Genomic DNA, 56,269 nt, shown 5'->3' on the forward strand with positions numbered 1-56,269 from the left:
CGGAGCAGACGACGCGACGGACACGTTGCGCGAGCTGGCCACCAAGAACCTCATCACCATCCACGACGCGGCGACCGTCCGGTGGGAGGAAGGCAAGAAGAAGCCGAAGACGCGTCAGCTCAACAACCTGGCGGGGGCCGGCGCCATGGGCGGGGCCTTCTGGGGCATGTTGTTCGGCATGATCTTCTTCGTGCCGCTCCTCGGCGCGGCGATCGGCGCGGCGTCCGGGGCGCTGGCCGGCTCCCTCAACGACGTCGGCATCGACGACGGCTTCATCAACCGGGTCAGGGACCAGGTGACCCCCGGGACCTCGGCGCTGTTCGTGATGAGCTCGGACGCCGTGATGGACAAGGTGAGCGACGCCTTCTCCTCGCACCGTCCGGAGCTGATCTTCACGAACCTGAGCGACGAGCAGGAGAGCGCCATCCGCGAGGTGTTCGCGGACTAGTCCCGGCCCGCCACCCTGTCGGTGGCTCGCCGGCTCAGAGCAGCTCGAGCCGGCGCGCCACGGACAGGGCCTCGCTGCGCCGGCTCGCACCGAGCTTGCTGTAGAGGCTCGACACGTGCGTCTTGACGGTGTTCTCGGAGACGAACAGGCCGGTCGCGATGTCGGCGTACGTCGCGCCCCTCGCCAGCTCCCGCAGGACGTCGCGCTCGCGCGGGCTCAGGTGGGTCGTCACCAGCGGCTCGGGCGTGTGGCGCTCCCGGGTCGTGGGGGTCGACGCCGCGAGGGCCGAGGTGATGTCGGGGTGCTGGCCGGTGAGCTCCACCAGCTGGCCTAACCAGGGATCGGTCCGGGCGTTGCCGAACCGGCGCAGCAGCGCATGCACTCCCGTCCCGTGCCGGCTCCAGCCCAGGAACGCGACGTAGTTGGCGCGGCTCTCGGTCGCGCGGACCGCGGCCAGCACCGCGACCCGGGCTCCATGTGCGTCACCGAGCGCGTCGAGGAGCTGGGCCCTTCCGACGAGGGCCAGCGCGCGGCACGGCGGCTGGTCCAGGACCGCGTGGTCGGCCGCCGCGGCGAACTGGTCGACCGCGAGCCGCAGGTCGCCGCCCAGGTCGGCCGCCACGCCCCGCAGGAGCAGCGCCTCTCCCAGGTGCCCGTGCTCGTGCAGCTCCGCGGTGAGGGTCCGCAAGGTGGTCCGGTCGTCGCACAGGGCGGCGAGGTAGCCGCGCTCGATGAGCAGCGTCGCGCGGAGGTGGCACGGGAGACCCGGGACGTCGATGACGGCCTGCAGCGTCCGCTCGGCCTGGATCACCGATCCCTCGGAGAGCTGCACCCGGGCGTCGTGCACCTGCTGCCAGAACCGCGTCGTGGCGTCGGCCGGGTGCACCACGTCGTCAACCCGGTCCGCGCCCGACGGCTCGGCCGGCGGGAGGGGCAGGGGGAGGGACATCGGGAGCGTGGACATCGACGCGAGGCGCGAGTAGAGGAGGGCACGGTGCCGGGGGACACCCAGGCCGGCCCCGAGGTGCTGCATGGACTCGAGGCTGCGTGCGGCCAGCCGGCCGGCGACGTGCTCGCGCCCACGCATGTAGTAGAGGCCGGCGAGGTGGGTCAGCGCCGCCGCGGCATGGGCCGGCAGCCCCAGCTCGTCGCCGAGGCGCGCCGCCCGGAGGAGGTTGGTCTCGGCGGGCACCAGCATCCCCAGCGTGAGCTGGACGATCCCCAGCTCACCCAGCACGTGGGGCTGCAGGTCCGCGGGCGTGCTGGAGAAGGACGGCGAGTCGACGTGCTCCTGCGCGAGCCTGGCGACGGCGTCGAGGGGCTCGAAGCCGGCGCGGGCGCGCATGAGGCGGGCGCACAGGTGCTGGGCGCTGAGTCGGTGGCTCGGGACGGCTGCGCCGCCCACCGAGCGGAACAGCCGGTCGAACCAGTGCATGGCCGACTGCACGTCACCGTGGACCCACCGCTCGACGCCGAGCACGAACCAGCTCTCGGGACGGCCCTCGAGCTCGTCGGGCCACCGCTGGGCGAAGGCGACGACGTCCTTGTCGTGCCCGCGCATGAGCAGGCGCGTCCCGTCCTCCACCAGTCGCTCGGCCGCCGCCTCGGCCAGGCCCAGGTCGACCAACCTCCCGAACGCCGCCACCGTGTCGCCCCGACCGACGTCGAGGCGGACGGCCCGCAGCACGGTCGCGCGGGCTCGTTCGACGTCCACGCCACCCGCCGCGACCCGCCGCCGCACCACCTCGGCGAGCAGGGGGTGGATCCGGAAGCGCGCCTCACGCGTCCTGCGTGGACCGTCGGCCGGCGCATCCTCGGCAGGGCCCGGCTCGGAGCGGGTGACCAGGAGACCGGTGGACTCCAGGCCGTCGAGGACGAGCCCGGCGCCGCGGTCGTTGGTCAGGTGCGCCGCGGTCCCGGGGGACACCTCGTGCTCGCTGGCCGTGCAGAGCAGGAGGTGGCGCTCGCGCGGGGTGAGGGTCGCGAACACCTCGCTCGCCACCTGGTCGGCGACCTCCGAGCTGCGGTGCGAGATCCGGCGCACGGCTGCGGCGGGGTCCGGTGACGCCGCCACCAGCCGGGACGTCAGCACGACGACGGCGCACCAGCCCTCGGCGCGGGTGGCGATCGTGGCCACCACCTCGGGGACGGTCGTGCCGACGTGCTGCTCGACCAGGCGCGCGGTCTCGTCGTCCGAGAGCCGCAGCACGTCGCCGCGCAGCTCGGTGAGGTGCCCGAGGAGCTGGGGCGCCAGCCGAGTGAGGGGCAGGTCCCACCGGCTCAGGAGCAGGACCCGCAGGCGCTGGGGGGCGTCGTCGAGCCGCGCGTCCAGGAGGCGGACCGCCGACACGGGCAGGGCGTGGGCGTCGTCGATGACCACGAGCCCGGGGCGGGAGCCGTGACCGCCGCCGGGGGCAGCGGACTCAAGGACGGCGTCGAGGCGGGCCGCGTCGAGGCCGCGGTGACCGTCGAGCCACACCACCTCCTGCAGGTCCGCGTCCGCTCGCGCCTCCCGCAGCCAGCCGGCCACGCCCAGCGTCTTCCCGGCGCCGGCCGGCGCGACCAGGGTGGTCACCGCCGCGCCCGCGGCGGCGTCGAGCCGGCTCCACAGCGCCAGCCGGGGGACGTACGTCCGGGGCAGGCGGGGAACCCCCGCTGGGGCGCGCTGGGGCGCTGGTCGGACGGGTGGTGCGGTGGTCGGGTCGTTCATGTGGTGCGTGCCTCCCCGGAGCAGCGCGTCGCACGACGGCCGCGGGCCAGCGCACCCTCCCAAGTGCACGTGCTGGCGCCACTAGGTCGCGCACCTCACCCGTACGGGTGGGGTCGTTCGAGAGTACCGCTGCTGGGGCCGGTGGGGTCAACACGTCTGCGGCGCTCGATCCGCGTGCCCGGGGTCGGTCGCGCTGTCGGTCGCGCAGTCGGTCGCGCCGCTCGAGGACTCCGGACGTCCACCGTTGGCGCGCACGTCGTCGTCGGGTCACGTCGGGCACCTAGGCTGGGACGCCGTACGCACCGACGAACGAGCTCCCCGGAGGACACCCTGAGCACCACCGCTTCCCCCGTCCCTGCTGGCCACGGACCCCACACCGACGCCGACCCAGGGGCGCCGCGACCGGCAGCGGTGCTGTGGGACATGGACGGCACCCTCGTCGACACGGAGCCCTACTGGATCGCCACCGAGTACGCGATGGCGGAGAAGTACGGCGGGACCTGGTCCGAGCAGCACGCGTTGAACCTCGTGGGCAACGCGCTGCTCGAGTCGGGCGACTACATCCGGGTGCACATGGGCATCGACCGGACGCCGCAGCAGATCGTCGACGAGCTGCTCGACGGCGTCGTGGCCCGGGTGGAGGAGCACGTGCCGTGGCGACCGGGCGCTCGGGAGCTGCTCACGGACCTCGTCGTCAACGAGGTGCCGTGCGCGCTGGTGACGATGTCGTGGCAGCGCTTCGTCGCGCCGATCCTGGCCCAGCTCCCGACGGACACGTTCGCGAGCGTCGTCACAGGCGACCGCGTCGAGCTCGGCAAGCCGCACCCCGAGCCCTACCTCACCGCGGCCGCGGAGCTCGGGCTCGCGGGGGAGGACTGCCTCGCGATTGAGGACTCCAACACCGGCGCGACGTCGGCGGTGGCCGCGGGCTGCACCGTGCTCTGCGTGCCCAACCACGTGCCGATCCTCGAGGGCGAGCGACGGGTGTTCGCGGACACGCTCGTCGGACTCGACACGGCGGCGCTGGCCCGCCTCGTCACGTCGTAGGGACCCGCGGCGGCTCTTCCGCTGGCGGCCGTGGGCCCCGCCGGGCACGTGCCGACACGTGACCGGACCGTGACCATGTCGCTGTGGCCCGGCTCACTTCCGGCGGTCTAGGGTGCGGTGCACACCCCCGATCGCATACCGGACGGAAGGACCTCGGATGTCTCGAACACGCACCGTGGCGACATGGACCACGGCTGTCCTGGCAGCCGCCGCACTGGCTGGCTGCGCCGAGAGCGACCGCGACGAGGGCAGCGGTGGCAGCGGTGGCAGCGGCAGCGGCAGCGACGCCACCTTCGTCTTCGGCGCCGCCGGCGCCCCGGAGATGTTCGACCCCTTCTACGCCACCGACGGCGAGACGTTCCGCGTCACGCGGCAGATGTTCGAGGGCCTCCTCGGCATCGAGCCCGGCAGCGCCGAGGTCGTCCCCGAGCTCGCCACGGAGTGGACCCCCAACGAGGACGGCACGGAGTGGACCTTCACGCTCCGCGACGACGTGACCTTCCACGACGGCGAGCCGTTCAACGCCGAGGCCGTCTGCTACAACTTCGAGCGGATGTTCGACCAGAACGACGCCGGCCAGGTCGCTGGTGAGTACTGGGGCTACGTCATGGGCGCCTTCGCCAACGACGCGGACAACTCCCTCTACCAGGGCTGTGAGGCCACCGGCGAGTTCGAGGCCGTGGTCACCATCAGCGGTCCGACGTCCGGCTTCCCGACCATGCTGACCCTCGAGTCGCTGTCGATGCAGTCCCCGAAGGCGCTGGAGGAGGGCGACGCCAACGGCATCGCCGCCGAGGGCGAGGGCTTCTCCTTCCCGGAGTACGCCGACAACCCGGTCGGCACCGGCCCGTTCACCTTCGGCGAGTACGACGAGGCCAACGGCACCATCAGCCTCGAGCGCAACGACGACTACTGGGGCGAGGCGGCGAAGGTCAGCGAGCTGGTCTTCCGCGTCATCCCCGACGAGAGCACCCGTCGCCAGGAGCTCGAGGCCGGCAGCATCAACGGCTACGACCTGCCCAACCCGGTCGACTGGAACGCCCTGGAGGAGTCGGGCAACACCGTCGAGATCCGCGACGCGTTCAACATCCTCTACATGGGGTTCAACCCGGACACCAACCCGCAGCTGCAGGACCTCAAGGTCCGGCAGGCGCTCAACCTCGCCATCAACCGCGAGCAGCTCGTGCAGACGCAGCTGCCCGAGGGCGCCGAGGTGGCGACGCAGTTCATGCCCAAGACGGTGAGCGGCTACAACACCGAGCTGGCCGCCCCGGAGTACGACCCGGAGAGGGCCCAGGAGCTCCTCGCCGAGGCCGGCGCGGAGGGGATGACCCTGACGTTCGCCTACCCCACCGAGGTCAGCCGTCCCTACATGCCCGACCCGCAGAAGCTCTACGAGGCGCTGCGCACCGACCTCGAGGCGGTCGGCGTCAAGGTCGACGTCAAGACCGCGTCGTGGAACGGCGGCTACCTCGACAACGTGACGGCCGGCAAGTACGACGCCTACATCCTCGGCTGGACGGGCGACTACGACTCGCCGTTCAACTTCATCGGCACGTTCTTCGGCAACCTCAAGGAGAACGACTTCGGCACCTCGGCCATGCCGTGGGGCAAGCAGCTGGCCGACGACCTCAAGGCCGCCGACGCCATCGTCGACGAGGCCGAGCGCTCCGCGGCGTTCGAGGAGATCAACGCCCAGATCATGGAGGACTACCTCCCCGGTCTGCCGATCAGCCACTCCCCGCCGGCCCTCGTGGTCGGTCCGGGCGTGGAGGGCGTCATCCCGAGCCCGCTGACCGCCGAGGAGTTCGACTCCGTCACCGTGAGCGGTGAGTGACGCACCCCGACCGGTGTCCTGACCGGTCTGAAGCGTCCTGAGTGAGCCAGGGGGTCGTCCTGCGGGACGATCCCCTGGCCCACGCCGTGTGTGAGGAGAACCATGCTTCGCTTCGTCCTACGACGCCTGCTCCAGATGCTGGGCGTCGTCCTGGCCCTGTCCCTGCTCGTCTTCTTCTGGTTGAGGTCCCTCCCGGGGGGACCTGTCTCCGCGCTCCTGGGCGAGCGGGCCACACCCGAGCGACGAGCGCGGATGGAGGAGGCGCTCGGGCTGGACGAGCCCCTGCCCGTGCAGTACCTGCGCTACATGCAGCGAGCGCTGAGAGGCGACTTCGGCGTCTCCACCAAGGTGCTGCCGGGTGAGGACGCGCTCGACATCTTCTTCGCGCGTCTGCCGGCCACCATCGAGCTCGCGTTCTTCGCCCTGGCGATCGCCATCCTCCTCGGCATCCCGCTCGGCTACCTCGCTGCCCGGCGCCGGGGGACCGCCCTGGACAACACCGCGGTGATCTTCTCGCTGGTGGGCGTGGCCGTGCCCGTCTTCTTCACCGGGTTCCTCCTCAAGTACTTCTTCGCCGTCGAGTGGGACCTCCTCCCGGTCTCCGGTCGGCAGAGCACCGGCCTCGACGCGACGCGGGTCACCGGGCTGTTCGTCCTCGACGGGATCATGACGCGGGAGTGGGACGCCGCATGGGACGCGCTCAAGCACCTGGTCCTGCCGGCGGTCGCGCTGGCCACCATCCCCTTCGCTGTCATCTTCCGCATCACGCGCGCCTCGGTGCTCGACGTCCTCGACGAGGACTACGTCCGCACCGCTGAGGCCAAGGGGCTCACGGCCCGGGTCATCCGGGGACGGCACGTCCTGCGCAACGCCATGCTCCCCGTCGTGACGACCGTCGGCCTGCAGGTCGGGGCGCTGCTGGGTGGGGCGATCCTCACCGAGACGGTCTTCTCGATCCGGGGCATCGGTGACGCGCTGGCCACGGCGTTCCGCGACAAGGACTACCCGGTCCTGCAGGTGTTGATCATCGCCGCAGCGGCCATCTACGTCCTGGTGAACCTCATGGTGGACATCGCGTACGCCCTCATCGACCCCCGGATCAGGACGAGGTGAGCGGTCATGTCCCCTGAGTCACCGCAGATGCCGTCGTACGCCCAGCGGCGCAAGCAGCGCATCGACGCGCTCGCCGACGCCTCCGTCGACCGGGAGCCCGGCGTCTCGCTGGTCCGGACGGCGTGGCGCCGGCTGCGGCGCGACCCGGTGTTCCTCATCGGTCTCGTCATCACCGTGTCCTTCATCGTGCTGGCCGTCGTCTCGCCCTGGCTCGCGCCGTGGGACCCCGCAGCGCGTCCGCTCCTCGACGCCGTGCGGCCCCAGTCCAACCCCGTCCCGGGCCCCGAGGCAGGTCACCTCCTCGGCGGCGACGACCGGGGTCGTGACCTGCTGTCCCGGCTCCTGGTGGGCAGCCGGCAGACCCTGCTGGTGGGCGTGCTGGCCACCTTCTTCGGCCTGCTCGGCGGCCTCGTCCTCGGGACGCTGGCGGGGGCCTTCGCCGGCTGGACCGACTCGCTGGTGATGCGGATCGTCGACGTGATGCTCTCGATCCCGTCCCTCCTGCTCGCCTTCAGCCTCGCGGCGCTCGCGACGCGACCCAGCCAGTGGACGCTCATCATCGCGATCGCCGTCGTCCAGGTGCCGGTCTTCGCCCGGCTGCTGCGGGGCTCGATGCTGGGCCAGCGCGCCAGCGACCACGTCCTCGCCGCCCGCTCGCTGGGGGTGAAGCGACGTGCCATCGTCTTCCGGCACATGCTGCCCAACTCGGTGGGGCCGGTCATCGTGCAGGCCACCCTGGTGCTGGCCGTCGCCATCATCGACGCGGCCGCCCTGTCCTTCCTCGGCCTGGGCAACCCCGACGACCGGAGCCCCGAGTGGGGGCAGATGCTCGGGAAGGCCCAGCCCTACCTCGGGGAGGCGCCGCACCTGGCGTTCTACCCCGCCGCCTGCATCATCGTCGTCGCGCTCGGCTTCACGCTCATGGGCGAGTCGCTGCGCGAGGCCCTCGACCCCAAGACCCGGAGGTGAGTGCGATGAGCTCGCACGCGCTGCGGCCCGACCGTTCGACCGAGCCGCTCCTCGCGGTGCGCGACCTGCGGGTGAGCTTCGTCAGGCGCGGGGAGGAGCCGTTCAAGGCCGTCGACGGCATCAGCTTCGACGTACGTCCCGGCCAGACCGTGGGCCTCGTCGGCGAGTCCGGCTGCGGGAAGTCCGTCACGTCGCTCGCGATCATGGGACTGCTGCCGCAGCGGGGCAACGTCGTGGAGGGGGCGGCGGTCTTCGACGGCGAGGACCTGCTCGGCCTGTCGCCCTCCCAGCTGCGGGACCGACGCGGTCGCGACATCGCCATGATCTTCCAGGACCCGCTGTCCTCGCTCAACCCGGTCGTGCAGATCGGACGGCAGGTCACCGAGGTGATGGAGCGGCACCAGGGGCTCAGCCGCAGGGAGGCCATGCCGAAGGCCGCCGAGCTGCTGGACCGGGTCGGCATCCCGGACCCCCGAGCGCGCCTGGCCAACTACCCCCATCAGCTGAGCGGCGGCATGCGGCAGCGCGCGCTCATCGCGATGGCGCTGGCCTGCAAGCCCCGGCTGCTGATCGCCGACGAGCCGACCACCGCGCTAGACGTGACGATCCAGGCCCAGATCCTCGCGCTGCTCAAGGAGCTCGTCGTCGAGACCGGGACGGCGATGGTGATGATCACCCACGACCTCGGCGTGGTCGCCGGGCTGTGCGACGAGGTCAACGTGCTCTACGGCGGCAGGATCGTCGAGCGCGGCGACCGGCACACGCTGTTCGCCCGCCCGCGGCACCCCTACACGGTGGGCCTGCTCAACTCCATCCCACGGCTCGACGCCCCGCGCGGCGAGGCGCTGTCGCCGATACCGGGCTCGGTCGCCGACAACCTGCCGTGGGACTCGGCGTGCGCCTTCGCGCCGCGGTGCCCGAACCGCCTCGAGGTCTGCGTGCAGCAGACCCCCGGCTGGGACGGCGACGACGTCGTCGGCCTGCGCTGCTTCAACCCGATGGGGGTGTCCCGATGACCGGGCAGCCGGAGGTCCTCCTGGAGGTCCGTGACCTGGAGGTGCACTTCCCGATCAAGCGGGGGGTCATCTTCGACAAGACGGTGGGTCACGTCCGCGCCGTCGACGGGGTCGACCTGACCATCCACCGCGGCGAGACCTACGGACTGGTGGGGGAGTCGGGCTGCGGCAAGTCGACCCTCGGCAAGGCGATCCTCAACCTCGAGACCCCCACGGCGGGGTCGGTGAGCTTCGAGGGCGTCGACATCGCCTCGCTCCAGGGCGAGGAGCTGCGGACCCGGCGCAAGAAGTTCCAGATGGTGTTCCAGGACCCGATGTCGAGCCTGGACCCGCGGCAGACGGTCGAGGCCCTGCTGCTCGAGGGGATGCGCGCCCACGGCCTCGACACGGACAAGTCCGCCACCCACGCCCGCCTGCGCGAGCTCATGTCGGCCGTCGGGCTGCCGCCGGCCGGGCTGAAGAAGTACCCCCACGAGTTCTCCGGCGGCCAGCGCCAGCGCGTCGGCATCGCCCGGGCGCTCTCGGTCGGCCCCGACCTCATCGTCGCGGACGAGCCGGTCAGCGCCCTCGACGTCTCCATCCAGGCGCAGGTGATCAACCTGCTGCAGGACCTCCAGGAGGAGCTCGGGCTCACCTACATCGTCGTGGCGCACGACCTCGCCGTCGTCCGCCACATCAGCGACCGGATCGGCGTGATGTACCTCGGCGGGCTGGTGGAGGAGTCGGAGGCGGGTGAGCTCTACGACCTCCCGCTCCACCCCTACACGCGTGCCCTCATGTCCGCCGTGCCCGTCCCCGACCCGCTGGTCGAGGACCGGCGCGAGCAGATCCTGCTGACGGGCGACCTGCCCTCGCCGGCCAACCCGCCGACGGGCTGCCGCTTCCACACCCGGTGCCCGTGGCGCCAGGAGACCCTGTGCGACACCGACCGACCGCAGCTGCGGGTCGTCGAGGTGGACGGCGCCTCGCCGGAGCACCGGGTGGCGTGCCACTGGGCCGAGCAGATCGCCTCGGGCACGCTCCAGCCGCACCCGGTGGAGCCGGAGCTGGTCACCGGCTTCGCCACGGGCGAGGAGCCGGCGCCACCGCCCGAGGCCTACATCGCCCCCTGAGCCGCGCGGCGCCTCAGTCGGCCGACTCGTCTACCGACGCGTCGGCGACGGGCGGCGTGCGATCGGGCAGGGGCGGGACGGTGCCGCCCTTGGTCGGGCAGTAGGGGTGGAACGAGCACCAGTCGCACAGCCGTGAGGGGCGCGGGCGCCAGTCGCCCGACTCCCGCGCCAGCTGGATCGCCGTCCACAGCGCCTCGACCTTGCGCTCGGTGGCGCGCAGGTCGTCCTCGTCGGGCTCGTAGCGCAGGATCTCGCCGTTGCCGAGGTAGACGAGCTGGAGCACCGACGGCACCACGCCGCGCAGCCGCCAGATGACCAGCGCGTAGAACTTCATCTGGAACAGCGCCTTGGCCTCGTGGTCGACGCCGGGGCTGCGGCCGGTCTTGTAGTCCACGACCCTGATCCGCCCGTCCGGCGCGACGTCGACCCGGTCGACGAAGCCACGCAGCAGCAGCCGGGAGTCGAGGAGCGCCTCGACGTAGAGCTCGCGCTCGGCCGGCTCGAGGCGGCGCGGGTCCTCGAGGTCGAAGTAGCGCTGCAGGACCGTGCGGCACGACGCCATCCAGGTCGCCACGTCGGGCCCCTCGCCCCCGAACATCTCGCCCAGCGCGGGCTCGGCCTCGAGGAGCGCGTCCCAGGCTGGGTCGAGCATGTCGGCCGCGCGCTCGGGGGTGCGCTCGAGGGCGGGCAGGTCGAAGAGGTCCTCGAGCACCTTGTGCACGACCGTGCCGCGCACGGCGTTGGGCGACGGAGCCTCCGGCAGGCGGTCGATCGTGCGGAACCGGTACATCAGGGGGCAGGCCATGAAGTCGCCCGCCCGGCTCGGCGACAGGGCGCCGAGGACCTCGACGCCGTCGACCGGCGTCGACACGGCCTCGGCGGGGGACTCGGCAGCGGGGATCGACATGACGCGGTCACCCTAGGTGAGGCGTACGACAGCCCCGGGCGGCCGCGCCCGGACCGGCTCCGCAGCGGCGCCGCTGTGGGCGCGGTTGGCTAGGGTCGTCACGTGCCCGAACCCACCGATCACGCCCCTGCCGGGCGGTCCCCGCGCGCCCCGAGGCAGCCGGGCACCCTGCGGATCGGGTCGATCGTGGGCATCGACGTCCTCGTCACCAGCTCGTGGTTCATCGTCGCCCTGCTCATCTCGCTGACCTTCGCCCCGCGCATCGAGCAGGAGGTCCCGGGGCTGGGGTTCTGGAAGTACGTCGCCGGCTTCGTCTTCGCCGTCGTCCTCTACCTCTCGGTCCTGCTGCACGAGGCGTCGCACGCCGTGGTCGCGCAGCGCCTCGGCTACGGCGTCACGTCCATCACCCTCCACTTCCTCGGGGGGATGACGGAGATCGACGGTGCGTCGCGCAAGCCGCGCCACGAGTTCTGGATCGCCGTCGTCGGCCCGCTGACGTCCGTCGCGGTCGGTGTCGCGGCGGGCGGGCTGTGGCTCGTCCTCCCCGACGGCCTGGTCCGCGTCGCCGTCGGGGCGCTGGCCGGCGCCAACCTGGTGATCGGCGTGCTCAACCTCGTGCCCGGCCTGCCGCTCGACGGCGGCCGGGTGCTCAAGTCGCTCGTGTGGGGCGCCTCGGGCGACCAGCACCGCGGCACGATCGTCGCCGGCTGGGGCGGTCGGCTCACGGCGCTCGCCCTGCTCGCGTGGCCGCTGGTGCAGGAGCCGCTGCTCGGCACGAAGCCCACCGTCGTCGACCTCGTCTTGGTGTTCATCCTCGGCCTCTTCCTCTGGACCGGGGCGACGGCGGCGATGGCCCACGCCAGGATCCGGCAGCGGCTGCCCGCCCTCGTCGCGCGCCCGCTGGCACGGCGAACGCTCACGGTCCCCGCCGACCTGCCCCTCGCCGAGGCCGTGCGCCGTGCGCAGGACGCCCAGGCCGGCAGCATCGTCACCGTGGCCGGCGACGGGACCCCGCTCGGCATCGTCAGCGAGGCGGCCGTCACCGCGATGCCGCCTGAGCGGCGCCCGTGGGTGCCGGTGTCCACCGTGGCGCGGGCCATGGAGGAGGGGCTGACCCTCCCCGCCACGATGGCGGGGGAGGAGCTGATCCTCGCGATCAGCCGGCGCCCGGCCGACGAGTACCTCCTCGTCGAGGCCGACGGCCGGATCTACGGCGTGCTGTCCACCGCCGACGTCGACCGGGCCTTCCGGGAGAACGCCGCCCGCTGAGGGATCCGGGCCCTCGGCCACTAGTCTTCGGCGCATGTCCGAGCCCTCTCCCGACGTCCCCGCCGAGGCCTGGTCCGGCGTCCACCGCGGCCCCCTGCGCGAGGGCGAGTGGGTGCGCCTGGTCGACCAGAAGGGGCGCAAGCACAACTTCGAGCTCGTCGCCGGCAAGCGGTTCTTCTCCAACAAGGGCCACCTCGACCACGACGAGATGATCGGTCGCGACGAGGGGTTCACCGTGACGTCCTCGGCCGGGGGGCAGTACCTCGTCTTCCGCCCGCTGCTCAACGAGTTCGTGGTGTCCATGCCGCGCGGTGCGGCGGTGGTCTACCCCAAGGACGCGGCCCAGATCGTGGCGCTCGCCGACATCTACCCCGGTGCCCGGGTCGTCGAGGCCGGCGCCGGCTCCGGCGCCCTGACCTGCTCGCTGCTGCGTGCCGTCGGGCCGTGGGGGCGGGTGACCTCCTTCGAGCTGCGCGAGGAGTTCGCCGACGTCGCCCGCCGCAACGTCCACCAGTTCTTCTCCGCCCCCGAGGGCGCGACGCACCCCGCCTGGGACCTGCGCCTTGGCGACCTCAAGGAGGGCCTGCCGCAGCTCGGCACGCAGGTCGACCGGGTCATCCTCGACATGCTCGACCCGTGGAGCTGCATCGACGTCGTAGCGGACGCCCTCGTGCCCGGCGGCATCGTCTGCGCCTACGTCGCCACCACGACACAGCTGTCCCGGGTCGTGGAGACGCTGCGCGTCCACGGCGGGTTCACCGAGCCGCAGCCCTGGGAGTCGCTGGTGCGCGACTGGCACGTCGAGGGCCTCGCTGTCCGGCCGGGCCACAAGATGATCGGCCACACCGCGTTCCTCGTCACCGCCCGCCGGATGGCGCCGGGTCAGAAGGCGCCCCGCAAGACCCGCCGCCCCGCGCCCGGTGCGTACGGACCGGACTACACCGGGCCCCGACCCGCCGACCTGCCCCCGGTCGAGGCCGGTGTGGAGATTGACCTCGACGTCATGCCCGGCGCCGACCCCGAGGTCGACCTGGACTCCTGAGGGCGATCGGGGGTGACCGGCCGGTCGCCGGCGGGCTCTGGAGTCACCGGATATCCGGGGACCGCCGTACCTATAGGTGGAGATCTCTACCTGTAGGTACGGAACTCGGGTGCGAAGTCCCGGTGACGCCGACGTTGCGAAACGGTGATCAACACGGCGAGATATTCACTTCCGTCCCTCCAGCAGGTGGGTAGTGTCACTGAGCAGGAGGTGCGAGATGACTGAGCCGACACGCGAGCAACTTGCCACCCAGGTGCGCTACCTGGAGGCGGAGGTCACCGACCTGCGCCGCCGTCTCGACGACGTACCCGGTCAGGCCCGTGGCCTGGAGGGCCGGCTGGCCGACGCCCAACGGTCGCTGGCCGCGGTGTCCAGCCAGAACGAGCGCCTCGCGCAGACGCTGCGCGACGCCCGTGACCAGATCACCACGCTCAAGGAGGAGGTCGACCGGCTCGCCCAGCCGCCCGCTGGCTTCGGCACCTTCCTCGCGCGCAACGACGACGACTCGGTCGACGTGTTCACCGGCGGGCGCAAGCTGCGCGTCAGCGTGAGCCCCGCTGTCGAGCTCGACGGCCTCGTGCGCGGCCAGGAGGTCATGCTCAACGAGGCGCTCAACGTCGTCGCCGCGCTCGACTTCGAGCAGGTCGGCGAGGTCGTGATGCTCAAAGAGATCCTCGCCGACGGCGAGCGGGCGCTCGTGATCGCCAACGCCGACGAGGAGCGGGTCGTACGCCTCGCCGAGCCGCTGCGCGCCGAGGACGTCACCATCCGCGCCGGGGACTCGCTGCTGCTCGACACCCGCGCCGGCTACGTCTACGAGGTCGTGCCGAAGTCGGAGGTCGAGGAGCTGGTGCTGGAGGAGGTGCCGGACATCGACTACACCCAGATCGGCGGCCTCACCACCCAGATCGACGCGATCCGCGACGCCGTCGAGCTGCCCTACCTCCACCCCGAGCTGTTCAAGGACCACGAGCTCAAGCCGCCCAAGGGCGTGCTCCTCTACGGCCCGCCCGGCTGCGGCAAGACGCTGATCGCCAAGGCGGTCGCCAACTCGCTGGCCAAGAAGGTCGCCGAGCGCACGGGCGCGTCCGGGAAGTCCTACTTCCTCAACATCAAGGGCCCCGAGCTGCTCAACAAGTACGTCGGCGAGACCGAGCGCCACATCCGGCTGGTCTTCCAGCGGGCGCGCGAGAAGGCCTCGCTCGGCACCCCCGTCATCGTGTTCTTCGACGAGATGGACTCGCTGTTCCGCACCCGCGGCTCCGGCGTCTCCTCCGACGTGGAGAACACGATCGTCCCGCAGCTGCTCAGCGAGATCGACGGCGTCGAGGCGCTGGAGAACGTGCTGGTCATCGGCGCCTCCAACCGCGAGGACATGATCGACCCCGCCATCCTGCGGCCGGGCCGGCTGGACGTGAAGATCAAGATCGAGCGTCCCGACGCCGAGTCCGCGCGCGACATCTTCTCCAAGTACCTCACCGCGCGGCTGCCGCTGCACGCCGAGGACCTCGCCGAGTTCGGCCACGACCGCGATGCCACCGTCAACGCGATGATCCGCGCGACGGTCGAGCGGATGTACACCGAGTCGGAGGAGAACCGCTTCCTGGAGGTCACCTACGCCAACGGTGACAAGGAGGTCCTCTACTTCAAGGACTTCAACTCAGGCGCGATGATCCAGAACATCGTCGACCGGGCCAAGAAGATGGCGATCAAGGACTTCCTCGACAGCGACCTCAACCCGGCCCAGCGCGGCCTGCGGGTCCAGCACATGCTCCAGGCGTGCGTCGACGAGTTCAAGGAGAACGAGGACCTGCCCAACACCACCAACCCCGACGACTGGGCGCGGATCTCGGGCAAGAAGGGCGAGCGGATCGTCTTCATCCGCACGCTCATCACGGGCAAGCAGGGCACCGAGCCCGGTCGGTCGATCGACACGGTCGCCAACACCGGCCAGTACCTGTGAGCCGGCGATGAACCGGGAGGACGAGCTCAGCCACAGCGACATCGAGGCCGCCCTCGCCACCCGTCGCGAGCTCGGCGCCCGCTACGACGCCGAGCTCGTCGACGGGTTCGCGGAGCGGGTCGAGCGCGCGGTGGAGCGGCGGGCGGCCGAGCAGGTCGCGATCCAGCAGCGGCGTACGTCCGCGGTGGCCGGCGCCGGCGCGCGCCAGCTGGCGCTGGGCATCGTCTCGCTGGTGGCGTTCATCCCGATCAGCATCGCCCTCGGGGTCAACGGCCAGTTCCTGGCGCTGCTGGTCACCCTTGCCGGCATCGTCGCGGTCAACGTCGCCCACGCCTGGCAGTCGCGCAACCCCTGAGCGGTCGCGGAACGAAGTTGGCCCCGACACCCCTGCGGAGGGTTCTGCCGGGGTCGGGTGGCACTACGTTGAACGCATGCGAACCATTCTGATCATCGTCGTCGTCGTCATCATCGTCATCTTCCTCCTCGGCTTCCTGCGCCGGGGCCGCTGACCTCCCTCACGACGCGAGCAGGCGGGAGCACCACGTCCAGGGCCGGCTCATCGCCGGTCCCGGCAGGTAGGACTGCTCGAGCTCGACGACGTCCCAGCCTGCCTCGCGCACCAGGGCGGGGACGTCCCGGGTGAGGTGGCAGCCGCCCGCGACGGCCCGCTGCACCGGTTCCATCCTGCGCTGCCAGCGGCGTACGGACTCCTCGGGCGCCTGCCCGTGCTCCAGCGCGTGCAGGCGACCGCCTGCCCGCACCACCCGCCTCGCCTCCCGCAGCGCGAGCAGCGGGTCAGGGATGGTGCACAGGCTGAACGTCACCAGCGCGCTGTCGTGCGAGTCGTCGGCCAGGTCGAGCCGCTGGCCGTCGAGGCCGGCGCGCTCGACGGGCACCGTGCCTTCCGCCCGGCGGGGCTCAGAGAGCTCCCAGCCGAGGTCCGACGGCTCGATGGCGGTCACCGAGGTGACCTCCGGCGGGTACCACCGCACGTTGAGCCCGCTGCCGAAGCCGAGCTCGAGCACGCGGCCGGTCAGGCCGGCGCAGGCGACCTCGCGCATCTCGCCGACCTCGCGGCTGCGCAGGCTGAGGTCGGTCAGACGAGGCACGACGCGCTCGTCCCACACCCGTAGGCTCATGTCATGAGCGTACGACGCGTGATGGGCACGGAGGTCGAGTACGGCATCTCGGTGCAGGGCCAACCGTCGGCCAACCCGATGGTCGCCTCCTCGCAGATCGTCAACGCGTACGCCTCGTCGACGGCGCGGGCGCGACGGGCCCGCTGGGACTTCGAGGAGGAGTCGCCGCTGCGCGACGCCCGCGGCTTCGACATGGCGCGCCAGGTCGCGGACCCCAGCCAGCTCACCGACGAGGACCTCGGCCTGGCCAACGTCATCCTCACCAACGGCGCCCGGCTCTACGTCGACCACGCCCACCCGGAGTACTCCTCGCCGGAGGTCACCACCCCGCTCGACGTGGTGCGGTGGGAGAAGGCGGGGGAGCAGGTCATGCTCGACGCCTCGCGGATGGCCGCGCAGGTCCCCGGCAGCACGCCGATCCTGCTCTACAAGAACAACACCGACAACAAGGGCGCCTCCTACGGCGCCCACGAGAACTACCTGATGCGCCGCTCGACGCAGTTCGCCGAGATCGTGCGGCACCTCACCCCGTTCTTCGTCTCGCGCCAGGTGGTCACCGGCGCCGGGCGGGTCGGCATCGGGCAGGACGGGCGCGACACCACGCCGGAGCAGGGCTTCCAGATCAGCCAGCGCTCGGACTACTTCGAGGTCGAGGTCGGCCTCGAGACCACGCTCAAGCGCCCGATCATCAACACCCGCGACGAGCCGCACGCCGACCCCGCGGTCTACCGCCGCCTGCACGTCATCCTCGGCGACGCCAACCTCGCCGAGATCTCCATCTACCTCAAGGCCGGCACGACGGCACTCGTCCTGGCGATGATCGAGGACGGCTTCATCGACCGCGACCTCAGCGTCGAGGGGGCGGTCCGGGCGCTGCGCGACGTCTCCCACGACCCGACGCTCAAGCACCTCGTGACGCTGCGCGACGGGCGGCGGCTCACCGCGGTCCAGCTGCAGCTGGAGTACCTCGAGCTGGCCCGCAAGTACGTCGAGGACCGCTACGGCGCCGACGCCGACGAGCAGACCGTCGACGTGCTGGCGCGCTGGGAGTCGGTGCTGACCCGCCTCGAGCGTGACCCGATGGAGTGCGCCGGCGAGCTCGACTGGGTCGCCAAGCTCAAGCTCCTCAACCAGTACCGCGACCGCGACCGGCTCGACTGGGACGACGCCAAGCTGCACCTCATCGACCTGCAGTACGCCGACGTACGGCCCGACAAGGGGCTCTACCACCGGCTCGCCGGCGCCGGGCGGATCACCCGCCTGCTCGACGACGCCACCATCGAGGCAGCCATGCACGACCCGCCGGTCGACACCCGCGCCTACTTCCGCGGGCGCTGCCTCGACAAGTACGCCGACTCGGTGGCCGCGGCGTCGTGGGACTCGGTCATCTTCGACCTCCCGGGCCGCGAGTCGCTCCAGCGCGTGCCCACGATCGACCCCCTCCGCGGCACCCGGGCCCACGTCGGCGAGCTGATCGACCGCAGCGACACCGCCCAGGCGCTCGTCGCGGCGATCACGCGCTGAGGGGACGTCGGGGGCGTCCGGGCTCGCGGTTTCCCCGCATATGCGGGGAAACCCAAACTTCTGGGGGCGTGCACACCCCCAGAAGTTCGAACAACCCTCGGGGAGTCGGCGCCCCGGCCGGGCGACTCACCCCGCCCGCGGAGGGTGAGCCTCCTTGTGGCGTCGGTGGGAGTGGATAGGGTCGAGGCATGGCCCAGGAGCAGAAGCAACCGCGCAGGTCCTCCGAGACCGAGGAGGTCACCGAGCAGGTGACCGAGACCGACGTGGCCGAGCGCAAGGAGATGATCGACGAGGACGTCGACGCGATCCTCGACGAGATCGACGAGGTCCTCGAGGTGAACGCCGAGGACTTCGTGAAGTCGTTCATCCAGAAGGGCGGCCAGTAGCCGGATGAGCGAGTCCCGCCTGCCCACGTCCTACATGACGCCCGGCACGTCGAGCTTCGCCGACTTCCTCGGCGCCCAGGCGCCCGACCTGCTGCCGTCGCGCCGCGCGGTCCCCACCGGCAACGCCGGCGACCTCGCCCCGCACGGCACCACGATCGTCGCCGCGACGTTCGCGGGCGGCGTGGTCATGGCCGGTGACCGCCGCGCCACGATGGGCAACATCATCGCCCAGCGCGACATCCAGAAGGTGTTCCCCGCCGACGAGTTCTCCGTGGTCGGCATCGCCGGCACCGCCGGGCTGGCGGTCGAGATGGTCCGGCTGTTCCAGACCGAGCTCGAGCACTACGAGAAGATCGAGGGCACCACGCTGTCGATGGACGGCAAGGCCAACCGTCTCGCCGCCCTCATCCGCGCCAACCTCGGCCTCGCCATGCAGGGCCTCGCGGTCGTGCCGCTCTTCGCCGGCTTCGACCTCGCCGCCGACCAGGGCCGGATCTTCAGCTACGACGTCACCGGCGGCCGCTACGAGGAGACCGCGTTCCACTCGGTGGGGTCCGGCTCGCTCTTCGCCCGCGGCTCGCTCAAGAAGCTCTACCGCGAGGACCTCACCGCCGAGGAGACCGTGACGGCCGTCGTCCAGGCGCTCTACGACGCCGCCGACGACGACTCGGCCACCGGCGGACCCGACATCACCCGCCGCATCTTCCCGGTGGTGCACGTGATCACCGCCGACGGCGGCCACCGCATGCCCGACGACGACGTCGCCGCCATCGCCGACCGGATCCTCGCCTCACGGAGGCAGCGCCCCGACGGGCCCGCCGCCTCCCTCACCTGACCCGACGCAGGAGTCACTTCCACATGAGCATGCCGTTCTACGTCTCGCCCGAGCAGCTGATGAAGGACCGGGCCGACTTCGCGCGCAAGGGCATCGCCCGGGGGCGTTCCGTCGTGGCCGTGCAGTACGCCGACGGCATCCTGTTCGTCTCGGAGAACCCGTCCCAGGCGCTGCACAAGGTCAGCGAGATCTACGACCGGATCGCCTTCGCCGCGGTCGGTCGCTACAACGAGTTCGAGAACCTCCGCATCGCCGGCGTACGCCTCGCCGACATGCGCGGCTACGCCTACGACCGTCGCGACGTCACCGGCCGCGGGCTGGCCAACGCCTACGCCCAGACGCTCGGCACGATCTTCTCCTCCGGTGGCGAGAAGCCCTACGAGGTGGAGATCTTCGTCGCCGAGATCGGCGACGCCGCCGAGGACGACCAGCTCTACCGCCTCACCTACGACGGCCAGGTCGCCGACGAGCACGGCTACGCCGTGATGGGTGGCGCGGCCGACGTGGTCGCCTCCCACCTCGCCGAGCACTACGTCGCCGGCGCCTCGCTCGACGACGCGATCCGCGTCGCGGTCGCCGCGCTCGGTCACACCGAGTCCGAGGACCGGGTCATCCCGGCCGACGACCTCGAGGTGGCGGTGCTCGACCGCACCCGCACGCGACCGCGCAAGTTCGTCCGGCTGCGGGCGACCCGACTGGCCGAGGTCCTGCAGGGCCGCGGCGCCGAGCAGGTCGCTCCCGAGACCGCCGAGGACGCGCTCGCCGGGTCGGGCCCGCGCCAGTCCGGCCAGGACGACCCCGCCGACCCCACCGACCAGGTCTCGGGCGCGACCCCGCCCCTCGAGGACCCGGTCACGGGCGAGCCCGCCACGCCTCCCGCCACGCCTCCCGTCGCGCCGCCGGTCGCGCCTCCGGTGTCGCCCCCGTCCCGTCCCGCCGACCACGCACCGGTCGACCCGGCCGCGCCGGGGGACGCCCAGCCGCCCGCGCCGCAACCGCCGGCACCGGAGCCGGGCCAGCCCTGAGCCGGGCCGTCAGCGCAGGTGGAGCCCCGGCCACTGCGCGGTCGGCTCGGTGGGGATGCCGCTGAGGCGGCGCCGGTAGCGCACCAGCGAGCCGAACTCGTCCAGGGCGTCCCACAGCCGCTGGTGAGCGGCCCACGGGAGAGGGCCGGTGGGACGCGCGTTGCCGTCGGGGCCGAACTCGTGCCACGCGCTGCCGAACCCGATCCAGGCCGGCGTCCACGTCGCGGCGTCGTCCCACGCCCCGCGCCGCTGCTCGACCAGCCGCCTGCGGAGCTGGAACGCCATCCGCTCGCCGTCCAGGACCACGGGCGCCGTGCGCACGGGCCACAGCCACAGGTCGTCGGTCATCACCCGCAGCTCCAGGTCCTCGATGACGCTCGGCTCGACGAGCACCGTGGCGACGAGGTGGCGTGGTCCCATGCGGAACGCTGACCCGGACGGGGGGCGCCCGTCAACCCCCGGTGAGGTGGGTCGGGGCGGGCTCGCGGCTCGCCGGACGAGATTCCGGCGCAGGAGCGCGTCACGTGTGCCCCCCGCGCCTAGGGTGGGGACATGGACCGGCGGATCTTCGGCATCGAGAACGAGTACGGCGTCACGTGCACGTTCAAGGGCCAACGCCGCCTGAGCCCCGACGAGGTCGCGCGCTACCTCTTCCGCAAGGTGGTCAGCTGGGGACGCTCGTCCAACGTCTTCCTCCGCAACGGCGCGCGGCTCTACCTCGACGTCGGCAGTCACCCGGAGTACGCGACCCCCGAGTGCGACGACATCGTCGACCTCGTCACGCACGACAAGGCGGGGGAGCGGATCCTCGAGGGCCTGCTCCTCGACGCGGAGAACCGCCTGCACGAGGAGGGCATCTCCGGCGACATCTACCTCTTCAAGAACAACACCGACTCCGCGGGCAACTCCTACGGCTGCCACGAGAACTACCTCGTCGGCCGGGCCGGGGAGTTCAGCCGCCTCGCCGACATCCTCATCCCGTTCCTCGTGACCCGCCAGATCGTCGTCGGCGCCGGCAAGGTCGTGATGACCCCGCGCGGGGCGTCCTACAGCGTCTCCCAGCGCGCCGAGCACATCTGGGAGGGCGTCAGCAGCGCGACGACGCGCAGCCGCCCAATCATCAACACCCGCGACGAGCCGCACGCCGACGCCGAGCGGTTCCGGCGCCTCCACGTCATCGTCGGCGACTCCAACATGAGCGAGACGACCACGCTGCTCAAGGTGGCCTCCTGCGACCTGGTGCTGCGGATGATCGAGGAGGGCGTGGTGATGCGTGACCTCACGATGGAGAACCCGATCCGGGCCATCCGCGAGATCAGCCACGACCCGACCGGGCAGCGCAAGGTGCGCCTGGCCAACGGCCGCGAGGCGAGCGCGCTGGAGATCCAGGCGGAGTACCTCGGCAAGGCCCGCGACTTCGTGGACCGTCGCCAGATCTCCACCCCGACCATCGAGCGCGCCCTCGACCTGTGGGAGCGCGCCCTCAAGGCCGTGGAGTCCGACGACCTGGGTCTGGTCGACCGGGAGATCGACTGGGTCATCAAGCTCAAGCTCATCGAGCGCTACCGCGCCAAGCACGGGCTCTCGCTCGGCGACGCCCGGATCGCCCAGCTCGACCTCGCCTACCACGACATCCACCGCGGTCGCGGCCTCTACTACCTGCTGGAGAAGCGCGGCGCCGTGGCCCGCGTGACCACCGACCTCAAGATCTTCGAGGCCAAGAGCGTGCCGCCGCAGAACACCCGCGCCCGGCTGCGCGGGGAGTTCATCCGCAAGGCACAGGAGCGCCGCCGCGACTTCACCGTCGACTGGGTGCACCTCAAGCTCAACGACCAGGCGCAGCGCACCGTGCTCTGCAAGGACCCGTTCAAGGCCTACGACGAGCGCGTGCAGAGGCTCATCGACGGCATGTGAGCCCCGGGCGGGCCCGCACCCGCCCCGGCGTCGCACCGGCCCGGGCGGTCGCCGACCACCCCGACGTGGTGTCGTGCCGCGAGGGGTGGGGGTCGCTCGATAGGGTGACCGCGCAACGCCGACCGATCGAATCAGGTGAACCAGTGTCTCGTGTACGTTCCGCTGCCCTCAGCGGTGTTCTCGCCCTCAGCATGCTCGGACTCGCCGCGTGCGGCTCCGGCTCCAGCGACGCCGAGGAGGGGGGCGCGCCCCTCAGCTCGGTGACCGTCGAGGGCGAGCAGGGCCAGGAGCCCGAGGTGACCTTCGACGGCCGGCTCGACCCGTCGGCGGAGGAGGTCGACGTCCTCGTCGAGGGCGACGGCGAGACCGTCGCCGACGGCGACACCGTCCAGGCCAACTGGTGGATCGGCAACGGCTTCACGCAGGAGGAGGCCCAGAGCACCTACACCAAGAAGGGCGCCACGCAGTCGGTCGAGCTGTCCGCCGACGTGCTGCCCTTCCTGCGCGAGGCCATGATCGGACGCAAGGTCGGCGACCGCGTCGTCATGCTGACCTCCGCCGAGAAGGCCTACGGCGAGGTCGGCAACCCGACCATCGGCATCGGCAACAAGGACGCCGTCCTCGCGGTCGTCGACATCCTCGACCGGTCCGAGACCGTGCCGCCGCTCGACGGCCCCCAGGGCGAGGAGAAGAAGCCCGCGGGCTGGGCGCCCACCCTCGTCGAGAAGGACGGCGTGATCACCGGCCTCGACTTCACCGAGGCCCACGAGCCGACCGGCGAGCTGATCGCCACCACGCTCATCAAGGGTGACGGGGCCAAGGTGAAGTCCGGCCAGACCCTGACCGTCGACTACCTCGGCCAGGTCTACGAGGCCGACAAGCCGTTCGACGAGTCCTACAGCAAGGAGCCGGCCGAGTTCCCGATCGGCGTCGGCCAGGTCATCGCCGGCTGGGACGAGCGCCTGGTGGGCCGGACCGTCGGCTCGCGGGTGATCCTCGAGATCCCGCCGGCCAAGGGCTACGGCGAGGAGGGCAACGAGCAGGCCGGGATCACGGGCACCGACACGCTCTTCTTCGTCGTCGACATCCTCGCCGCCTCCTGAGCCGACGCGCACGAGCAGAAGGAAGGGAGCAGGGATGGCGCAGCCCCGGGCCGAGCGGCTGATGAACCTGCACATCCTGCTGCTCGGCGCCAAGCGGTTCATCGGCAAGGACGCGATCCGCGAGGCGTGCTACCCCGAGCACCCCCGCACGGCGGCCGGCGACGAGGCGTTCGAGCGTGCCTTCGAGCGCGACAAGGACGCCCTGCGCCAGATCGGCGCGGTGATCGAGGTCGGCAGCGCGGACGCGTTCTTCGACGACGAGATCGGCTACCGCATCCCGACCGAGCAGACCTCGCTCCCGGAGATCCGCTTCGAGTCCGACGAGGCGGCGGTGCTCGGGCTCGCGGCGCAGGTGTGGCAGCAGGCCACCCTCGCCAAGGCGACCGTCCGGGCCCTGGCGAAGCTCAAGGGCCAGGGCGTGGAGATCGACCCGTCCCGCCTCGAGGTGGTGGCACCCGCCATCACCGCGGACGAGCCCGCCTTCGAGCCGCTCTGGGACGCCGTCGGCAAGCGCCGCCAGGTCAGCTTCCCCTACCAGCGCGCCAGCGAGACCGAGCCGACCACCCGTCGCCTCCAGCCGTGGGGCCTGGCCCGGTCCTCGGGGCGCTGGTACGTCGTCGGCTTCGACGTCGACCGCAGCGCCGAGCGGGTCTTCCGCCTCTCGCGCATCGTCGGACCGGTCCGCGCGAGCGGCAAGTCGGCGGCGTACGACGTCCCGCCCGGCACCGACGTGCGCGCTGTCGCACGCCGCCTCTCACCGTCGTTCCCGTCCGTGCGGGCCGAGGTCCGGGCGCGGCAGGGGACGGGTGTGGGCCTGCGCCGACGAGCCGAGTCGGTCACCCCGATCGAGGAGCTGCCCGGCTGGGACCTGCTCGTCGTCGAGGGGCCGGTGCACGAGCTCTCCGACGAGGTGCTGACCTACGGCGCCGACGTGGTGGTCCACGGACCGCTCGCGCTGCGCGACGACGTGGTGACCCGCCTGCGTGCGGTCGCCGCACCGGGGGAGGAGGTCCGATGAGCACGACCGGCGACACCGCCCCCGACCAGGTCGCCCGCCTGCTGGCCCTGGTGCCCTACCTCCTGGCCCGCGGCGAGGTGCGCCTCGACGACGCCGCGGCCCACTTCGGCACCGACGCTGAGCAGATCGAGCGCGACCTGCGCCTGCTCTTCATGACCGGGGTGTCGCCGGGGCTGCCCGGCGACCTGATCGAGGTCGACCTGGAGGCGCTCGAGGGCGACCGGATCATCCGCGTCGACAACGCCGACTACCTCGCGCGACCGGTGCGGTTCTCGCCCGCCGAGGCGACCTCGCTCGTGGTGGCGCTGCGCACGATGGTCGAGGCGGCGCCCGCCGAGGCCCGCGACGTCATCACCCGCACGCTGGCCAAGCTCGAGCAGGCCGCCGGGCAGGACGAGGAGGGGCTGCTGCGCCTCCACGTCACCCCGACACCGCTCGAGAGCAGCGCCATCGTGCCCACCCTCGAGTCGGCGATCGCCCACGGCCACCAGGTCGAGATCAGCTACCACGTCCCGACGCGCGACGAGGAGTCGCGTCGCGTCGTCGACCCGCGCGGCCTGGCCCGCGTCGAGGACCGGCTCTACCTCGACGCGTGGTGCCACACCGCGGTGGGGGACCGCGCGTTCCGCGTGGACCGGATCCTGGCGGCACGCGAGCTCGACACCCCCGTGGCCGACCCCGGTGCGCGGGCCCGCGACCTGACGGGCGGCTGGTTCGCCGACGCCGAGACCACCACGGTCACCCTGCGCCTCGCGCCGCCCGCACGGTGGGCGGTGGAGTACTACCAGGTGACCGCCCAGCGACCGGGGCCCGACGGCACCATCGACATCGACCTCGAGGTCGCCAGCGAGCAGTGGGTCCGGTCCCTCCTGCTGCGCCTCGCCCCCCACGCCACGCTCGTCGCCCCCACCTCGTACGCCGAGAGCTTCCGCGCCGCCGCGCAGGCGGCGCTCCGGCTCTACGGGGACGACGGCGTAGACTCGGGGACGTCCCCGCAGGACCCCACCGCCCGCAACCCACCAATGACGGAGTGACCTCATGACCAACCCGCTGATCGGCATGCCGCAGGGTCTGGAGTGGCTGGTGATCCTCGCGATCGTCGTGCTCGTGTTCGGCGCCGCCAAGCTTCCCGACCTGGCCCGCAGCTCGGGCCAGGCGCTGCGGATCTTCAAGACGGAGACCAAGAGCCTCCGCGACGACGACGACGAGAAGACCCCCGAGCAGCGTGAGATCGAGGCGCGCAACGAGGCACAGCGCGAGGTCCGCCACGACGCCTCGGGCGAGGTGCTGCGCGAGCGGCGCGACGACACCACCGCCTGACCCGGGTGAGGATCGCCGGTCTGGTCGGCCTGTTCTCGGGCCGGCCCCACCACGACGTCGGCCCGGACGGCCGGATGGCGCTGTCGGACCACTTCCGTGAGTTCCGCGCGCGCCTGCTGCGCTGCCTGATGGTCTTCGTGCTGGCGCTGGGCGTGGCGCTGTTCTTCCGGCACTTCCTGATCGACCTCGTCTACGGTCCCTACGAGCAGGCCCAGGCCAAGCTGCCCGAGGGCACGACCAACGCCACCACCAGCGGCGCCGGCGCCGGGCTGCTGCTGTGGCTGACGCTGTGCGGCTTCGCCGCCGCCATCGTGACCGCGCCCTACTGGCTCTACCAGATCTGGGCGTTCGTGCTCCCCGGGCTCTACGCCCAGGAGCGGAAGATGAGCCGGATCTTCGTGGCGGTCGCCGGGCCGCTCTTCCTCGCCGGCATCGCACTGGGCTACCTCACGCTGCCGGTGGCCCTCGAGGTGCTGATCGGCTTCAACCCCGAGGGCGTCACCAACCTCATCGACTTCAACGACTACCTCCAGTTCTTCACCCGCACGCTGTTCGTCTTCGGGCTCGCCTTCAACATCCCGGTCTTCGTGGTGCTGCTCAACTTCGCCGGCGTCGTCAAGGGAGCCTCGCTGAAGGCCTACCGACCGTGGATCATCATCGGCACGTTTGTCTTCGCGGCGGTCGCGACGCCGTCGGCCGACCCCTTCACCATGACGCTGATGGCCGGTCCCATGGTCATCCTCTTCTTCGCCTCCGAGGCGATCGCCCGGTTCAACGACCGGCGCCGGGCCCGCCGGGCGCCCAACAGCGGGCTGTCACCCGACGAGCTCTCGGCCATCTGAGCGGGTCTGACAGGCTGGTGCCATGCAGGCGACCATCTCCGACCTCGACCCGTTCGACCTGCCGGAGTGGCTCGGCACCTCGGACGTGGTGTGGCGCGCGGAGGCCGGACTGCGCTCGGGACACCTGGTCCGCGGCCGGCTGACGTCCGAGGACCCGGGCGGCGCGGGGGGCGCGGCGCAGGAGCTCGCCTGCGACCTGCTCGCCGTGGACGAGGCCTACCCCGAGCCCGTGGTGGACGACGCGAGCCGGCTGCGCGTGCACCAGGCGTGGCGGCACGACCAGGTCGTCATCGGTGAGGTCGACGCCCGCCTGGTCCTCGCGGTGCCGGGGACGCGCTTCGACCCCGAGCTCGTGCTCGACGCCCTGGGCCGGCTCGCGCGGGCCGTGGGGGCACACGCCGAGCGCTACGCCGCCCTGCTCCGACTCGGTCGTTGAGGAGCGGGGGATAGGGTCGCGCTCATGCACGACCCCGCTGCACCCGACCGCGCCGCGCGGGGTCGCGAGATCGCGCTGCTGACCAATCCCACCGCCGGCGGCGGCAGGGGCGCGCGCTACCGCGACGTGGCGCTGGCGCGGCTGCGCGAGAGCGGCTTCGTGGTGCGCAACCTCGAGGGCCGCGACGCCGACGAGGCCGCCGACCTCGCCCGCGGCTGCGTCGCCGACGGCGTCGAGGCGCTCGTGCTGTGCGGTGGGGACGGGCTGGTGCACCTGGGCGTGCAGGCGGTGGCCGGCACCGGCGTGCCGCTCGGCCTGATCCCCAGCGGCACCGGCAACGATTTCGCGCGCTACCTCGGCCTGCCCCGCGCCGACCCGGTCGCGGCGGCCGACCGCGTCATCGCCTCGCGCCGGCGCACGATCGACCTCGCCCGGAGCGGCGACCGCTGGTTCGTCACCGTGCTGGCCGCCGGCTTCGACGCGATCGTCAACGAGCGGGCCAACGCGATGGCGTGGCCGCGGGGTCAGATGCGCTACAACCTGGCCACCCTCGCCGAGCTGCGCACGTTCCGGCCCATCCCTTACGTCCTCCAGCTCGACGGCGAGTCCGCGGAGCACGAGGCGATGCTCGTCGCCGTCGGCAACGGCCCGTCGTTCGGCGGTGGCCTGCGGATCACCGAGGGCGCGCTGCTCGACGACGGGCTGCTCGACGTCGTGGTCATCACGCGGATGAGCAAGACCAAGCTGGTGCGGTCCTACCCGCGCCTGTTCACGGGAAGGATCGACGGTGTGGCCGAGTACGTCCACCGGCGGGTCAGGTCGGTGACCGTCGCCGCGCCCGGCATCGTCTCGTACGCCGACGGCGAGCGCTTCGGGCCGCTGCCGCTCACGATCGACTGCGTGCCCGGCGCCCTGGAGGTGGTGGCATGAGCACCCCACGACGTTCTTCTCCTCCGCTCCGCTTCTCCGAAGAACGCCGAGGGGACCCCGCATGACCGAGGACCAGGACCAGGACCTGACGCCGGCGGAGCGCTACGCGGCGTTCCAGCGGGAGAAGGCGTACCCCATGCTCAAGGACTTCGCCGGCCTCTACGGCTTCGAGCTCGACGACTTCCAGGTGCGCGCCTGCCAGGAGATCGAGAACGGCCGGGGCGTGCTCGTCGCCGCGCCGACGGGCTCGGGCAAGACGATCGTCGGCGAGTTCGCGATCCACCTCGCGCTCCAGACGGGGCGCAAGGCGTTCTACACCACGCCGATCAAGGCGCTGTCGAACCAGAAGTACCACGACCTGGTCAAGCGCTACGGCGCCGACAACGTCGGCCTGCTCACCGGCGACAACGTCATCAACGGCGAGGCGCCGGTGGTCGTGATGACCACCGAGGTGCTCCGCAACATGCTCTACGCCGGGTCCCGCACCCTGCTCGGCCTCGGCTACGTGGTCATGGACGAGGTCCACTACCTCGCCGACCGGATGCGCGGCGCCGTGTGGGAGGAGGTGATCATCCACCTTCCCGAGTCGGTGACGCTGGTGTCGCTGTCGGCGACCGTGTCCAATGCCGAGGAGTTCGGCGAGTGGCTGGCCACGGTCCGCGGCGAGACGAGCACCATCCTCGAGGAGAAGCGGCCCGTGCCGCTGTTCCAGCACGTGATGGTGGGCCGGCGGCTGCTCGACCTCTTCGCCTCCTCCGACGTCGACGCGAGCGCCGGCTTCGTCAAGGAGGGCGCTCCCGTCAACGAGGAGCTCACCCGGATCGCGCGCGACGACTGGGCCAGCTCGCGCCTCATGCGCGACCGGCGCTCGCCGCGCAAGGGCAAGCCCGGCTCGACGAAGAACCCCCGCGCCGTCGGCAACGGCCGCCGGGTGTGGATCCCGAGCCGGGTCGAGGTCGTCGAGCGGCTCGACCGCGAGGGCCTCCTGCCCGCCATCATGTTCGTCTTCAGCCGGGCCGGGTGCGACGCGGCCGTGACCCAGCTCGTGCAGGCCAACACCCGGCTCACGACCGCCGCGGAGCGCGACGAGATCTTCGCCCGGGTGGAGGAGGCCTCGCGGACCCTGCCGGAGGAGGACCTGCACGTCCTCGGCTACCACGAGTTCCTCGACGGGCTGACCCGCGGGATCGCCGCCCACCACGCCGGCCTGCTGCCGGCGTTCAAGCAGGTGGTGGAGGAGCTGTTCCAGGACGGGCTGGTGAAGGTGGTCTTCGCCACGGAGACGCTGGCCCTGGGCATCAACATGCCCGCACGCACCGTCGTCATCGAGAAGCTCTCGAAGTGGAACGGTGAGTCGCACGCCGACCTGACGCCGGGGGAGTACACCCAGCTCACCGGGCGGGCGGGACGACGCGGCCTCGACATCGAGGGCCACGGCGTCGTGCTCTACCAGCCGGGCATGAACCCGGGGGAGGTCGCGGGGCTCGCGTCCACCCGGACGTACCCCCTCCGCTCGTCCTTCCGGCCGTCCTACAACATGGCGGTCAACCTCGTGCACCAGTTCGGCCGGGCGCGCTCGCGCGAGCTGCTCGAGCAGTCGTTCGCGCAGTTCCAGGCCGACAAGGCCGTCGTCGGGCTGGCGCGGCAGGTGCACAAGGCGGAGGAGGCCCTCGAGGGCTACCGCGAGGCGGCGACCTGCCACCTCGGCGACTTCATGGAGTACGCCGCCCTGCGCCGCCGCATCAGCGACCTGGAGAAGGGTGCCGCGCGGGAGCGCCGCCTGGACCGCCGGCAGGAGGCGATGGCGTCGCTGGGCAAGCTGCGTCCCGGCGACGTGATCAACGTCCCCGCCGGCAAGTTCAGCGGCCTGGCCGTCGTCATCGACCCCGGCCACTCCGGCGACGAGCCACGGCCCTACGTCGTCACCGCCGACCGGCAGGCCCGGCGGCTGGCCCCGATGGACTTCCCGGTGCCGGTGGAGGCGATCGGCCGGCTGCGGATCCCCAAGTCGTTCAACGGGCGCAACCCGGCCATGCGCCGCGACCTGGCCACGGCGCTGCGCACGCAGGCGCGCGGCTTCGACGGCCCCGAGCCGCGCCGCCAGAAGCAGCGCGACTCCTTCAGCGACACCCCCGCCGACCGGGAGGTCGGCCGGCTCCGGGCGGACCTGAAGTCGCACCCGTGCCACCAGTGCCCCGACCGCGAGGACCACTCCCGGTGGGCCGAGCGCTACTTCAAGCTGGAGCGCGACACCGAGACCCTCAAGCGGCGGGTGGAGAACCGCACCAACACCGTCGCGCGGACCTTCGACCGGGTGTGCGACGTGCTGACGGCGCTGGGCTACCTCGACGGCGACACCGTGACCGAGCAGGGCGCACACCTGCGGCGGATCTACACCGACATGGACCTCGTGGCGGCGGAGGCGATCCGGGAGGGCCTCTTCGACGACCTGGCCCCCTCCGAGCTCGCCTCCGTCCTGTCGGCGCTCGTCTTCGAGGCCCGGCGCGCCGACGACGCGTCGTCGCCGAAGATGCCGGGCGGCCAGGTGCGACCCGTGCTGGGCGAGCTGGTCCGCGTGTGGGGCAGGCTCGACGCCCTCGAGCGCGACCACCGCCTCGACTTCCTGCGCGAGCCCGACATCGGCTTCGCCTGGGCGGCGTGGCGCTGGGCCGAGGGCGACGACCTCGACGACGTCCTCATGGCCACCGGGCTGTCCGCCGGTGACTTCGTGCGGTGGATGAAGCAGCTGCTCGACCTGTGCGGGCAGGTGGCCGACGCCGCGGGTGACCGTCCGCTGCGCACCACCGCGCGCACGGCGGCCAAGCAGCTCAAGCGGGGCGTGATCGCCTACTCGGTGCTCGCCGAGTAGCCACCCGGCGGTGGATCGGTCCCGACCCGGACCGATCACGCGTGGGTGTGGCGTCCGCGTGTGGGAGGCTGCCGCCATGTCCTCCGGCGACCGCCTGCTGCTGCTCGACACGGCCTCCCTCTACTTCCGCGCGTTCTTCGGCGTGCCCGACTCGGTCACGGCCCCCGACGGGACTCCGGTCAACGCCGTGCGTGGGCTGATGGACTTCATCAGCCGGCTGGTGGGGGAGTACGACCCGAGCCACCTCGCCTGCTGCTGGGACGACGACTGGCGCCCCCAGTGGCGCGTCGACCTGATCCCCTCCTACAAGTCGCACCGGGTGGTGCGCGAGGTCCCCGGCCCGCGGCCGGACGTCGAGGAGGTGCCCGACCCGCTGCAGGCGCAGGTGCCGATCATCATCTCGGTGCTCGAGGCCTTCGGCATCCCGGTCGTCGGCCACGCAGAGATGGAGGCCGACGACGTCATCGGCACCCTCGCCACCGGTGCCGGCATGCCGGTCGACATCGTCACGGGCGACCGCGACCTGTTCCAGCTCGTCGATGACGACGCCCAGGTGCGGGTGCTCTACGTCGCGCGCGGGGTCAGCAAGCACGAGCGGGTCGACAACGCGTGGGTGCGCGGGAAGTACGGCGTCGACGCCCACCAGTACGCCGACCTGGCCACCCTGCGCGGCGACGCGTCGGACGGGCTGCCCGGCGTGGCGGGGGTGGGCGACAAGACCGCCGCGACGCTGCTCGGCCGGTTCGGCACGGTCGAGGCGATCGTCGCGGCCGCCGCCGACCCCGACTCCGACATGGGGCCGGGTCCGCGGGGGAAGATCAAGGCCGCCGCCGACTACCTGCTCGTCGCGCCGCGCGTCGTCGCCGTACGCCGCGACCTCGACCTCGGCTCGCCCGACCTCACGCGACCGCGTACGCCCGTCGACCACGACGCGGTGGTGGCCCTGGACGAGCGGTGGGGGCTGGGGTCGTCCGCCGTGCGCCTGGTGCAGGCGATGTCCGGCTCGGACTAGGGTTCGGCGGGTGAGCTCTTCCGAGGTCGAGTCCAAGGACCGGCAGATCCTGGCCCTGCTGGCCACCGACGGCCGGATGTCCTTCACCGACCTCGGCAAGGCGACCGACCTGTCCACCTCGGCCGTGCACCAGCGGGTCAAGCGGCTCGAGCAGCGCGGGCTGATCCTCGGCTACGGCGCGACCGTCGACCACGACCAGCTCGGCCGGCCCCTGACGGCCTTCATCTCGATCACGCCGATCGACCCGTCGCAGCCCGACGACTACCCCGAGCGGCTGCAGGGCATCAAGGAGATCGAGTCCTGCTGGTCCGTGGCCGGCGAGGAGTCCTACATCCTCAAGATCCGCGTCGCCACGCCCCGTGACCTCGAGGACCTGCTCGGCAAGATCCGCGGCGCGGCCAGCGTCTCGACGCGGACCACGATCGTGCTCTCGACCCCCTACGAGAACCGACCCGTCGACTGACCCGCGGCTCCGGCCGCCCCACCCGGGAGGCGCCATGCCAGCCCCGCCCTCGCAGGACCTGCTGCGCTCCGAACGGCTCGCGCTGGTCGCCGACCTCGACCGGCTCCCCGACGAGCAGTGGCGCCAGCCGTCGCTGTGCGCCGGCTGGCGGGTGGTCGACGTCGCCGCCCACCTCGCCTGGACCCCCGTCCTCGGCCCCACGGCCGGGGCGGCCGCGATGGCGCGGCACCGCTTCTCGATGAACGCCATGATCGCCGGCCTCGCCGTCGAGTGGTCCTCGCGCGGTCGCGAGGCGATCCTCGCCCAGCTGCGCACGAACGCCGCGACCGGCGCCCGGCCGATCGGGATGCCCCTGGTCGCCGCGCTCTCGGACGCGGTCGTGCACGGCATCGACGTGCGCCGCCCGCTGGGGCTGGCGACCTCCGTCCCGCCGGACGCCCTCGGCCCGGTCGCGGACTTCGCGATGGCCACGCCGTGGCCCCTCCACGCGGTGATCGGCGGCAGCGCCCGCCGCCGCGTCGCCGGCGTACGCCTCGTCGTCCCCGGGGTCTGGGAGCACGGCAGCGGCCCGGAGGTCACACTCTCCGCCGAGGCGGCGCTCCGGCTGGTCTACGGGCGCCCTGTCGGGTCTGACGAGGTGTCGGGGGCGGGGGTGGGTGTGCTGCGGGGGCGGTTGTGACGCCCTCGTCCTGCTGTTGGGTTTCCCCGCATATGCGGGGAAACCCGAACATCTCGAGGCATGCACACCTCGACAAGCTCACAACTCGCGCGAGAAGTCAGGCACCGACGGGCCGGGTACGGCTCTCCAGCAGCCGGCGGATCCGGGCAGCGGTGGCGACCGGGTTCTCGAGGTCCGCCCACCCGATGCGGATGCACACCCACCCGGTGAGCAGGCAGATGCGCTCCTCACGCTTCTTCTCCCGCAGGAGGTACTGGTCGAGCGTCTCGCCCTCACGCCGGTGGAGCTCGTACTTGATCCTCCCGTCGAACTCCAGGAAGACTCCGTGGTGAGGCCACGCGAAGTCGACCCGGCCGAAGACCCGCCCTCGCTCATCCCGGATCACCACCTGCGGCTCAGGACGCGGCAGGCGCTGCTGCCGGCACATGTAGTAGGTCCGGCTCTCCGCCGGTGACTCCATCCGACCGTCGGCGAGAGCGAGAACCACGTGGGCGGAAAGCGTGTGCGGCCAGTGCTTCATGGCCTCGACGGCGGCGACGAGCTCGTCGACAGACATCTGCTCGGAGTGGAGCAACCCGTTGACGACGACGAGCGCGGCCTCGGGTGTCGCCGTCGACAGGACTTCGACGGCGTTCCGGGCAGCCGGACTGACACGGACGCCGTTCACGATCTCCACGTCGTGTTCCGACAGCTCCCCGCCGTGGTGCACGACCCCCGCCTCGCGTCGTCCTCCGTTGCCGTCCGTGCGCGTCAGGTGCACCTCGTCCAGCGAGATGTTCCACACCGGCACGCCGCGCTCGACCACGGCGGACACGTGGGTCAGGGCGGCGAGCGGGTGGGCCGTACGCAGCGCCGCTCGGCACAGGACGCGGTGCCGGTCGGCAGCGGACAGGCGGTCCCACAGGGCCGCGTCGACGTACGCGCCGTGACGGACCCGATGGAGGACACCGGCGGAGACGAGCCGGGCGAGCTGGTGGTCGGTGTAGCCGTCCTCGACCAGCTCGCGGCGCAGGCGTACGACGGTGTCGAGGTCCGGCGGCGAAGGGCGGTGCATGACGTCAGGCTCGCCCGCCGCGCTGGCTCAGCGGTACCCGTGCGCGGCGATCTGTGGACAGCCGGGTCACCGCCCCGCGGCGACTTCTCCAGCGGGTTTCGATCTTGTGGGGGCGTACACACCTCGACATGTTCGGGTTTCCCCGCATATGCGGGGAAACCGAGCGCCCCCCGAAGAAGAAGCCCTCAGTAGGCCTGCAGAGCCGCCGTACGCCGCGACGCCTCGGCCATCTCGGCGGCCTTGAGCGAGGCCTCGTCGAGGCGGCCGTGCTGCTCCCACCACTGCTGGCCCGACTCGGGCAGCGTGTGGATCGGGTCGTAGTACTCGTAGTAGCGCGACAGCGCCTCGGCGTCGTCGGCCTCGATCGAGGTGCGGTAGTTCTTGGTCCAGTGGGAGATGCCGTGCTCGAGGTCGTAGTCGGCGTTCTGGTGGACCCAGCGCTTGCCGACGAACGGCACGTCGCACACGATGCGCGGCGTCGCGAACCCGGGCAGGTAGCCCATGATGTGGTGCTGGAGCCGCTGGGCGTCGGCGAGCGAGACCCGCCAGTGCTCCGAGAACGGGATCATGTCGCACATGTAGAAGTAGTAGGGCATGATCTGCGCGCCGTCGAGCAGGCGGAAGCACAGGTCGAGCAGGGCGTGCGGATCCGCGTTGACGCCGTTGAGCAGGACACCCTGGTTGCGTACGTCGCGCAGGCCGGCGTCGAGCATCGCGCGGGTGGCTTCGGCCACGAGCGGCGTCACGGAGTTCGCGTGGTTGGCGTGGGTGTGCATCGCGATCGAGACCCCGCGCGAGCGGGCGATCGAGGCCACCCGGCTGACGCCGTCCACCACGTCGGGCTGCAGCCAGTGCTGGGGGAGGCCGACGAGCGCCTTGGTCGCGAGCCGGATGTCGCGGATGTTGTCGATGGCCAGGACCTCGGTGAGGAAGGCCTCGAGGCGGGGCCACGGCATGTTGGCCACGTCGCCGCCGGAGACGACGACGTCGCGCACCGACGGGGTGCGGCGGAGGTAGTCGAGCATGTCGCCGAGCCGGTCGTTGGGCTTGGCGGTGAACTTGAGCTTCTCGATGACCGGCGTGGAGTTGCCGACGAGGTCCATCCGGGTGCAGTGGCCGCAGTACTGCGGGCAGGTCGGCAGCAGCTCGGCGAGGACCTTGGTGGGGTAGCGGTGGGTCAGTCCCTCGGTCGCCCACATGTCGTGCTCGTGCAGCGAGTCGCGCGCCGCGTGCGGGTGTGAGGGCCAGTCGGTGCGACGGTCGCTGAGGACGGGGAGCATGTAGTGGCGGACCGGGTCGGCGTAGAACGCCTCGGTCATCGACCCGGCGCCGGCGGGCTCGAAGGTCGGCACCATCGTGTTCATCATCTGCGGCGGCACCAGCATGGACATGGTGGCCCGCTCGGCCTGGTCGCGCTCGAGGTCGGCGTAGAACCGGTCGTCGAGCAGGTCGCCCATCAGCTCGCGCAGCTGCTTGACGTTCTTGACGCAGTGCGCGCGCTGCCACTGCACCGACGCCCACTCCTCGGCGGTCACGGCGGACCAGCCCGGGAAGCGCGTCCAGTCGGGCTCGACGAGCTCGACCCGCTGGTAGGGGTAAGGCTGGCCGGTGGCGAGTGCCTGCCCCAGCGGGCTGGCGGTCTCGATGGTCATGAGGTCTCCTTGCAGTGGCCCCGGTGCTGGGTGCCGGCCGGGGTCAGGCCTGACGGCGCGCCGGTTGTGTGTGCGGCGACACATCTGGGAGAGTACGTGGAGAACGTGCGGTGAGTCCAATGCCGCGCCGCAAGATTTCCGGCACAAGCGCGTGAACCTAGAAGGATGACCTGCATGAACTCCCCCTCGGACATCCAGACGGACCTCCGCACCGGTGACCCGACCGGCCTGCACCGCGTGCTCGACGACCGCGCCGTGCTGCCGCAGGCGGCCGAGCGCCTCGACACCCGCGCCGAGCTCTGGCCCGACGAGGTCCGGGTCCGCGTCGAGCGGCTCAACCTCGACGCGGCGTCCTTCCGACAGCTCGAGCGCGCGCACACGACGTACGGCGAGACCGACGGCGCCGCCGTCCGTGCCGAGGTGCTCGACATCGTCGCGACTCGCGGCAAGATGCAGAACCCGGTCACCGGCTCCGGCGGCATGCTCGTCGGCACCGTCGAGGAGGTCGGCCCCGAGTCGCCGCTCGGCCTGACCGTCGGCGACCGCGTCGCGACGCTCGTCAGCCTCACCCTGACCCCGCTGGTGATCGAGGACGGGCTGGCCGGCTGGGACGGACGCAGCGAGCAAGTCCCGTGCGACGGCTACGCGGTGCTGTTCGGTCGCTCGATCGCCGCCGTCATCCCCGACGACCTCGACCCGGCGCTGTCCCTCAGCGTCATGGACGTCTGCGGCGCCCCCGCCCTCACCGCGCGCGTCGTCGAGGAGCACGCCGCACGCGGCCAGGCCCCGACCGTCGCCGTGATCGGCGGCGCCGGCAAGTCCGGGTCCCTCAGCCTCTCCGCCGCCCGTGCCGCCGGCGCGGCACGCACGATCGGTGTCGTCCCGCACCAGGGCGAGCACGACCTGCTCGCCGGCGCCGGCCTGGCCGACGCGGTCGCCGTCGCCGATGCGCGCGACCCCATCGCCCTTCGGGACGCGGTCACCGCCGCGGGCGGTCCGGCGGACGTCACCGTGGTCTGCGTCGACGTGCCCGGCTGCGAGGGCGGGGCGATCCTCGCCACCGCCGAGGGTGGCACCGTCATCTTCTTCTCGATGGCCACCAGCTTCAGCGCCGCGGCGCTGGGCGCCGAGGGCCTCGCGGCAGACGTGCGGATGCTCGTCGGCAACGGCTACGTCCCGGGCCACGCGGCCTACGCCATGGAGCTGCTCCGTGCCGACGCCGGCGTGCGCGGCCTGTTCGAGCGGAGGCTGTGATGGCACGCACTGCGAGCAGGCTGGGCATCGACCGCGCCGACGTACGACGCGCGCGCACGCTCGCCCGGCAGGTGGGCAAGCCGATCGTCGACCTCGCGACGCAGCACACGACCGTGTCGGTGGAGCGGGCGACGCTGCGCCTGGCCGGCCTGGGTGGGGCCGACCCCGACGGCACGCCGTGGGTCAACCGGCTCGCCGACGTCGTACGCGCCGACACCGGCCTCGAGCACGGCGTCAGCCTCCCGGTGTGGGACGCCCTGCTCCGTGGCGAGGGCGACGACCTGCTCACGCTGGCGCAGAAGGCGGCGGCCGGGTCGGTCACGTTCCGGCTCCCCGAGGGCCGCGACGCCACCCGCGCCCGGGCCGCCTCGCGACGCGCCGTCGCCGCCGGCATCAAGCGGATCGACCGGCAGCGGGTCGCGCGCGAGAGGATGGTCGCCAAGGTCGGCGACGCCCCGAGCAAGCCGTGGATCTACCTCATCGTGGCCACCGGTGACATCCACGAGGACATCCCGCAGGCGCAGGCAGCCGCCCGCGAGGGTGCCGACGTCATCGCGGTGATCCGGTCGACCGGCCAGTCCCTGCTCGACTTCGTGCCCGAGGGCGCGACGCGCGAGGGCTTCGCCGGCACCTACGCCACCCAGGAGAACTTCCGCCTGATGCGGGCCGCCCTCGACGAGACGTCGCGCGAGCTGGGCCGCTACGTGCGGCTGACCAACTACGCCTCGGGGCTGTGCATGCCCGAGATCGCGACGCTGGCGGGCCTCGAGCGGCTCGACATGATGCTCAACGACTCGATGTACGGCATCCTCTTCCGCGACATCAACCCGGTGCGCACCTTCGTCGACCAGCGCTTCAGCCGCCAGATCCACGCCCGCGCGGGGATCATCATCAACACCGGCGAGGACAACTACCTCACCACCGCCGACGCGGTCGAGGCGGCGCACACGGTGACGACCAGCCAGCTGCTCAACGAGTACTTCGCCAAGGAGGCCGGGCTCGAGGACTGGCAGCTCGGCCTCGGCCACGCGTTCGAGATCGACCCTGAGGTGCCGGACTCCTTCCGCCTCGAGCTGGCGCACGCCATGCTCGCGCGCGAGCTGTTCCCCGACGCGCCGCTCAAGTGGATGCCGCCCACCCGGCACATGACCGGCGACGTCTTCAAGGGCTACCTCCTCGACGGCTTCTTCAACCTCGTCGGCGCGCTGACCGGCCAGGGGATCCTGCTCGTCGGGATGATGACGGAGGCGGTCGTGACGCCGTGGATCTCCGACCGCGACCTGGCCCTGCAGAACGTCCGCTACGTCATGAACGCCGCCGGCAACCTGCACGAGGACTTCCACCCGGCGCCCGACGGCTTCATCGCCCGGCGCGCCCGCGAGGTGCTCGGCGACGCCGTCGGGCTGCTCGAGGAGATCAAGGCCGACCGCAGCGTCCCCGGCGAGCCGCCGCTGCTGTCGGCGATCGCCGACGGCACCTTCGGCCTGATGAAGCGGCCCGCCGACAAGGGCAAGGGCCTCGAGGGCGTCGCCCGCAAGTCCGACGGCTACTACAACCCGGCCACCGAGATCCTCGCCCTTCGAGACGGCGCCGAAGGCGCCTCCACTGGAACCGGAGACCAGCGATGAGCCTCATCAGGCCCTACGGCGACACCACCGGCGACGGCATGGTGCAGATGTCGTTCACCCTGCCCATCGCGCACTCCAAGGTGGCCGAGGGTGCCGCCGTGCAGCTCGCCAACAAGATGGGCATGGACCCGGCGCTGGTCGTGCACGCCAAGCCGATGGGGGAGGGCTTCACCTTCTTCGTCGTCTACGGGCGGGTCAACCACCTCGTCGACCCCAGCACCGTGGAGGTCGTCGAGCGCGACTACCCCCTGCTGACCCCGAAGGAGGCCAACGCGGCGATCAAGCGGGCGCTGCGCCGCCGCCTGGTCGTGGTGGGCGGCTGCATCGGCACCGACGCGCACACCGTCGGCATCGACGCGATCCTCAACATCAAGGGGTTCGCGGGGGAGAAGGGCCTGGAGTACTACCGCGAGCTCAAGGTGGTCAACCTCGGCGCCCAGGTCTCCGTGCCCCAGCTCGTGGAGGCGGCGCGCGAGGAGCGGGCCGACGCGGTGCTCGTCTCGCAGGTCGTCACCCAGCGCGACGCCCACCTGCTCAACACCCGTGAGATGTCGGCGGCCTTCCGCGAGGCCTACCCCGCGGCCAGGCGGCCACTGCTCGTCGTCGGCGGGCCGCGCTTCGACGAGACGATGGCCGAGGAGCTCGGCGTCGACCGTGTCTTCACCCGGGGTACGACGCCCGGCGAGGTCGCGTCGTTCATCGTCCACCGGCTCACCACCCCCCGCACCCCCGGCAGCAGCCCCAGCACCCAGGAGAAGGCCTCATGAGCGACGACACGAGGGTCGGCACGGTCGTCACCCACCGCCGCTACGTCCCCTACTCCCACGCCCACTACGCGGGCAACCTGGTGGACGGGGCCTACAGTCTCGGCCTCTTCGGCGACGTCGCGACCGAGATGTGCATCGTGCTGGACGGCGACGAGGGGCTCTTCGCGTCCTACTCCGACGTGCAGTTCACGGCTCCGGTGCGCGCCGGTGACCTCCTGGAGATCACCGCCACGCTCGTGCGCGAGGGCACCCGCAGCCGGGTGATGGACTTCGCGGTGCACGTCGTCGGGCGCGGTGCCGCGACCCCCGACGCGCCGGGCGCGGCGGAGGTCCTCGACCCGCCGCTGGTGGCCACCACGGCGACCGGCACGGTCGTCGTACCCCCCGCCGCGCACTAGGCACCACCGGTACCGGCGTGTCCACGACGACACGCCGGTGCCGGGGCAGATTCGTTGGGGAAGTTCTCAACCAGGGTCGGCTCTGTGACCTGCGGTTTCGCGCATACGCGCAGGTCAGGGCCGTGTTGACACTCCCGGCGAGGAAAGGGATTGTTCCCGGGTCCGCCTGTGCAGCTCGTGGGTGGCACCTTCGGCACCGGGAGGTCAGACGTGGGGTTCGCGAAGCCAGCGATGCCCGTCGTCCGGCGTCCTGCCGGGAGTGCCCCGCGGGGGCCGGATGCGGGAGGAACCACGGGGCCGTAGACAACTTCGCGCGATCGTCAGCCAGGCGGTCGTGCGTCGGTCCGAAGTCCCTGCGTTCCTCCCGCACCCTGCAGGCGTGCACCCGTCGGCTACGGTTCCAGCGTGCCGCTGCGCTGCCTCCTCGCCCTCGCCGGCGGACTCGTGCTGGCGGCGGCCTTCGAGCCGGTCGGCTGGGCGTGGCTGATGCCCGTCGGCATCGCGGCACTCGTCTTCTCCGTCCGCGGCCTGGGGCCCGGACGGGCGTGGATCCCGAGCCTGCTGTTCGGCATCACGTTCACCTACGCGGTGATGGAGTGGATGCGCGCGGTCGGCACCGACGCCTGGATCGCCATGTGCGCGATGGAGGCTGCCTTCTTCGTCCCGCTGGGCATCGGCCTCTCGTGGAGCATGCGCCTGCGGGCCTGGCCGGTCTGGGCGGCGCTGTGGTGGGTGGGCATCGAGACGTGGCGCAGCGGCTTCCCCTTCTCCGGGATGCCGTTCGGCCGACTCGCCTACGCCACGGCCGGCACGCCGTGGGCCGACGCCCTGCCGTGGCTGGGGATGACCGGGGTCAGCCTCCTCGTCGCGCTGACCGGCACGACCCTGGCGTGGGTGCTGCTGCAGCTGCGTGCGCCGTCGCGGGCCGCGTACGTCGCCGTGGCCGGGCTCGTCGCCGTGACGTTGGCCCCGGCCCTCGTGCCCTACCCCGTCGAGGAGACCGGCACCACCACGGTGGCCGCCGTGCAGGGTGACGTGCCCGGCACGGGGCTCAACGTGCCGGCGGTCCACCGCGAGGTCACCGCCGACCACGTCCGGCTCACCCGCGAGCTCGCGGACGCGGTGGCGGCGGGGGAGCAGGAGGCACCCGACTTCGTGGTGTGGCCGGAGAACTCGACCGCCGTCGACCCCTTCCTCGACCCCGGGATCAACGCGGGCATCGTCGCGGCGTCCGACGCGATCGACGTGCCGATCATCGTGGGCGGGACCAACAGCGACCCGCTCGACGACGGCCAGGTCCTCAACCAGGGGATCGTCTACCACCCCGGCCTCGGCGGCGGCGACCGCTACACCAAGCGGCACCCGGTGCCCTACGGGGAGTACATCCCCTTCCGCGGCAGCAGCTGGATGCCCTCCACCTACGGTCGGCTGACCGAGGTGCCCCGCGACATGGTGCGCGGCACCAGCCTCGAGCCGCTGCGGGTCGCCGACGTACTGGTGGCCGACGCGATCTGCTTCGACGTGGCCTACGACGAGGGGATCGCCGGGCAGGTCGCCAGCGGCGCCGAGCTCGTGACGGTGCAGACCAGCAACGCGATGTTCAGCCGCACCGACCAGCTCGCGCAGCAGTTCGAGATCAGCCGGCTGCGCGCCCAGGAGACCGGCCGATGGGTGGTGGTGGCGGCGATCAACGGCATCTCCGGCGTCGTACGCCCCGACGGCACCGTCGTCGCGTCCGTGCCGGCGCGCGGCCAGGAGGTCCTCGTCGAGACCGTCGGGCTCAGCTCGACGCTCACCCCGGCCGTGCGCATGGGTGTCTGGCCCGCTCGGCTCGCCCTCGTGTTCCTCGTCTGCCACACGCTGGCGGTGCTCGTCACCTATCGTCGTCGCCGACGTGGCGACCGCCCCGTCCCCGAAGCCGTAGGAGCGAGGTAGCTGCACGTGGGAGTCGAAGGTCTCGGGCGGTGCGTGATGGTCGTCCCCACCTACAACGAGTCCGAGAACCTCGAGTGGATCGTGGGCCGGCTCCGCACGGCGCAGCCGGGGGTCGACGTGATGGTCGTCGACGACAACAGCCCCGACGGCACCGGGGCGATCGCCGACCGCCTGGCCGCCGAGGACGAGGCGGTCTCGGTGGTGCACCGCACGGAGAAGGCGGGCCTGGGTGCGGCCTACCTCCACGGCTTCGACGTCGCGCTGAGGGCCGGCTACGACGTCATCGGGGAGATGGACGCCGACGGCTCCCACCAGCCCGAGCAGCTCCAGCGCCTCCTCGACGCCCTGCGCACCGCCGACCTCGTCATCGGCTCGCGCTACGTCCCCGGCGGCTCGGTGGTCAACTGGCCGCTGCAGCGCCTGCTGCTCTCGCGCGGGGGCAACCTCTACGTCCGGCTGCTGCTCGGGATGCGGGTCAAGGACGCCACCGCCGGCTACCGGCTGTTCCGCCGGAGCACGCTCGAGGCGATCGACCTTGGATCGGTGCGGTCTACTGGGTACGTGTTCCAGACCGATCTCGCCTACCGCACGGTGAGCCGCGGCCTGCGCCTCGTCGAGGTGCCGATCGACTTCGTCGAGCGCGAGCGGGGCGACTCCAAGATGAGCGGCCAGGTCGCGAGCGAGTCGCTGCGCAAGATCACCAGCTGGGGGCTGTCCGAGCGACGTGCCCGGCTCACGCGCCACAAGGTGCGGGCATGACCCAGTCGAGGGCGCCCCGCGGCGCCTCGCGACCGCCGCAGCGCCGTCGGCGGGCGTGGCTGCGCCCGCTGCTGGCCGTCGCCTTCGTGGTGGTGCCGCTGGCCGAGATCTGGGCGATCCTCCAGGTCGGCCAGCTGGTCGGGCCGTGGTGGACCATCGCGCTCCTGGTGCTCGACAGCCTCGTCGGCGCCTGGCTCATCAAGCGAGAGGGCGGACGCGCGTGGCGCGCCCTGCGCGAGGCCCTCCAGGGTGGCCGGATGCCCGCCCGCGAGCTCGCCGACGGGGCGCTGATCCTCATCGGCGGCACCCTCATGCTCAGCCCCGGGTTCCTGCTCGACCTGCTCGGGATCCTGCTCATCCTGCCCTTCACCCGACCGGTCGCGCGTCGCCTGCTGACCTCGGTCGTGGAGCGCCGCCTGGTCGTGGCGCCCTTCGCGCCGGGGGTGGGGCCAGGGTTCGGGGCCGGGTTCGGCCCTGGAAACGCACGACGCCCCGGACCCGGGCCCGAGGGCCCGGTCGTCCAGGGCGACGTGGTCGACTGAGTCGAGTCGCGCTCAGAGCGTCAGGAGACGCGCTTCTTCTTGTTCGCGCGGTGCAGGTGCGCGGGACCGATCTCGCCGCCGCGCAGCAGCTCCAGGCGCTCCTTGAGGATGTCCTCGAGCTCCTTCTCCGAACGCCGCTCCAGCAGCATGTCCCAGTGCGTACGAGCCGGCTTCTCGACCTTCTCCTCGGGGAGGATGCCCGCCGTGCTCAGTGCCTCCGCGCCGCAGCGCGGGCACTCCCACACGGCCGGGACGTCGGCCTCGACCGACATCGTGACCTCGAAGTCGTGTCCCTGCTTGCACCGGTATCCGACCTGCTGCCGAGCAGCGAACTCGATGCCGCGCTCGTCCTCGAAACTCTGGCCTCCGAGCCTCGCGCCACGCAGTGTGCGCTCCGCCACCGTGCCCACCTCCAGTTTGGGTTGCTGACCCCGTCGAGTGTGTCCGGGGTTGTAGGTGTAACGAGCCAGACGCCGTGTCGTGACGCCACTTGTGGTGGCGCGGCTCGTTCCCTTGATCCTTCAACGGTAGCGGGGGACCCCACATTCCGCGGATCTCGCGTTGTCCCGACCACGCTCAGGCGGGGCGGCGTCCACCCGCAGGGGTGATGAGCACCACACGCAGGGGTGAGCAGGCGGGTACGACCGGCCCTCGCGACCCGTCCGGAGGGCCGTCGTGACACCTCTCAGATGACGGCGGGGACGTCGTTGCCGGCGTCGCGGATGCCGCGGGCGGTGTCCACGCGCATCAGCAAGAGACCGCCGACGACGAAGAAGATGATCAGCGCGAAGATCGCCGGTCGGTAGGAGTCGGTGAAGGTGTAGACGAGGCCGAACACGAGCGTCCCGAACCACGACGTGCCCCGCTCCATCGCGTGGTAGAAGCTGAAGTACTCGGCCTCCTTGCCGCGGGGGATCAGCAGCGAGAAGTAGGACCGGGCGAGTGCCTGCGTGCCGCCGAGGACGATGCCGATGGCGACGCCGAGGGCGAGCAGCGGCAGGAGGGACTCCTCGGGGATGAACAGTGCCGCCGTCACGATGAGCATCCACACGACCAGGCCGCCGAGGATGGTCGACTTCGCGCCGCGCACGGCGGCGATCCGGCCGAAGAGCAGCGCGCCGCCGACCGCCACGAACTGCACGAGCAGGTAGACGCCGAGCATCGTGCCCTGCGGGAAGCCGAGCTCCTCCACGCCGTAGACGGAGGCCTGGCTGATGACGGTCTGGATGCCGTCGTTGAAGAACAGGTAGGCCAGCAGGAACGTGAGCGCGACGGGGTAGTTGCGCATGTCCTTGAGGGTCTGCAGCAGCTGGCCGAAGCTGCGCTGCAGCACGCCGCCCTCGACCTGCTCGACGTGCACCGGCGGGTGGTTCTGGAGCCCGCGCCAGGGGATGAACGTGAAGGCCGCCCACCACACGGCGGCGGAGAGCAGCGAGATGCGCACCGCCATGCCCTCGGTGAGCCCGAAGGTGTCGTGGAAGCTGACCAGCACGAAGTTGAGCGCCAGCAGCAGGCCTCCGCCGGCGTAGCCGTAGGCCCAGCCCCGCGTCGAGACCCGGTCGCGCTCGGACTCGTCGGAGATCAGCGGGAGGATGGCGTCGTTGAACACCGCCGACGCGCCGAAGCACAGGTTGGCCAGGACGAACGTGATGGCGCCGAGCTGCCAGTTGTCGCCGGTCATGAAGAACAGCAGCGCCGCGAAGAACGACCCGGTCCAGGCGAAGCCGGCGAGCATGTCCTTCTTGCGCGCCGTCCGGTCCGCGACGGCGCCGAGCAGCGGCAGCACGAGCGCCGAGATCAGCGTGGAGAAGGTGATGACGTAGGCCGGGAGGGCGCCGGGCGCCACGGCGATGCCCAGCACCGAGACCCGATCGTCGACCGCGGCCTCCTCGGCGATGGCGATGAGGTAGGGCCCGAAGAGGACGCCGGCGATCGTGGTGGCGAAGGCGCTGTTGGCCCAGTCGTAGAAGTACCAGGCCTTCTGCTCCTGGGCCCGCACCAGCGGCCTCAGGTCGGCGATGCCACCGTCGACGTCACTCATGCCTCATCCTTCACCGGAGGGTTCCACTGCCCGCGGGCGCGGAGCACGTCCCTGAGTATGTCCGTGCGATCGGTCATGAGGCCGTCGACACCACGGTCGAGGAGGACGTTCATCTCGGCCGGGTCGTCGATGGTCCACACGTGCACCTCCACGCCGGCGGCGTGCGCGCGTCGTACGAGCCCTCGGGTGACCACGACGAGCCGGCCACGCCGGTGCGGCACCTGCAGGGCGACCGGTCGGCCGCGGGTCAGCAGGCGCGCGAGCCGGCCGCTGGGGGAGAGCACGAAGGCGACCACCTCCAGCGGGTGCGCCGAGGTGGCGACGCGTCCGCGCGTGCGCCGCCGGAACGCCGCCATCCGCCGCCCGGAGAACGACCCGATCAGCACGCGGTCCCATGCCCGGCGCTCCTCGATGAACCGCGCGAGCGCCTCGACGGCTCCCTCGGACTTGAGGTCGATGTTGAAGCGGGCCTCCGGGAACGCCTCGAACAGCTCCGCGAGCGTCGGCACCCGCTCCCGCCCGCCGATGAGCGCCTGCTGGACCTCGGCCCAGGTGCTCTCGGAGATGGTGCCCGTGCGGTCGGTGACGCGGTCCAGGACCGTGTCGTGGAAGGCGAGCAGGACGCCGTCACTGGTGACGTGCACGTCGGTCTCGAGGTAGGTGTAGCCGAGCGCCACCGCGTGGGTGAAGGCCGCCAGCGTGTTCTCCAGCCCCTCGATCTCGGGGTGGTAGGCCCCACCGCGGTGTGCGAAGGCGAGCGGGTGCGGCGAGTCGAGGTAGGCCGACGAGGCCGGAGTCGGCGAGGGGAGTGGCGCGGTCACGGCATGAGTATGCGGGTGAGGAGTACGGTCAGGGGATGGAGAGCATGACCTGTCCCCGCTGCGGCGTCGAGATGCAGGAGCGAGACCTCGGCCAGGCCACCGTCCGCCAGTGCCCGGAGGGCCACGGCGTCTTCCTCGACCGCGCCGACCTCGGCCTCCTGGTCGAGGCCGAGACCGACTGGCACCGCAACGCCGGCCAGCACACCGCGCCCATGCCCCGCATCACCGCCGACATGACCGCCCCGCCCGCCGCCGGCAAGGTCTCCCGCGCGTGGGTGGAGACGCTGTTCAACTAGCTCGCTCCGCTCGCGGTGTCCGCGGCGCTGGAAGCCCGCTCGTTCGTCGTCGCGGGCGCGCCGCGGACGCTCCCTCGGGTCAGCCGTGCTCGAGCAGTGCCCCCGAGAGGTCCGCGCGTCCCAAACTTCAGATGTCTCTGAAGGTCTCGATGTTGGCGCCGAGCTCGTTGAGGCGCTCGGCGAGGTCCTCGTAGCCGCGGTGGATGACGTACGTCGAGCGCAGCACGCTGCGGCCCTTGGAGGCCAGCATCGCGAGCAGGATCACCACGGCCGGGCGCAGCGCCGGCGGGCAGACGATCTCCGCGCCGGAGAAGTGCGTCGGTCCCTCGACGAGCACCCGGTGGGGGTCGAGGAGCTTGACCTGGGCGCCGAGCTTGTTGAGCTCGGTGAGGTAGATGGCGCGGTTCTCGTAGACCCAGTCGTGCAGCAGCGTCTGCCCCTCGGCGACCGCGGCGATGACGGCGAAGAACGGCAGGTTGTCGATGTTGAGGCCGGGGAACGGCATCGGGTGGATCTTGTCGAGCGGCGCCCGCAGCTCGGAGGCGTGGGTGGTGATGTCGACCAGGCGGGTCTCGCCGTTGAGCGCGACGTACTCCTCGGAGCGGTCGTAGCGGAAGCCCATCTCCTCGAGCGTCGCGAGCTCGATCTCGAGGAACTCGATCGGCACCCGGTGGATGGTGATCGAGGACTTCGTGACGATCGCCGCCGCGAGCAGCGACATGGCCTCGATCGGGTCCTCGGAGGGGGCGTAGTCGACGTCGACGTCGATGGACGCCTTGCCGGTCACCCGCAGCGTCGTGGTGCCCACGCCCTCGACCTCGACGCCGAGCTTGCGGAGGTAGAAGCACAGGTCCTGGACCATGTAGTTGGACGAGGCGTTGCGGATGACGGTCGTGCCCGGGTGGAGCGCGGCGGCCATGAGCGCGTTCTCGGTCACGGTGTCGCCGCGCTCGGTCAGCACGATCGGGCGCTCGGGCTCGAGGGCGCGGTTGACGCTCGCGTGGTAGGCGCCGTCGGTGGCCTTCACCTCGAGGCCGAATGGGCGCAGGGCGGCCATGTGGGGCTCGACCGTGCGCGTGCCGAGGTTGCAGCCACCGGCGTAGGGCAGCTCGAACTCGTCGACGCGGTGGAGCAGGGGACCGAGGAACATGATGACCGAGCGGGTGCGCCGCGCGGCGCCCTCGTCGATCTGGGACAGGTCGAGCTCGGCGGGCGGGATGATCTCGAGGTCGTTGTCCTCGCCCACCCACCGGGTGACCACGCCGAGGGAGTTGAGCACCTCGAGCAGCCGGTTGACCTCCTCGATGCGGGCGACCTTGCGCAGCGTCGTACGTCCCTTGTTGAGCAGGGACGCGCACAGCAGTGCGACGCCGGCGTTCTTGGACGTCTTCACCGTGATGGAGCCGGAGAGCGTGGTCGGGCCGTCGACGCGCAGGTGCGTCGGGCCGGCGCCGAGGGCCACGATCTCGGAGTCGAGGGCGGAGCCGATGCGGGCGAGCATCTCGAGCGAGAGGTTCTGGTGGCCCTTCTCGATGCGGTTGATGGCACTCTGGCTGGTGCCGAGCAGGTCGGCCAGCTGGTGCTGGGTGAGTCCCCGGTGCTTGCGGGCGTCGCGGATCAGGTTGCCGATGCGACCCTTGTAGTCAGCCATGTGCACCACGGTATCTCAGATATGAGATAACGCCAGTCGGCACGCGCCGGGGCAGTTCGCGTCGGGACGCCCGCAGGAGGGGACGGGTGTGGGCTGCCTCGTGGCAGTATCGCGACCATGCGCGCAACCACCATCCACGCCCCCGGCGACATCCGTTTCGAGGAGGTCCCGGACCCCACGATCGAGGAGCCCACCGACGCCATCATCAAGGTGGTCGCCGGCTGCATCTGCGGCTCGGACCTGTGGCCCTACCGCGGTGAGAACGACGTCGACCCGGGGACGACCATCGGCCACGAGTGCGTGGGCGTGGTGGAGGAGGTCGGCTCGGAGGTGAGCCGGACCAAGGTCGGCGACTTCGTCATCGTGCCGTTCTGCCACTGCGACAACACCTGCCCGCACTGTGTGGCGGGCATGCAGTCCGCGTGCGTGAACCTCGGGATCACCCAGAGCGGCCAGGGGGAGTACGCCCGCGTCACCCAGGCCGACGGCAGCCTCGTCGCCACGGACGGCATGCCCGACGCGAACATGATCCCGTCGCTGCTCGCGCTCACCGACGTGATGGCCACCGGCTGGCACGCCGCCGTCGCCGCCGGCGTGAAGCCCGGCGATACCGCCGTCGTGGTCGGCGACGGAGCCGTCGGTCTCAGCGGCGTGCTGGCGGCCGCCCAGCTCGGGGCGGAGCGGGTGGTGGCGATGTCGCGCCACGAGCCCCGGCAGGAGATCGCCCGCGCCTTCGGCGCCACGGACATCGTCGCCGAGCGCGGCAAGGAGGGCGGCGCCCGCATCATGGAGCTGACCGACGGGGTCGGCGCGGACGCGGTGCTCGAGTGCGTCGGCACCGACCAGGCGATGAAGACGGCGTTCGCCGTCGCCCGTCCGGGCTCGACCGTCGGCTTCGTCGGCGTGCCGCACGGCGTCGAGCTGCCGATCCGCCGGATGTTCCAGAAGAACGTCGGCCTGGCCGGCGGGATGGCCCCGGTGCGCCGCTACCTCCCCGACCTGCTGGAGCGCGTCCTCTCCGGGGCCATCGACCCCGGCCGCGTCTTCGACCTGACGCTGCCCATGGCGGAGTCCGCCGAGGGCTACCGCGCCATGGACGAGCGCCGCGCGATCAAGGTCCTCCTCCAGCCGTGAGTGGGTCCGACAGCCCGCTGGTGCTCGGGCCGCTCCTGCGCCACGTCGACGAGACGTCGGCAGCCGTGTGGGTCGAGACCCGCGACGCGGGCACCGTCACGGTGCGGCGGGGTGAGACGTCCGCCAGCGCCCGGACCTTCGCGGTCCACGGGCACCACTACGCGCTCGTCGAGCTGGGCGACCTGCAGCCCGGGTCGACCGAGGCCTACGCCGTCGAGGTCGACGGCGAGCGGGTCTGGCCCGAGGCCGGCTCTCCCTTCCCGGCTCCCGTGATCGCCACGCTGGAGCCCGGGCGCCCGCTGCACCTGGCCTTCGGGTCGTGCCGCACCTCGGTGTCGCACGACGAGAAGGGCAACGGCACCCACGGCGTCGACGCGCTCCGGGCGTGGGCGCTGCGCGTGGCGGACCACGCCCCGCCGGTCGACCCCGACGACCCGGACCTGGCGCCCGACCGGCTGCCCGACCTCCTGCTCTTCCTCGGCGACCAGGTCTACGCCGACGAGACCACCGAGGCGATGCAGGAGTTCATCGAGTCGCGTCGCGACATCAGCGAGCCGCCGTGGACCGAGCTCCAGGACTTCGAGGAGTACGCCCACCTCTACAAGCTGGCCTGGTCCGACGACGCCAACCGCTGGCTGCTGTCCACCGTCCCGAGCGCGATGATCTTCGACGACCACGACATCCGCGACGACTGGAACACCTCGATGGCCTGGCGTCAGGAGATGGAGGCGACGTCGTGGTGGCACGGCCGCATCGTGGCCGGCCTGGCGTCCTACTGGGTCTACCAGCACCTCGGCAACCTCTCGCCGGCCGACCGGGCCGAGGACGAGATCTACGCCAAGGTGCTCGCGCACGCCGGCGACGACGAGCTCGACCTCGGTGACGTCCTGGACGCCTTCGCCGAGCGGGTCGACCAGCTGCCGTCGACGTACCGCTGGAGCCACACGCGCGACTTCGACACCCAGGCCCGCCTCGTCGTGGTCGACTCGCGGGCGGCCCGCCAGCTCGACCCGGACAGTCGCGCGATGCTCGACCCGGACGAGGCGGCATGGCTCGACCAGCAGCTCCGTGGCGACGTCGACCACCTGTTCATCGGCACGTCACTGCCGTTCCTGCTGGCGCGCGGGCTGCACCACCTCGAGGCGTTCGGCGAGGCGCTGGCCGGCGGCGCCTGGGGTGAGCGGGGCAGCAAGGTGGGCGAGAAGCTGCGCACGACCGTCGACCTGGAGCACTGGGGGGCCTTCCAGCGCAGCTTCCAGGAGCTGGCGCAGCAGACGATGGAGGTGGCGGCGGGGGAGCGCGGCAGGGCCCCGTCCACGGTCACGTTCCTCTCCGGCGACGTGCACCACAGCTATGTCAGCGAGGCCCGCCCGGCCAGGGGCGGCCGGCGCCTTGAGTCCACGGTCCTGCAGGCGGTGTGCTCGCCGATCCGCAACCCGCTGTCGCGCCACACGCGGTTCGCGACGGCCGTGCTGTCGTACGGGGTGGCCGGGCCGGTCGGCCGGCTCGCGTCGCGCTCGACGAAGGTCCCGGACGCGCCGCTGCGCTGGCACTACGCCGAGGGGCCCTGGTTCGACAACAACCTCGCGCTGCTGCGGGTGGCCGGGCGCGGCCTGCGGATGTGGTGGGTGACCGGCGAGGTCGTCGACGACCACGCGCGGCCGCGGCTGGCGAAGGTGGCTGCCTACGAGCTCGACGAGCAGGGGCACCCGCCGCCGCGCGAGGGCGTGGTGCGGAAGGCCCGGCGCCGGCTCAGACGGCGCTGAGGACGCGGTCGCGCCCGTGGGCGCAGTCGCAGGTGTCCGAGCACGGGAGGTAGGTGTGCGGCCCGTGGCCGCAGCCTCCGCACGGACGGTCGTGCGACAGGTGGACCGTGCTGGTCTCGACGGTGTCCCACATGGTGTTGCCCCCACAGCCTGGTGATCCGAGATGGTCTTTCCCCTATGACGTCCACGGTGCCAGCCCATGACGCGGCCCACGGGCGAACACGCCCGGAATTGCCCGATGTGGGGCACGAATGACCCGTTCGGGCCATGCCCGGTGGTCCGTCAGCGCGGTCGCGACCGGCCTAGGATCGGCGCATGGGTGCCGCACGGGTGGTCGAGCTGTCGGCGCAGCAGGCCCGGCGGGTCGCCGTACGCGCCCAGCTGCTGACCGCGCAGCGGCCCACCGACGTCCTCGACGTCGTCCGGCACCTCGGCTTCCTGCAGGTCGACCTGACGAGCGTCGTCGCGCGGCACGCCGACCTCGCGCTGTGGACCCGGCTCGGGAGCACCTACGAGCCGGAGGACCTCGAGGAGCTGGTCGGCAACGGCGCGGTCGTCGAGCACCAGGCGATGCTGCGGCCCAGCGAGGACATCGCGCTGTTCCGCGCCGACATGGACGCCTGGCCCGGCGAGCCCCCGCTCCGGGAGTGGCAGGAGGACGTCCGCGACTGGGTGGCGGCCAACGACGGCTGCCGGCGCGAGATCCTCGCCCTGCTGCGCTCCGAGGGACCCACGGCCGCGCGCGACCTGCCCGACACCTGCGAGGTGCCCTGGCGCTCGACGGGGTGGACCAACAACAAGAACGTGATGAAGCTGCTCGAGTGCCTGGAGGCGCGCGGCGAGGTGGCGGTCGCGTCCCGGGAGGGTCGCGAGCGTCGGTGGGACCTCGCCGAGCGGATCCACCCGGGTGATCCGGCGGTGCCGGCCGAGGAGGCCCACCGCGCCCTCGCGCAACGGCGCCTGCGCGCCCTCGGCGTCGCCCGCCCCCGCGCCCTCGAGGCGTGGCACGAGCCCTACGACGTGCGCGACGTCGGCGAGCCGGCCCGGGTGGAGGGGGTGCGCGGGCTGTGGCAGGTCGACCCGACCCTCCTCGAGGAGGCTGACGGCGCCTGGCGCGGCCGTACGGCGATCCTCTCGCCGCTCGACCGGCTCGTCTTCGACCGCAAGCGCATGGAGGAGCTCTTCGGCTTCGACTACCAGCTGGAGATGTACAAGCCCGCGGCCGCGCGCCGGTGGGGCTACTGGGCGATGCCGGTGCTCGACGGCGACGAGCTCGTCGGGAAGGTCGACGCCACCGCGGACCGGGAGGCGGGCGTGCTGGTCGTCGACGCAGTGCACGAGGACGGCGACTGGTCGCCCGACCGGCGGGCTCGGGTCGACGCGGAGCTGGACGCCCTGGCCGCGTGGCTGGGGCTCGAGGTGGAGCGCGCCTGACACCGTGTGTCGGGACAGTCCTTGTTCGGCTCCACCTGTACGGGAGCGCCCCGGGGTACTCGCGGACACGTGGGGGCGAACATCGACTGACCATCCCTTCCGAGGCCAGCGGCCGCCTCAGGCCGTGCGCACGACGGCGAGGACCGTCTCGTCGGGCGCGTCGCCGACGCAGCCCACGAGCCGGGCGCCGTCGCCCAGCGGGGCGTCCACGACGCGCGCCAGCTCGATCTCCGCCGAGCCGGCACGCACGGTCGTCACGACGCCACTGTGGATGACGGAGTCGACGGCGTCGATCGGGGGGCCGGAGGCCTCGCTCCCGCTGCCGCGGACGTGCATCCGGGCCGGGATGTCGATGCGCGTGCCGCCGTCCTCGAAGAACATCGGTGACTGCTCGGCCCCGGTGAGGACGGCCGTCACAAGGGTGGCGGCCCACACCGGGTCGCCGCAGCCGTCGTAGACCCAGCGCTCGCCGAGCACGGAGTGGTGGGCGGTGGTGACCAGGTGCTCCTCGGCCGCGGGCAGGGGTGCGGCGCGGTAGGTGAGCGGCACCTGCAGGAGAGCCCCGTCCGTGGTGCGCCACAGGAGGGTCTCGACGCCCACCTCGCCGGCGGGGTCGTCGAAGCGGTACTCCGCGACCTTCTCCGCGACGACCAGACCCTCCGCCCAGGTCTGCGTGGGGAGCCACGTCGCGACGGGCTCCTGCTTGGACGGCGTGAGCGTGGCGCGGTGGACGATGCCCATGCCCGGAGCCTAGAGGTCGAGGTCGAGCGCCTCGGCGAGCCGCTCGGGCTCGGCCACGGCGAGGGTGGCCCCCGGGTGCCGGATGGTGGCGGTCGGGTCGATGGCCGGCACCGGCTCGTGGAAGCGCAGGCACAGCGCGCGGTCGCCGTTGGTGGTGAAGGAGACGCCGCGGTCGCTCAGGGACAGGTGCGGCGGGCCTGCGGTCTTCGCGAAGCCGAAGCCGCCGGTGACCTCGGCCCCGGCGATGTTGCTGCGCGGGGTGAGCAGCCGCCTGGGCCCGTAGCGGACGTAGAGCCACGACGGCCCGACCTCGACGGTCGTCGTCCGGGGGGTGATCCCGAACGGGCGGGCGGCGCGGGCGTACGACGGCGCGAAGGCGAAGTCGAAGGAGGTGACCGGCTCGACGGTGGTCTCGCCGCCGGGCTCGCCCACGAGCCCGCGCAGCGCGGCGCCCGCGGGGACCCGGTAGGGCTGGAGCAGCGCGGCGGCGCGGCCGGGCACGCGGAGAAACGCGCGGCTCCCGCCGGCCGGAGCCGCCACGACGTGGTGGTCCATCCCGACCGACACCGGACCGCGTCGCACGGTCCACGACCACGTGCGCAGCTCGGGGTCGACGCGCGTGATCTCGAAGTCGACGGCGACCCCGGCGGGGCCGTGCACGCGGCCCGACGTGCCGACCGCGAGGACCGGGTCGCTCGACTCGACGTGGGTGATCAGCTGAGCCCAGTCCGGCCAGGTGCCGGGGGTGGTGAAGCGTCGCCAGGCCTCACCGGCACTGGCGGGTCCCTGCGCCTCGACGAGCACCGGGGCCCTCCGTCAGAGCTCGACGGTGTCGTTGTCGCCCAGGTCGGGCTTGCTGCGACCGATCAGCCCCTTGGCGAGCTCGATCGCGGAGACGACCTTGCCGGGGGACTCCCAGTACTCCGCGGTGGCGCCGTCGACCTGCAGGAGCACGTTGGTCGGGTCCTCGGGGCCGCCGGTCATGAAGGCGCCGGCCGAGGCGTCCCAGAGCTCCTCGAGCTTGGCCCGGTCGTCGTTGACCCGCGCGGTGCCGGTCAGCGAGACCCAGCCGACGTCGCTGGCGTAGGACACGTTGACCCGCGGGTCGGCCTGGATGGCACGCACCTTGTCGGTGTCGCGCTCGGTGAGGAACCACGTCGTGCCCGGGTGCTCGAAGTCCTGGTTGCCCATCGGGGTCGAGACCAGCGACCCGTCACCGGCGATGTAGGTGAGCACGGCGATGCGGGTCTCCTTCATGATCTCGGCAACGGTCGCGAGCTGGTCGTCATGGGTGGTCATGTCCTCGACACTGGCACGCCGGTCAAGGCGGGCACCCCATCCGGAGGGGCGGGCGGTCACACACCTCCCCAGCGGCGCGTCGTACTGGCAGGATTGCCGCAGCCACGGGGCGGCGGACACGCCGGGAGCGACGAGGGAGACGCGGACGATGACGAGCACACACCCAGCCGACGACCATGCGCTGATCAGGGTCGAGGGCGCGAGGGAGAACAACCTCAAGAACGTGTCGGTGGACCTGCCGAAGCGCCGGCTCAGCGTCTTCACGGGCGTCTCCGGCTCCGGCAAGAGCTCGCTGGTCTTCGCGACCATCGCGGCGGAGTCGCAGCGGATGATCAACGAGACCTACAGCGCCTTCGTGCAGGGGTTCATGCCCTCGCTGTCGCGTCCCGACGTCGACCACCTCGAGGGCCTGACCACGGCGATCATCGTCGACCAGGAGCGGATGGGCGCCAACCCGCGGTCCACCGTCGGCACCGCGACCGACGCCAACGCGATGCTGCGGATCCTCTTCAGCCGGCTCGGGGACCCCTACGTCGGGCCGCCGACGGCGTACTCCTTCAACGTCCCGACCCGCAAGGCGAGCGGGATGATGACGACGGAGAAGGGCGGTCGCACCGAGCGGCGGATCGCCAAGCAGGAGGTCTACCTCGGCGGCATGTGCCCGCGCTGCGAGGGCATGGGCAAGGTCAACGACATCGACCTGACCGCGCTCTACGACGAGGAGAAGTCGCTCTCGGACGGCGCCCTCACCGTGCCCGGCTACTCCATGGACGGGTGGTACGGCCGGCTCTTCGAGGGCATGGGCCTGCCGATGGACAAGCCGATCAAGTCGTTCACCAAGAAGCAGCTCGAGACGATGCTGTGGTCGGAGCCGACCAAGCTCAAGGTGGAGGGCGTCAACCTCACCTTCACCGGCATGATCCCGCAGATCCAGAAGTCGATCCTGTCCAAGGACCCCGAGGCGATGCAGCCGCACATCCGGCGGTTCGTCGACCGGGCGGTGACCTTCCAGACCTGTCCCGAGTGCGAGGGCACGCGGCTCACGCCCGAGGCGCGGAGGTCGAAGATCAACGGCATGTCGATCGCCGACCTGTGCGCGATGCAGATCAGCGACCTCGGCGACTGGGTCCGCGACCTCGACGAGCCGTCGGTCGCGCCGCTGCTCAAGGGCCTGCAGCACCTGCTCGACTCGTTCTCCGAGATCGGCCTGGGCTACCTCTCGCTCGACCGCCCGGCCGGCACCCTGTCCGGTGGCGAGGCGCAGCGCACCAAGATGATCCGTCACCTCGGCTCGTCCCTCACCGACGTCACCTACGTCTTCGACGAGCCCACGATCGGGCTGCACCCGCACGACATCGAGCGGATGAACAACCTGCTGCTCCAGCTGCGCGACAAGGGCAACACCGTGCTGGTGGTCGAGCACAAGCCGGAGACCATCGCGATCGCCGACCACATCGTCGACATCGGCCCCGCCGCGGGCGCTGCGGGCGGCAGCATCTGCTTCGAGGGCGACCTCGAGGGGCTCCGGAGGAGCGGCACGATCACCGGTAAGCACCTCGACGACCGGGCGACGCTGAAGGACACCGTGCGCGAGGCCACCGGGACCATGGAGGTGCGCGGCGCGAGCACGCACAACCTCAAGGACGTCGACGTGGACGTGCCGCTCGGCCTGCTGACCGTCGTCACCGGCGTCGCCGGGTCGGGCAAGAGCTCGCTCATCCACGGCTCGCTCGCCGGGCGCGACGAGGTGATCGTCATCGACCAGGGCGCCATCAAGGGGTCGCGGCGCAGCAACCCGGCGACCTACACCGGGCTGCTCGAGCCGATCCGCAAGGCCTTCGCCAAGGCCAACGGGGTCAAGCCGGCGCTGTTCAGCGCCAACTCCGAGGGCGCGTGCTCGACCTGCAACGGCGCCGGGGTCATCTTCACCGAGCTCGGCCCGATGGCCACCGTCGAGTCGCCGTGCGAGGAGTGCGAGGGGCGCCGGTTCAAGGCCGAGGTCCTGGAGTACACCCTCGGCGGCAAGGACATCGCCGAGGTGCACGAGATGTCGGTCCTCGCCGCGCGCGAGCTCTTCAGCGACGGGGAGGCCAGGATCCCGGCCGCGATGAAGATCCTCGAGCGGCTCGTCGACGTCGGTCTGGGCTACCTCTCGCTGGGCCAGCCCCT

At 71.9% G+C, this 56,269-nt stretch carries 52 protein-coding genes (2 of these 52 cut by a window edge); 39 read left to right on the plus strand and 13 right to left on the minus strand.

The window, feature by feature from the left end:
• Positions 1-448, plus strand: the 3' portion of a protein-coding gene (locus SHK17_RS09915; protein WP_172272426.1) for a DUF1269 domain-containing protein. It extends 38 nt beyond the left edge of the window; the window shows 448 of its 486 coding nt (coding positions 39-486); its start codon lies off the left edge, out of view; the stop codon is at positions 446-448.
• A gap of 34 nt (positions 449-482) precedes the next feature.
• On the opposite strand, the gene SHK17_RS09920 is transcribed toward SHK17_RS09915, so the two are convergent.
• Positions 483-3,158, minus strand: a complete 2,676-nt coding sequence (locus SHK17_RS09920) for a LuxR C-terminal-related transcriptional regulator (protein ID WP_322921939.1) — start codon at positions 3,156-3,158, stop codon at positions 483-485.
• 411 nt (positions 3,159-3,569) lie between these two features.
• Between SHK17_RS09920 and SHK17_RS09925 the strand changes: the two genes are divergently transcribed.
• The 6 genes from SHK17_RS09925 (at position 3,570) to SHK17_RS09950 (ending at position 10,252) form a co-directional block, all read left to right on the plus strand.
• A complete protein-coding gene (locus SHK17_RS09925) occupies positions 3,570-4,205 on the plus strand; it encodes an HAD family hydrolase (protein WP_322424195.1) in 636 nt (211 codons plus the stop codon).
• A 157-nt stretch (positions 4,206-4,362) separates the two neighbouring features.
• Complete coding sequence (locus tag SHK17_RS09930) at positions 4,363-6,042, plus strand: ABC transporter substrate-binding protein (protein ID WP_322424196.1); 1,680 nt, start codon at positions 4,363-4,365, stop codon at positions 6,040-6,042.
• 102 nt (positions 6,043-6,144) lie between these two features.
• Complete coding sequence (locus tag SHK17_RS09935; protein WP_172272414.1) at positions 6,145-7,155, plus strand: ABC transporter permease; 1,011 nt, start codon at positions 6,145-6,147, stop codon at positions 7,153-7,155.
• A 6-nt stretch (positions 7,156-7,161) separates the two neighbouring features.
• Complete coding sequence (locus SHK17_RS09940; protein ID WP_322921941.1) at positions 7,162-8,124, plus strand: ABC transporter permease; 963 nt, start codon at positions 7,162-7,164, stop codon at positions 8,122-8,124.
• A gap of 5 nt (positions 8,125-8,129) precedes the next feature.
• The gene (locus SHK17_RS09945; protein WP_322424198.1) at positions 8,130-9,140 is read left to right on the plus strand and encodes an ABC transporter ATP-binding protein; all 1,011 of its coding nucleotides are present in this window, start codon (positions 8,130-8,132) and stop codon (positions 9,138-9,140) included.
• Positions 9,137-10,252, plus strand: a complete 1,116-nt coding sequence (locus SHK17_RS09950; RefSeq protein WP_322424199.1) for an ABC transporter ATP-binding protein — start codon at positions 9,137-9,139, stop codon at positions 10,250-10,252. The genes SHK17_RS09945 and SHK17_RS09950 overlap by 4 nt, the downstream gene beginning before the upstream one ends.
• Positions 10,253-10,265: 13 nt before the next feature.
• Here the strand turns inward: SHK17_RS09950 and SHK17_RS09955 are convergent, their stop codons facing one another.
• Complete coding sequence (locus SHK17_RS09955; protein ID WP_322921942.1) at positions 10,266-11,159, minus strand: RecB family exonuclease; 894 nt, start codon at positions 11,157-11,159, stop codon at positions 10,266-10,268.
• Positions 11,160-11,261: 102 nt separating this feature from the next.
• Here SHK17_RS09955 and SHK17_RS09960 point away from each other — a divergent pair, with 102 nt between their 5' ends.
• The 4 genes from SHK17_RS09960 to SHK17_RS09975 all read left to right on the plus strand — a co-directional run bounded on the left by SHK17_RS09960 (position 11,262) and on the right by SHK17_RS09975 (position 15,788).
• A complete protein-coding gene (locus SHK17_RS09960; protein ID WP_322424201.1) occupies positions 11,262-12,428 on the plus strand; it encodes a site-2 protease family protein in 1,167 nt (388 codons plus the stop codon).
• A gap of 34 nt (positions 12,429-12,462) precedes the next feature.
• The gene (locus SHK17_RS09965; RefSeq protein ID WP_322921944.1) at positions 12,463-13,470 is read left to right on the plus strand and encodes a tRNA (adenine-N1)-methyltransferase; all 1,008 of its coding nucleotides are present in this window, start codon (positions 12,463-12,465) and stop codon (positions 13,468-13,470) included.
• A gap of 217 nt (positions 13,471-13,687) precedes the next feature.
• Positions 13,688-15,433, plus strand: a complete 1,746-nt coding sequence (arc, locus tag SHK17_RS09970) for a proteasome ATPase (RefSeq protein WP_322424203.1) — start codon at positions 13,688-13,690, stop codon at positions 15,431-15,433.
• A 7-nt stretch (positions 15,434-15,440) separates the two neighbouring features.
• Entirely contained in the window at positions 15,441-15,788 is a 348-nt protein-coding gene (locus tag SHK17_RS09975) for a hypothetical protein (RefSeq protein WP_322921946.1), read from the plus strand.
• Between the two features lie 160 nt (positions 15,789-15,948).
• On the opposite strand, the gene SHK17_RS09980 is transcribed toward SHK17_RS09975, so the two are convergent.
• Entirely contained in the window at positions 15,949-16,572 is a 624-nt protein-coding gene (locus SHK17_RS09980) for a class I SAM-dependent methyltransferase (RefSeq protein ID WP_322921948.1), read from the minus strand.
• Between the two features lie 3 nt (positions 16,573-16,575).
• On the opposite strand from SHK17_RS09980, the gene dop reads away from it, so the two are divergent.
• The 4 genes from dop (at position 16,576) to prcA (ending at position 20,342) form a co-directional block, all read left to right on the plus strand.
• The gene (gene dop, locus SHK17_RS09985) at positions 16,576-18,096 is read left to right on the plus strand and encodes a depupylase/deamidase Dop (RefSeq protein WP_322424206.1); all 1,521 of its coding nucleotides are present in this window, start codon (positions 16,576-16,578) and stop codon (positions 18,094-18,096) included.
• A 188-nt stretch (positions 18,097-18,284) separates the two neighbouring features.
• Positions 18,285-18,482, plus strand: a complete 198-nt coding sequence (locus SHK17_RS09990) for a ubiquitin-like protein Pup (RefSeq protein ID WP_172272384.1) — start codon at positions 18,285-18,287, stop codon at positions 18,480-18,482.
• 4 nt (positions 18,483-18,486) lie between these two features.
• Entirely contained in the window at positions 18,487-19,317 is an 831-nt protein-coding gene (gene prcB, locus SHK17_RS09995) for a proteasome subunit beta (RefSeq protein ID WP_322921951.1), read from the plus strand.
• Between the two features lie 23 nt (positions 19,318-19,340).
• On the plus strand, positions 19,341-20,342 hold the full coding sequence (prcA, locus tag SHK17_RS10000; protein WP_322921953.1) for a proteasome subunit alpha: 1,002 nt from the start codon (positions 19,341-19,343) through the stop codon (positions 20,340-20,342).
• A 9-nt stretch (positions 20,343-20,351) separates the two neighbouring features.
• On the opposite strand, the gene SHK17_RS10005 is transcribed toward prcA, so the two are convergent.
• Positions 20,352-20,762 (minus strand): hypothetical protein, encoded by a 411-nt coding sequence (locus tag SHK17_RS10005; RefSeq protein ID WP_322921954.1) that lies wholly within the window; start codon positions 20,760-20,762, stop codon positions 20,352-20,354.
• A 132-nt stretch (positions 20,763-20,894) separates the two neighbouring features.
• Between SHK17_RS10005 and pafA the strand changes: the two genes are divergently transcribed.
• The 12 genes from pafA (at position 20,895) to SHK17_RS10065 (ending at position 32,928) form a co-directional block, all read left to right on the plus strand.
• Positions 20,895-22,256 (plus strand): Pup--protein ligase, encoded by a 1,362-nt coding sequence (gene pafA, locus SHK17_RS10010; protein ID WP_172272372.1) that lies wholly within the window; start codon positions 20,895-20,897, stop codon positions 22,254-22,256.
• 191 nt (positions 22,257-22,447) lie between these two features.
• Positions 22,448-23,359 carry an FKBP-type peptidyl-prolyl cis-trans isomerase gene (locus SHK17_RS10015; RefSeq protein ID WP_322921956.1) on the plus strand — a complete coding sequence of 304 codons (912 nt, stop codon included), beginning with the start codon at positions 22,448-22,450 and terminating at the stop codon, positions 23,357-23,359.
• A gap of 34 nt (positions 23,360-23,393) precedes the next feature.
• Positions 23,394-24,377, plus strand: coding sequence for a helix-turn-helix transcriptional regulator (locus SHK17_RS10020; RefSeq protein ID WP_172272366.1), 984 nt, complete (start codon positions 23,394-23,396; stop codon positions 24,375-24,377).
• Positions 24,374-25,411 carry a helix-turn-helix transcriptional regulator gene (locus SHK17_RS10025; RefSeq protein ID WP_322921958.1) on the plus strand — a complete coding sequence of 346 codons (1,038 nt, stop codon included), beginning with the start codon at positions 24,374-24,376 and terminating at the stop codon, positions 25,409-25,411. The genes SHK17_RS10020 and SHK17_RS10025 overlap by 4 nt, the downstream gene beginning before the upstream one ends.
• A gap of 4 nt (positions 25,412-25,415) precedes the next feature.
• Positions 25,416-25,697: a twin-arginine translocase TatA/TatE family subunit gene (gene tatA, locus SHK17_RS10030; protein WP_322424213.1), complete on the plus strand. Its 282-nt coding sequence runs from the start codon at positions 25,416-25,418 to the stop codon at positions 25,695-25,697.
• Between the two features lie 5 nt (positions 25,698-25,702).
• Entirely contained in the window at positions 25,703-26,539 is an 837-nt protein-coding gene (tatC, locus tag SHK17_RS10035) for a twin-arginine translocase subunit TatC (RefSeq protein ID WP_172272357.1), read from the plus strand.
• Positions 26,540-26,561: 22 nt separating this feature from the next.
• Positions 26,562-26,975, plus strand: coding sequence for a hypothetical protein (locus tag SHK17_RS10040; RefSeq protein ID WP_172272354.1), 414 nt, complete (start codon positions 26,562-26,564; stop codon positions 26,973-26,975).
• Positions 26,976-26,999: 24 nt separating this feature from the next.
• Positions 27,000-27,905 carry a diacylglycerol kinase gene (locus SHK17_RS10045; protein ID WP_322921961.1) on the plus strand — a complete coding sequence of 302 codons (906 nt, stop codon included), beginning with the start codon at positions 27,000-27,002 and terminating at the stop codon, positions 27,903-27,905.
• A gap of 61 nt (positions 27,906-27,966) precedes the next feature.
• A complete protein-coding gene (locus tag SHK17_RS10050; RefSeq protein WP_172272348.1) occupies positions 27,967-30,774 on the plus strand; it encodes a DEAD/DEAH box helicase in 2,808 nt (935 codons plus the stop codon).
• Between the two features lie 76 nt (positions 30,775-30,850).
• Positions 30,851-31,786, plus strand: coding sequence for a 5'-3' exonuclease (locus SHK17_RS10055; RefSeq protein ID WP_172272345.1), 936 nt, complete (start codon positions 30,851-30,853; stop codon positions 31,784-31,786).
• Positions 31,787-31,796: 10 nt separating this feature from the next.
• A complete protein-coding gene (locus SHK17_RS10060) occupies positions 31,797-32,249 on the plus strand; it encodes an AsnC family transcriptional regulator (RefSeq protein WP_172272342.1) in 453 nt (150 codons plus the stop codon).
• A gap of 34 nt (positions 32,250-32,283) precedes the next feature.
• The gene (locus tag SHK17_RS10065; protein ID WP_322921963.1) at positions 32,284-32,928 is read left to right on the plus strand and encodes a maleylpyruvate isomerase family mycothiol-dependent enzyme; all 645 of its coding nucleotides are present in this window, start codon (positions 32,284-32,286) and stop codon (positions 32,926-32,928) included.
• 97 nt (positions 32,929-33,025) lie between these two features.
• Here SHK17_RS10065 and SHK17_RS10070 read toward each other — a convergent pair whose 3' ends face one another.
• The gene (locus tag SHK17_RS10070; protein ID WP_322921964.1) at positions 33,026-33,982 is read right to left on the minus strand and encodes a hypothetical protein; all 957 of its coding nucleotides are present in this window, start codon (positions 33,980-33,982) and stop codon (positions 33,026-33,028) included.
• 185 nt (positions 33,983-34,167) lie between these two features.
• A complete protein-coding gene (locus SHK17_RS10075) occupies positions 34,168-35,634 on the minus strand; it encodes a KamA family radical SAM protein (protein WP_322921965.1) in 1,467 nt (488 codons plus the stop codon).
• Between the two features lie 174 nt (positions 35,635-35,808).
• On the opposite strand from SHK17_RS10075, the gene kdd reads away from it, so the two are divergent.
• The 7 genes from kdd (at position 35,809) to SHK17_RS10110 (ending at position 42,917) form a co-directional block, all read left to right on the plus strand.
• On the plus strand, positions 35,809-36,888 hold the full coding sequence (kdd, locus tag SHK17_RS10080; RefSeq protein ID WP_322424218.1) for an L-erythro-3,5-diaminohexanoate dehydrogenase: 1,080 nt from the start codon (positions 35,809-35,811) through the stop codon (positions 36,886-36,888).
• Complete coding sequence (gene kamD, locus SHK17_RS10085; RefSeq protein WP_322921966.1) at positions 36,888-38,516, plus strand: lysine 5,6-aminomutase subunit alpha; 1,629 nt, start codon at positions 36,888-36,890, stop codon at positions 38,514-38,516. The genes kdd and kamD overlap by 1 nt, the downstream gene beginning before the upstream one ends.
• Entirely contained in the window at positions 38,513-39,283 is a 771-nt protein-coding gene (gene kamE / locus SHK17_RS10090) for a lysine 5,6-aminomutase subunit beta (protein ID WP_172272324.1), read from the plus strand. Before kamD ends, kamE begins: the two co-directional genes overlap by 4 nt.
• A complete protein-coding gene (gene kal / locus SHK17_RS10095) occupies positions 39,280-39,681 on the plus strand; it encodes a 3-aminobutyryl-CoA ammonia lyase (RefSeq protein WP_172272321.1) in 402 nt (133 codons plus the stop codon). Before kamE ends, kal begins: the two co-directional genes overlap by 4 nt.
• Before the next feature lie 405 nt (positions 39,682-40,086).
• Positions 40,087-41,616 carry an apolipoprotein N-acyltransferase gene (gene lnt / locus SHK17_RS10100; protein ID WP_172272317.1) on the plus strand — a complete coding sequence of 510 codons (1,530 nt, stop codon included), beginning with the start codon at positions 40,087-40,089 and terminating at the stop codon, positions 41,614-41,616.
• Positions 41,617-41,622: 6 nt separating this feature from the next.
• The gene (locus SHK17_RS10105; RefSeq protein WP_322921967.1) at positions 41,623-42,375 is read left to right on the plus strand and encodes a polyprenol monophosphomannose synthase; all 753 of its coding nucleotides are present in this window, start codon (positions 41,623-41,625) and stop codon (positions 42,373-42,375) included.
• Positions 42,372-42,917 (plus strand): FxsA family protein, encoded by a 546-nt coding sequence (locus SHK17_RS10110; protein WP_172272314.1) that lies wholly within the window; start codon positions 42,372-42,374, stop codon positions 42,915-42,917. The genes SHK17_RS10105 and SHK17_RS10110 overlap by 4 nt, the downstream gene beginning before the upstream one ends.
• A 20-nt stretch (positions 42,918-42,937) precedes the next feature.
• Here SHK17_RS10110 and SHK17_RS10115 read toward each other — a convergent pair whose 3' ends face one another.
• The 3 genes from SHK17_RS10115 to SHK17_RS10125 form a co-directional block, all read right to left on the minus strand.
• Positions 42,938-43,318 carry an RNA polymerase-binding protein RbpA gene (locus SHK17_RS10115; protein WP_172272311.1) on the minus strand — a complete coding sequence of 127 codons (381 nt, stop codon included), beginning with the start codon at positions 43,316-43,318 and terminating at the stop codon, positions 42,938-42,940.
• 284 nt (positions 43,319-43,602) lie between these two features.
• A complete protein-coding gene (locus SHK17_RS10120) occupies positions 43,603-44,958 on the minus strand; it encodes an MFS transporter (RefSeq protein WP_172272308.1) in 1,356 nt (451 codons plus the stop codon).
• The gene (locus tag SHK17_RS10125) at positions 44,955-45,779 is read right to left on the minus strand and encodes a glycerophosphodiester phosphodiesterase (protein WP_322424222.1); all 825 of its coding nucleotides are present in this window, start codon (positions 45,777-45,779) and stop codon (positions 44,955-44,957) included. Before SHK17_RS10125 ends, SHK17_RS10120 begins: the two co-directional genes overlap by 4 nt.
• Before the next feature lie 44 nt (positions 45,780-45,823).
• Here SHK17_RS10125 and SHK17_RS10130 point away from each other — a divergent pair, with 44 nt between their 5' ends.
• The gene (locus tag SHK17_RS10130) at positions 45,824-46,075 is read left to right on the plus strand and encodes a TFIIB-type zinc ribbon-containing protein (RefSeq protein ID WP_322921968.1); all 252 of its coding nucleotides are present in this window, start codon (positions 45,824-45,826) and stop codon (positions 46,073-46,075) included.
• Positions 46,076-46,202: 127 nt separating this feature from the next.
• Here the strand turns inward: SHK17_RS10130 and SHK17_RS10135 are convergent, their stop codons facing one another.
• Positions 46,203-47,726 (minus strand): helix-turn-helix domain-containing protein, encoded by a 1,524-nt coding sequence (locus SHK17_RS10135; protein WP_172272299.1) that lies wholly within the window; start codon positions 47,724-47,726, stop codon positions 46,203-46,205.
• A 117-nt stretch (positions 47,727-47,843) separates the two neighbouring features.
• Between SHK17_RS10135 and SHK17_RS10140 the strand changes: the two genes are divergently transcribed.
• The 3 genes from SHK17_RS10140 to SHK17_RS10150 all read left to right on the plus strand — a co-directional run bounded on the left by SHK17_RS10140 (position 47,844) and on the right by SHK17_RS10150 (position 52,060).
• The gene (locus SHK17_RS10140; protein WP_322921969.1) at positions 47,844-48,860 is read left to right on the plus strand and encodes a zinc-dependent alcohol dehydrogenase family protein; all 1,017 of its coding nucleotides are present in this window, start codon (positions 47,844-47,846) and stop codon (positions 48,858-48,860) included.
• Positions 48,857-50,626, plus strand: a complete 1,770-nt coding sequence (locus SHK17_RS10145; RefSeq protein ID WP_322921970.1) for an alkaline phosphatase D family protein — start codon at positions 48,857-48,859, stop codon at positions 50,624-50,626. Before SHK17_RS10140 ends, SHK17_RS10145 begins: the two co-directional genes overlap by 4 nt.
• A gap of 315 nt (positions 50,627-50,941) precedes the next feature.
• A complete protein-coding gene (locus SHK17_RS10150; RefSeq protein WP_322921971.1) occupies positions 50,942-52,060 on the plus strand; it encodes a DNA glycosylase AlkZ-like family protein in 1,119 nt (372 codons plus the stop codon).
• Positions 52,061-52,177: 117 nt separating this feature from the next.
• On the opposite strand, the gene SHK17_RS10155 is transcribed toward SHK17_RS10150, so the two are convergent.
• From SHK17_RS10155 to SHK17_RS10165, 3 genes are read right to left on the minus strand one after another with little or no spacing between them, the layout of a single operon-like run.
• Positions 52,178-52,801 (minus strand): CG0192-related protein, encoded by a 624-nt coding sequence (locus tag SHK17_RS10155; protein ID WP_322921972.1) that lies wholly within the window; start codon positions 52,799-52,801, stop codon positions 52,178-52,180.
• A gap of 9 nt (positions 52,802-52,810) precedes the next feature.
• Complete coding sequence (locus tag SHK17_RS10160) at positions 52,811-53,605, minus strand: SRPBCC family protein (protein ID WP_322921973.1); 795 nt, start codon at positions 53,603-53,605, stop codon at positions 52,811-52,813.
• A 12-nt stretch (positions 53,606-53,617) separates the two neighbouring features.
• The gene (locus SHK17_RS10165; RefSeq protein ID WP_322921974.1) at positions 53,618-54,100 is read right to left on the minus strand and encodes a pyridoxamine 5'-phosphate oxidase family protein; all 483 of its coding nucleotides are present in this window, start codon (positions 54,098-54,100) and stop codon (positions 53,618-53,620) included.
• A gap of 148 nt (positions 54,101-54,248) precedes the next feature.
• Between SHK17_RS10165 and SHK17_RS10170 the strand changes: the two genes are divergently transcribed.
• Positions 54,249-56,269, plus strand: partial view of an excinuclease ABC subunit UvrA gene (locus tag SHK17_RS10170; protein WP_322921975.1) — the 5' portion only. Its footprint extends 343 nt past the window's final position; 2,021 of the gene's 2,364 nt are visible here — the first part of the coding sequence; its start codon is at positions 54,249-54,251; its stop codon lies off the right edge, out of view.

Origin of the sequence: Nocardioides renjunii (assembly GCF_034661175.1) — a bacterium.
GTDB lineage: Bacteria > Actinomycetota > Actinomycetes > Propionibacteriales > Nocardioidaceae > Nocardioides > Nocardioides renjunii.

Coding starts and splice junctions, on each gene's coding strand:
- SHK17_RS09920 (WP_322921939.1), bottom strand. CDS start 3,158: ATGAACGACCCGACCACCGCACCACCCGTCCGACCAGCGCCCCAGCGC.
- SHK17_RS09930 (WP_322424196.1), top strand. CDS start 4,363: ATGTCTCGAACACGCACCGTGGCGACATGGACCACGGCTGTCCTGGCA.
- SHK17_RS09935 (WP_172272414.1), top strand. CDS start 6,145: ATGCTTCGCTTCGTCCTACGACGCCTGCTCCAGATGCTGGGCGTCGTC.
- SHK17_RS09940 (WP_322921941.1), top strand. CDS start 7,162: ATGTCCCCTGAGTCACCGCAGATGCCGTCGTACGCCCAGCGGCGCAAG.
- SHK17_RS09945 (WP_322424198.1), top strand. CDS start 8,130: ATGAGCTCGCACGCGCTGCGGCCCGACCGTTCGACCGAGCCGCTCCTC.
- SHK17_RS09950 (WP_322424199.1), top strand. CDS start 9,137: ATGACCGGGCAGCCGGAGGTCCTCCTGGAGGTCCGTGACCTGGAGGTG.
- SHK17_RS09955 (WP_322921942.1), bottom strand. CDS start 11,159: ATGTCGATCCCCGCTGCCGAGTCCCCCGCCGAGGCCGTGTCGACGCCG.
- SHK17_RS09965 (WP_322921944.1), top strand. CDS start 12,463: ATGTCCGAGCCCTCTCCCGACGTCCCCGCCGAGGCCTGGTCCGGCGTC.
- arc (WP_322424203.1), top strand. CDS start 13,688: ATGACTGAGCCGACACGCGAGCAACTTGCCACCCAGGTGCGCTACCTG.
- SHK17_RS09975 (WP_322921946.1), top strand. CDS start 15,441: ATGAACCGGGAGGACGAGCTCAGCCACAGCGACATCGAGGCCGCCCTC.
- SHK17_RS09980 (WP_322921948.1), bottom strand. CDS start 16,572: ATGAGCCTACGGGTGTGGGACGAGCGCGTCGTGCCTCGTCTGACCGAC.
- dop (WP_322424206.1), top strand. CDS start 16,576: ATGAGCGTACGACGCGTGATGGGCACGGAGGTCGAGTACGGCATCTCG.
- SHK17_RS09990 (WP_172272384.1), top strand. CDS start 18,285: ATGGCCCAGGAGCAGAAGCAACCGCGCAGGTCCTCCGAGACCGAGGAG.
- prcB (WP_322921951.1), top strand. CDS start 18,487: ATGAGCGAGTCCCGCCTGCCCACGTCCTACATGACGCCCGGCACGTCG.
- prcA (WP_322921953.1), top strand. CDS start 19,341: ATGAGCATGCCGTTCTACGTCTCGCCCGAGCAGCTGATGAAGGACCGG.
- SHK17_RS10005 (WP_322921954.1), bottom strand. CDS start 20,762: ATGGGACCACGCCACCTCGTCGCCACGGTGCTCGTCGAGCCGAGCGTC.
- pafA (WP_172272372.1), top strand. CDS start 20,895: ATGGACCGGCGGATCTTCGGCATCGAGAACGAGTACGGCGTCACGTGC.
- SHK17_RS10015 (WP_322921956.1), top strand. CDS start 22,448: ATGCTCGGACTCGCCGCGTGCGGCTCCGGCTCCAGCGACGCCGAGGAG.
- SHK17_RS10020 (WP_172272366.1), top strand. CDS start 23,394: ATGGCGCAGCCCCGGGCCGAGCGGCTGATGAACCTGCACATCCTGCTG.
- SHK17_RS10025 (WP_322921958.1), top strand. CDS start 24,374: ATGAGCACGACCGGCGACACCGCCCCCGACCAGGTCGCCCGCCTGCTG.
- tatA (WP_322424213.1), top strand. CDS start 25,416: ATGACCAACCCGCTGATCGGCATGCCGCAGGGTCTGGAGTGGCTGGTG.
- SHK17_RS10040 (WP_172272354.1), top strand. CDS start 26,562: ATGCAGGCGACCATCTCCGACCTCGACCCGTTCGACCTGCCGGAGTGG.
- SHK17_RS10045 (WP_322921961.1), top strand. CDS start 27,000: ATGCACGACCCCGCTGCACCCGACCGCGCCGCGCGGGGTCGCGAGATC.
- SHK17_RS10050 (WP_172272348.1), top strand. CDS start 27,967: ATGACCGAGGACCAGGACCAGGACCTGACGCCGGCGGAGCGCTACGCG.
- SHK17_RS10055 (WP_172272345.1), top strand. CDS start 30,851: ATGTCCTCCGGCGACCGCCTGCTGCTGCTCGACACGGCCTCCCTCTAC.
- SHK17_RS10065 (WP_322921963.1), top strand. CDS start 32,284: ATGCCAGCCCCGCCCTCGCAGGACCTGCTGCGCTCCGAACGGCTCGCG.
- SHK17_RS10070 (WP_322921964.1), bottom strand. CDS start 33,982: ATGCACCGCCCTTCGCCGCCGGACCTCGACACCGTCGTACGCCTGCGC.
- SHK17_RS10075 (WP_322921965.1), bottom strand. CDS start 35,634: ATGACCATCGAGACCGCCAGCCCGCTGGGGCAGGCACTCGCCACCGGC.
- kdd (WP_322424218.1), top strand. CDS start 35,809: ATGAACTCCCCCTCGGACATCCAGACGGACCTCCGCACCGGTGACCCG.
- kamD (WP_322921966.1), top strand. CDS start 36,888: ATGGCACGCACTGCGAGCAGGCTGGGCATCGACCGCGCCGACGTACGA.
- kamE (WP_172272324.1), top strand. CDS start 38,513: ATGAGCCTCATCAGGCCCTACGGCGACACCACCGGCGACGGCATGGTG.
- kal (WP_172272321.1), top strand. CDS start 39,280: ATGAGCGACGACACGAGGGTCGGCACGGTCGTCACCCACCGCCGCTAC.
- SHK17_RS10110 (WP_172272314.1), top strand. CDS start 42,372: ATGACCCAGTCGAGGGCGCCCCGCGGCGCCTCGCGACCGCCGCAGCGC.
- SHK17_RS10120 (WP_172272308.1), bottom strand. CDS start 44,958: ATGAGTGACGTCGACGGTGGCATCGCCGACCTGAGGCCGCTGGTGCGG.
- SHK17_RS10130 (WP_322921968.1), top strand. CDS start 45,824: ATGACCTGTCCCCGCTGCGGCGTCGAGATGCAGGAGCGAGACCTCGGC.
- SHK17_RS10135 (WP_172272299.1), bottom strand. CDS start 47,726: ATGGCTGACTACAAGGGTCGCATCGGCAACCTGATCCGCGACGCCCGC.
- SHK17_RS10140 (WP_322921969.1), top strand. CDS start 47,844: ATGCGCGCAACCACCATCCACGCCCCCGGCGACATCCGTTTCGAGGAG.
- SHK17_RS10150 (WP_322921971.1), top strand. CDS start 50,942: ATGGGTGCCGCACGGGTGGTCGAGCTGTCGGCGCAGCAGGCCCGGCGG.
- SHK17_RS10155 (WP_322921972.1), bottom strand. CDS start 52,801: ATGGGCATCGTCCACCGCGCCACGCTCACGCCGTCCAAGCAGGAGCCC.
- SHK17_RS10165 (WP_322921974.1), bottom strand. CDS start 54,100: ATGACCACCCATGACGACCAGCTCGCGACCGTTGCCGAGATCATGAAG.